This window comes from Pseudomonas sp. B34(2017), from assembly GCF_002112915.1.
Lineage (GTDB): Bacteria > Pseudomonadota > Gammaproteobacteria > Pseudomonadales > Pseudomonadaceae > Aquipseudomonas > Aquipseudomonas pharyngis.
This window is the reverse complement of the sequence record NZ_NEJA01000009.1, coordinates 169,127-226,797: the sequence shown is the minus strand read 5'-3', so window position 1 is coordinate 226,797 and position 57,671 is coordinate 169,127. Positions and strand designations below refer to the sequence as shown.

Annotated in this window: 50 protein-coding genes (2 of these 50 running past the window's edge); 37 read left to right on the top strand and 13 right to left on the bottom strand. The window is 60.2% G+C overall.

The genetic code is table 11. The annotated features are described in order from the left end of the window. The 9 genes from CAF80_RS26710 to CAF80_RS26670 form a co-directional block, all read left to right on the top strand. Positions 1-179: the end of an electron transfer flavoprotein subunit alpha/FixB family protein gene (locus tag CAF80_RS26710; RefSeq protein ID WP_074688070.1), read on the top strand. The gene continues 751 nt to the left of window position 1, outside the view; only the last 179 of its 930 coding nucleotides appear in the window; the start codon falls outside the window, past its left edge; it ends in the stop codon at positions 177-179. Between the two features lie 81 nt (positions 180-260). Then, positions 261-1,097, top strand: a complete 837-nt coding sequence (locus tag CAF80_RS26705) for an ABC transporter substrate-binding protein (RefSeq protein ID WP_074688068.1) — start codon at positions 261-263, stop codon at positions 1,095-1,097. Between the two features lie 9 nt (positions 1,098-1,106). Next, complete coding sequence (locus tag CAF80_RS26700; RefSeq protein ID WP_170844868.1) at positions 1,107-1,463, top strand: DUF4398 domain-containing protein; 357 nt, start codon at positions 1,107-1,109, stop codon at positions 1,461-1,463. Continuing rightward, the gene (locus tag CAF80_RS26695; RefSeq protein ID WP_039770613.1) at positions 1,460-2,272 is read left to right on the top strand and encodes an OmpA family protein; all 813 of its coding nucleotides are present in this window, start codon (positions 1,460-1,462) and stop codon (positions 2,270-2,272) included. The genes CAF80_RS26700 and CAF80_RS26695 overlap by 4 nt, the downstream gene beginning before the upstream one ends. Before the next feature lie 201 nt (positions 2,273-2,473). Continuing rightward, on the top strand, positions 2,474-3,913 hold the full coding sequence (locus tag CAF80_RS26690; RefSeq protein WP_039770612.1) for a PLP-dependent aminotransferase family protein: 1,440 nt from the start codon (positions 2,474-2,476) through the stop codon (positions 3,911-3,913). A gap of 74 nt (positions 3,914-3,987) precedes the next feature. Continuing rightward, entirely contained in the window at positions 3,988-4,467 is a 480-nt protein-coding gene (locus tag CAF80_RS26685; RefSeq protein ID WP_085668117.1) for a translation initiation factor 2, read from the top strand. A gap of 166 nt (positions 4,468-4,633) precedes the next feature. Beyond that, entirely contained in the window at positions 4,634-4,888 is a 255-nt protein-coding gene (locus tag CAF80_RS26680) for a YkgJ family cysteine cluster protein (protein ID WP_007950870.1), read from the top strand. Between the two features lie 41 nt (positions 4,889-4,929). Continuing rightward, positions 4,930-5,535: an START domain-containing protein gene (locus CAF80_RS26675; RefSeq protein WP_007950871.1), complete on the top strand. Its 606-nt coding sequence runs from the start codon at positions 4,930-4,932 to the stop codon at positions 5,533-5,535. 313 nt (positions 5,536-5,848) lie between these two features. Next, positions 5,849-7,942, top strand: coding sequence for an LTA synthase family protein (locus CAF80_RS26670; RefSeq protein ID WP_074688062.1), 2,094 nt, complete (start codon positions 5,849-5,851; stop codon positions 7,940-7,942). A gap of 61 nt (positions 7,943-8,003) precedes the next feature. On the opposite strand, the gene CAF80_RS26665 is transcribed toward CAF80_RS26670, so the two are convergent. Then, entirely contained in the window at positions 8,004-8,162 is a 159-nt protein-coding gene (locus tag CAF80_RS26665) for a DUF3309 family protein (RefSeq protein ID WP_169432680.1), read from the bottom strand. 256 nt (positions 8,163-8,418) lie between these two features. Here CAF80_RS26665 and CAF80_RS26660 point away from each other — a divergent pair, with 256 nt between their 5' ends. The 3 genes from CAF80_RS26660 (at position 8,419) to csrA (ending at position 9,955) form a co-directional block, all read left to right on the top strand. Next, positions 8,419-9,234: an SDR family oxidoreductase gene (locus CAF80_RS26660; protein ID WP_039770605.1), complete on the top strand. Its 816-nt coding sequence runs from the start codon at positions 8,419-8,421 to the stop codon at positions 9,232-9,234. Between the two features lie 64 nt (positions 9,235-9,298). Beyond that, positions 9,299-9,631 carry a YnfA family protein gene (locus tag CAF80_RS26655; RefSeq protein WP_007950874.1) on the top strand — a complete coding sequence of 111 codons (333 nt, stop codon included), beginning with the start codon at positions 9,299-9,301 and terminating at the stop codon, positions 9,629-9,631. Between the two features lie 138 nt (positions 9,632-9,769). Beyond that, positions 9,770-9,955: a carbon storage regulator CsrA gene (csrA, locus tag CAF80_RS26650; protein ID WP_039770603.1), complete on the top strand. Its 186-nt coding sequence runs from the start codon at positions 9,770-9,772 to the stop codon at positions 9,953-9,955. Positions 9,956-9,961: 6 nt separating this feature from the next. On the opposite strand, the gene CAF80_RS26645 is transcribed toward csrA, so the two are convergent. The 4 genes from CAF80_RS26645 to CAF80_RS26630 form a co-directional block, all read right to left on the bottom strand. Next, positions 9,962-10,189, bottom strand: coding sequence for a YheU family protein (locus CAF80_RS26645; protein ID WP_003192759.1), 228 nt, complete (start codon positions 10,187-10,189; stop codon positions 9,962-9,964). Positions 10,190-10,248: 59 nt separating this feature from the next. Further along, the gene (locus tag CAF80_RS26640; protein WP_074688060.1) at positions 10,249-11,439 is read right to left on the bottom strand and encodes an osmoprotectant NAGGN system M42 family peptidase; all 1,191 of its coding nucleotides are present in this window, start codon (positions 11,437-11,439) and stop codon (positions 10,249-10,251) included. 61 nt (positions 11,440-11,500) lie between these two features. Next, on the bottom strand, positions 11,501-13,246 hold the full coding sequence (ngg, locus tag CAF80_RS26635) for an N-acetylglutaminylglutamine synthetase (RefSeq protein ID WP_074688058.1): 1,746 nt from the start codon (positions 13,244-13,246) through the stop codon (positions 11,501-11,503). 3 nt (positions 13,247-13,249) lie between these two features. Then, complete coding sequence (locus CAF80_RS26630; protein WP_074688056.1) at positions 13,250-15,022, bottom strand: N-acetylglutaminylglutamine amidotransferase; 1,773 nt, start codon at positions 15,020-15,022, stop codon at positions 13,250-13,252. Positions 15,023-15,318: 296 nt separating this feature from the next. On the opposite strand from CAF80_RS26630, the gene CAF80_RS26625 reads away from it, so the two are divergent. After that, the gene (locus CAF80_RS26625) at positions 15,319-20,151 is read left to right on the top strand and encodes an NEL-type E3 ubiquitin ligase domain-containing protein (RefSeq protein ID WP_085668118.1); all 4,833 of its coding nucleotides are present in this window, start codon (positions 15,319-15,321) and stop codon (positions 20,149-20,151) included. 18 nt (positions 20,152-20,169) lie between these two features. Here CAF80_RS26625 and mnmC read toward each other — a convergent pair whose 3' ends face one another. Beyond that, complete coding sequence (gene mnmC / locus CAF80_RS26620) at positions 20,170-22,149, bottom strand: bifunctional tRNA (5-methylaminomethyl-2-thiouridine)(34)-methyltransferase MnmD/FAD-dependent 5-carboxymethylaminomethyl-2-thiouridine(34) oxidoreductase MnmC (protein WP_085668119.1); 1,980 nt, start codon at positions 22,147-22,149, stop codon at positions 20,170-20,172. Between the two features lie 173 nt (positions 22,150-22,322). Between mnmC and pap the strand changes: the two genes are divergently transcribed. Together pap and CAF80_RS26610 are read left to right on the top strand one after the other, a co-directional pair. Next, complete coding sequence (gene pap / locus CAF80_RS26615; RefSeq protein WP_074688050.1) at positions 22,323-23,837, top strand: polyphosphate:AMP phosphotransferase; 1,515 nt, start codon at positions 22,323-22,325, stop codon at positions 23,835-23,837. Positions 23,838-23,939: 102 nt separating this feature from the next. Beyond that, complete coding sequence (locus CAF80_RS26610) at positions 23,940-25,124, top strand: thiolase family protein (RefSeq protein WP_039770588.1); 1,185 nt, start codon at positions 23,940-23,942, stop codon at positions 25,122-25,124. A gap of 136 nt (positions 25,125-25,260) precedes the next feature. Here CAF80_RS26610 and CAF80_RS26605 read toward each other — a convergent pair whose 3' ends face one another. Further along, entirely contained in the window at positions 25,261-25,455 is a 195-nt protein-coding gene (locus CAF80_RS26605) for a DUF6316 family protein (protein WP_039770586.1), read from the bottom strand. A gap of 213 nt (positions 25,456-25,668) precedes the next feature. Here CAF80_RS26605 and CAF80_RS26600 point away from each other — a divergent pair, with 213 nt between their 5' ends. Continuing rightward, on the top strand, positions 25,669-26,628 hold the full coding sequence (locus CAF80_RS26600) for a DMT family transporter (RefSeq protein WP_085668120.1): 960 nt from the start codon (positions 25,669-25,671) through the stop codon (positions 26,626-26,628). 36 nt (positions 26,629-26,664) lie between these two features. Here the strand turns inward: CAF80_RS26600 and CAF80_RS26595 are convergent, their stop codons facing one another. Continuing rightward, positions 26,665-28,059 (bottom strand): class II fumarate hydratase, encoded by a 1,395-nt coding sequence (locus CAF80_RS26595; protein ID WP_085668121.1) that lies wholly within the window; start codon positions 28,057-28,059, stop codon positions 26,665-26,667. A gap of 193 nt (positions 28,060-28,252) precedes the next feature. Here CAF80_RS26595 and CAF80_RS26590 point away from each other — a divergent pair, with 193 nt between their 5' ends. The 7 genes from CAF80_RS26590 (at position 28,253) to CAF80_RS26560 (ending at position 36,255) form a co-directional block, all read left to right on the top strand. Then, on the top strand, positions 28,253-28,771 hold the full coding sequence (locus CAF80_RS26590; protein ID WP_085668122.1) for a DUF2059 domain-containing protein: 519 nt from the start codon (positions 28,253-28,255) through the stop codon (positions 28,769-28,771). 12 nt (positions 28,772-28,783) lie between these two features. Further along, the gene (locus CAF80_RS26585; RefSeq protein WP_007950896.1) at positions 28,784-29,083 is read left to right on the top strand and encodes a BolA family transcriptional regulator; all 300 of its coding nucleotides are present in this window, start codon (positions 28,784-28,786) and stop codon (positions 29,081-29,083) included. Between the two features lie 117 nt (positions 29,084-29,200). After that, positions 29,201-30,142, top strand: a complete 942-nt coding sequence (locus tag CAF80_RS26580; protein ID WP_011335384.1) for a rhodanese-related sulfurtransferase — start codon at positions 29,201-29,203, stop codon at positions 30,140-30,142. A gap of 35 nt (positions 30,143-30,177) precedes the next feature. Continuing rightward, positions 30,178-30,780, top strand: coding sequence for a DsbA family protein (locus CAF80_RS26575; protein ID WP_170928299.1), 603 nt, complete (start codon positions 30,178-30,180; stop codon positions 30,778-30,780). Further along, on the top strand, positions 30,773-32,590 hold the full coding sequence (locus CAF80_RS26570) for an ABC transporter ATP-binding protein (RefSeq protein ID WP_039770577.1): 1,818 nt from the start codon (positions 30,773-30,775) through the stop codon (positions 32,588-32,590). The genes CAF80_RS26575 and CAF80_RS26570 overlap by 8 nt, the downstream gene beginning before the upstream one ends. 361 nt (positions 32,591-32,951) lie before the next feature. Next, a complete protein-coding gene (locus CAF80_RS26565) occupies positions 32,952-35,414 on the top strand; it encodes an EAL domain-containing protein (RefSeq protein WP_039770576.1) in 2,463 nt (820 codons plus the stop codon). Positions 35,415-35,460: 46 nt separating this feature from the next. After that, positions 35,461-36,255, top strand: coding sequence for a TenA family transcriptional regulator (locus CAF80_RS26560; protein WP_039770573.1), 795 nt, complete (start codon positions 35,461-35,463; stop codon positions 36,253-36,255). A 61-nt stretch (positions 36,256-36,316) separates the two neighbouring features. Here CAF80_RS26560 and CAF80_RS26555 read toward each other — a convergent pair whose 3' ends face one another. The 5 genes from CAF80_RS26555 to CAF80_RS26535 all read right to left on the bottom strand — a co-directional run bounded on the left by CAF80_RS26555 (position 36,317) and on the right by CAF80_RS26535 (position 41,188). After that, positions 36,317-37,243, bottom strand: coding sequence for a GGDEF domain-containing protein (locus CAF80_RS26555; RefSeq protein ID WP_085668123.1), 927 nt, complete (start codon positions 37,241-37,243; stop codon positions 36,317-36,319). Positions 37,244-37,605: 362 nt separating this feature from the next. Beyond that, a complete protein-coding gene (locus CAF80_RS26550; protein ID WP_085668124.1) occupies positions 37,606-38,346 on the bottom strand; it encodes a YciK family oxidoreductase in 741 nt (246 codons plus the stop codon). Between the two features lie 75 nt (positions 38,347-38,421). Further along, positions 38,422-39,093 carry an N-acetylmuramic acid 6-phosphate phosphatase MupP gene (gene mupP / locus CAF80_RS26545; protein ID WP_074688036.1) on the bottom strand — a complete coding sequence of 224 codons (672 nt, stop codon included), beginning with the start codon at positions 39,091-39,093 and terminating at the stop codon, positions 38,422-38,424. A 4-nt stretch (positions 39,094-39,097) separates the two neighbouring features. Continuing rightward, positions 39,098-39,796, bottom strand: coding sequence for a bifunctional 2-polyprenyl-6-hydroxyphenol methylase/3-demethylubiquinol 3-O-methyltransferase UbiG (gene ubiG, locus CAF80_RS26540; RefSeq protein WP_039770564.1), 699 nt, complete (start codon positions 39,794-39,796; stop codon positions 39,098-39,100). Between the two features lie 57 nt (positions 39,797-39,853). Then, entirely contained in the window at positions 39,854-41,188 is a 1,335-nt protein-coding gene (locus CAF80_RS26535) for a TRZ/ATZ family hydrolase (RefSeq protein ID WP_085668125.1), read from the bottom strand. A gap of 108 nt (positions 41,189-41,296) precedes the next feature. Here CAF80_RS26535 and mtnA point away from each other — a divergent pair, with 108 nt between their 5' ends. From mtnA to rfbA, 14 genes are all read left to right on the top strand, one after another. Next, positions 41,297-42,373 carry an S-methyl-5-thioribose-1-phosphate isomerase gene (gene mtnA / locus CAF80_RS26530; protein WP_085668126.1) on the top strand — a complete coding sequence of 359 codons (1,077 nt, stop codon included), beginning with the start codon at positions 41,297-41,299 and terminating at the stop codon, positions 42,371-42,373. A gap of 424 nt (positions 42,374-42,797) precedes the next feature. Next, positions 42,798-45,461, top strand: coding sequence for a DNA gyrase subunit A (gene gyrA, locus CAF80_RS26525; RefSeq protein ID WP_074688032.1), 2,664 nt, complete (start codon positions 42,798-42,800; stop codon positions 45,459-45,461). A gap of 64 nt (positions 45,462-45,525) precedes the next feature. Then, a complete protein-coding gene (serC, locus tag CAF80_RS26520) occupies positions 45,526-46,611 on the top strand; it encodes a 3-phosphoserine/phosphohydroxythreonine transaminase (RefSeq protein ID WP_039770557.1) in 1,086 nt (361 codons plus the stop codon). After that, entirely contained in the window at positions 46,611-47,705 is a 1,095-nt protein-coding gene (gene pheA / locus CAF80_RS26515; RefSeq protein WP_007950913.1) for a prephenate dehydratase, read from the top strand. The genes serC and pheA overlap by 1 nt, the downstream gene beginning before the upstream one ends. A 12-nt stretch (positions 47,706-47,717) precedes the next feature. Beyond that, entirely contained in the window at positions 47,718-48,830 is a 1,113-nt protein-coding gene (gene hisC / locus CAF80_RS26510) for a histidinol-phosphate transaminase (protein WP_074688030.1), read from the top strand. 28 nt (positions 48,831-48,858) lie between these two features. Further along, on the top strand, positions 48,859-51,066 hold the full coding sequence (locus CAF80_RS26505) for a bifunctional prephenate dehydrogenase/3-phosphoshikimate 1-carboxyvinyltransferase (protein WP_239065558.1): 2,208 nt from the start codon (positions 48,859-48,861) through the stop codon (positions 51,064-51,066). Then, the gene (gene cmk, locus CAF80_RS26500) at positions 51,063-51,752 is read left to right on the top strand and encodes a (d)CMP kinase (RefSeq protein WP_039770555.1); all 690 of its coding nucleotides are present in this window, start codon (positions 51,063-51,065) and stop codon (positions 51,750-51,752) included. Before CAF80_RS26505 ends, cmk begins: the two co-directional genes overlap by 4 nt. Before the next feature lie 119 nt (positions 51,753-51,871). After that, the gene (gene rpsA / locus CAF80_RS26495; protein ID WP_039770554.1) at positions 51,872-53,557 is read left to right on the top strand and encodes a 30S ribosomal protein S1; all 1,686 of its coding nucleotides are present in this window, start codon (positions 51,872-51,874) and stop codon (positions 53,555-53,557) included. 209 nt (positions 53,558-53,766) lie between these two features. Further along, positions 53,767-54,045: a hypothetical protein gene (locus CAF80_RS26490; RefSeq protein WP_039770553.1), complete on the top strand. Its 279-nt coding sequence runs from the start codon at positions 53,767-53,769 to the stop codon at positions 54,043-54,045. Between the two features lie 151 nt (positions 54,046-54,196). Continuing rightward, positions 54,197-54,487, top strand: coding sequence for an integration host factor subunit beta (ihfB, locus tag CAF80_RS26485; protein ID WP_039770552.1), 291 nt, complete (start codon positions 54,197-54,199; stop codon positions 54,485-54,487). Positions 54,488-54,517: 30 nt separating this feature from the next. Further along, the gene (locus CAF80_RS26480; protein WP_039770550.1) at positions 54,518-54,757 is read left to right on the top strand and encodes a LapA family protein; all 240 of its coding nucleotides are present in this window, start codon (positions 54,518-54,520) and stop codon (positions 54,755-54,757) included. A 224-nt stretch (positions 54,758-54,981) separates the two neighbouring features. Continuing rightward, positions 54,982-56,058, top strand: a complete 1,077-nt coding sequence (gene rfbB, locus CAF80_RS26475; RefSeq protein ID WP_074688026.1) for a dTDP-glucose 4,6-dehydratase — start codon at positions 54,982-54,984, stop codon at positions 56,056-56,058. Continuing rightward, the gene (gene rfbD / locus CAF80_RS26470; protein ID WP_074688024.1) at positions 56,055-56,948 is read left to right on the top strand and encodes a dTDP-4-dehydrorhamnose reductase; all 894 of its coding nucleotides are present in this window, start codon (positions 56,055-56,057) and stop codon (positions 56,946-56,948) included. Before rfbB ends, rfbD begins: the two co-directional genes overlap by 4 nt. Further along, positions 56,945-57,671, top strand: partial view of a glucose-1-phosphate thymidylyltransferase RfbA gene (rfbA, locus tag CAF80_RS26465; protein ID WP_052266588.1) — the 5' portion only. 194 nt of this gene lie beyond the right edge of the window; only the first 727 of its 921 coding nucleotides appear in the window; it begins with the start codon at positions 56,945-56,947; its stop codon lies off the right edge, out of view. The genes rfbD and rfbA overlap by 4 nt, the downstream gene beginning before the upstream one ends.

The following is a 57,671-nucleotide window of genomic DNA, read 5'->3' as shown; positions in this document are numbered from 1 at the left end:
CACAGCTGTACATCGCGGTCGGTATCTCCGGCGCGATCCAGCACCTGGCCGGCATGAAAGACTCCAAAGTGATCGTTGCGATCAATAAGGACGAAGAAGCGCCGATCTTCCAGGTGGCCGATTACGGCCTGGTGGCGGATCTGTTCGAAGCCGTACCCGAGCTGGAGAAGCTGGTCTAATCCGGCTGCTTCACTTATAAAGAGCCCGACCTTTTGGTCGGGCTTTTTTTTTGTCCGGGATTTGAGTGGGAGCGTTTCGCCATGGATCTGCATCGTCGGTTGAGCTGCTCGTGGTTGCTGGGGCTGGCATTGTTGCCGGGCTTGTCAGTGGCGGCGGGCAAGTGCGAGCGGCTGGTTGTCACCGGCAGCCCGGATGCGCCGCCATACCTCTGGCAGGATCCGCAGAACCCCAAACAACTGATGGGTGCCAGTGCCGATCTGCTGAAGCAAGTGGCCCAGGAGCTGGGGATCAAAGTCGATCTGCTGTACGCCGGCAAGCGTTCCCAGGCCCTCGACGAAGTGCGCAGCGGACGTATGGACATGCTGGCCGACGCGCCGCTGACCTTCAATGAGCTGGAAAACCTCGACTACATTCACCCGCCGTTGCTGGAAAACGATTACCTGGTGTGGACACGCAAGGGCTCGACGCTGGTTTACAGCGAAGCCAAGGACCTGCACGGGCATACCGGAGGCTTGTCGGAAAAGTCTCGAATGACCCCGGCATTCGGCACTTTCGCCGAGCAGCAATTGACCCTGACCCGTACGGCAAACCTGACACAGGCGTTTCAGAAACTTCTGCTGGGCGAGGTGGAATATGTACTCGCCGGTCGCTACTCAGGCATGGCGGCCGCGCAGGCACTGGGCATGGCCAATGATCTGCTGGCTTTTGAACAACCCATCGACCGCCCCGGTCTGTTCCTGGCGGTTTCGCACAACTCGGCCTGCAACGATCCGTGGTTGCGCGGACAGCTGGCCAAAAAGATGACAGAATTGCCCGCGTCCGGCCTGACGGAAGCCGCGCTGCAACGCAACATCGAGCGCTGGAAGGCGCAGCAGCAACAGCCGCCGCAACCACCTGTCAGCGCCCCAAAACAGTAGGGATTCTTAGTGAGTAATCGACTTCTTTTCGCGGCCATGGCCGTTCTGGTCCTGGCCGGTTGCGCCAGCGATCCGGCACCCAACGAACAAATGCGCCTGACCGAGCAGGCCCTTGAGCAAGCCAAAGCCGTGGGCGCCACCGCCGAAGACGTGCCGGAAATGAAACTGGCCGAGGACAAGTTCAACCGGGCCAAAGGCAGCATGGCGGGTGAGTCTTACAAGAATGCGCGGATGCGCTTCGAACAGGCCGAACTCGACGCGCGCCTGGCGGAAGCCAAAGTCCTGACTCAGAAGAGCGAAGAACAAGTGAACGTGCTCAACACCCGCATCGTCCGACTGCGCAAGCAACTGGGGGATGCCCAATGAGCCTGAAGTCCAAAGCCCTGGGCACTTTGATCCTCGCCGGTTGCGCCAGCCTTTACGGCTGCGCCGGTCAGCACAGCGAATCGGCATTGCAGCAGGCCAGCGCCGACTTCCAGAAGGTCAAGGAAGATTCCAACGTGCTGCGTATCGCGCCGAAAGACGTGATCCGCGCCGGTGAATCCCTGGCCCGTGCCGATCGTCTGTCGACGTACTGGGGCAGCGGCTCGGACGTGGTGCATTACGCCTACCTGAGTCAGCGCTACAGCGAAATCGCCCGTGAGCACACCAACCAGGTCCTCAACGAAGAGCGGGCAGCGAAACTGGAACTTGAACGCCAGCGCCTGCAACTGGCCCTGCGCGAGTCCAAGCTGCTGAGTGTGCAACAGCAGGGCAAATGGCTGGAAGAACAGATCGTTGCACTGGCCACTACCCAAACCGACCGTGGTCTGGTGATGACCCTGGGTGACGTGCTGTTCGACACCGGTGAGGCCGAACTGAAAAACTCGGCGAACCGCGTGGTACTGAAGATCGTACAGTTTCTGCAACTGAACCCGAAACGCGTCGTGCGCATCGAGGGCTACACCGACAGCACCGGCGGCAAGCAGGAAAACCTCAAGCTTTCCCGCGACCGCGCACAGTCGGTGGCCGACGTGTTGACGGACCTGGGCATCGACGAAAAACGCATTCAGGTCGAAGGTTACGGCGACGAATACCCGGTGGACGCCAATGCTTCCGAACGTGGGCGTGCGCAGAACCGTCGAGTGGAAATCGTGTTCTCCGACGAAAAAGGCCAGCTCGGCGCCGCCCGCTGAGGGTGGCGTTACTGGAAAGCCCGGGCTGTCAGGCAGCACCGGGCTTTTTTACGTCTGTCGATTACCTCACAAAGCAGTACAGATTTAACCGACACAGCACTGTATGGTTGACTAATATGGCAACTGTCCCAGTACACTTCCAAACTGTTCCGGTATTGTTTCACACAAGAATAAAACGCCCGTGAAATCGAGTGCTGCGTCATGACCAATCTCTTGCTCTACCAACGTATTGCTCAACAGCTGGCCGAAGATATCCGCCGTGGCGTCTATCAACCGGGCGAGCGCGTGCCTTCGGTGCGCAAGATGAGTTCGCAGCTCAACGTCAGCCATGCCACGGTGTTGCAGGCTTACGCCAATCTCGAGGATCAGGGCCTGATCCGCGCGCGACCGCAGTCCGGCTACTACGTGCACCAGACTCCCGCACTGACCGCGCCCACACCGGACATTGCCCGGGTGGAACGGCCAGGCCTTGTCACCCGCAGCAGCATCATTCAGCAAGTATTGGTCGAATCCCGTCGTGAAGGCGTGTTCCCGCTGGGTGCGGCGGTGCCGAGTGTCGATTATTTGCCGGTGCGCGCCCTGCATCAGCAGTTGGCCAAGGTCACCCGGTTTCACAGTCCCAGGGCGTTCAGCTACATGTTCAGCCCCGGTTTCGAGCCGCTGCGCCGGCAGGTGGCGATCCGCATGCGCGATGCAGGCGTGGTGGTTGATCCCTCGGAAGTGGTGATCACCCACGGTTGCGTCGATGCATTGCAGATGTCGTTGCGGGTGCTGACTCGCCCCGGCGACCTGATCGCCGCCGAGTCACCGACCTATTACGGACTGCTGCAACTGGCGGATCTGCTGGGCTTGAAGGTCATCGAGATCCCCAGCGACCCCGCCACCGGCATGAGCCTCGAAGCCCTGCAACTGGCGGCGAACCAATGGTCGATCAAGGCGCTGGTGCTGACCACGCGCCTGAGCAATCCACTCGGCGGCACCATGCCCGAAGAGCGGCAGAAACAACTGCTGCGCCTGGCTTCGGACTTCGATATCCAGATCGTCGAAGACGACATCTACGGCGAGTTGATGTTCGAGCAGGGCCGCACCAAGTCGCTCAAGGCCTACGACCGGCTCGACCGGGTGATCTATTGCTCGAGTTTCTCCAAGACGTTATCGCCCGGTGTGCGCATCGGCTGGATGATCGCCGGCAAGTACCAGCAGGAAATCCAGCGCTTGCAGACTTTCAGCACCCATTCCGCGTGCAGCGTCACCCAAATGGCTATCGCGGCCTACCTGGAAAACGGCGGCTATGACCGGCATTTACGGTACATCCGCCAGGAATACCGGAAAAATCTCAGCGCATTCCAGCTGGCGGTTCAGCAGCACTTTCCCGAAGGCACACAGATGACCCGGCCGACCGGCGGATTCATTCTGTGGGTCAGCCTGCCAGGACGGGTCAACACCCAGGAATTGCACGTGCGGGCGCTGCAACAGGGCATCAGCATTGCGCCGGGGTTGATCTTCAGCAACACCGAGCAGTTCAACCACTGCATCCGGTTGAACTGCGGCATCCCGTGGAATCGCGAGGCGGAACGGGCGCTGATGACCCTCGGCATGTTGGCAACGCAGCTCTGCCAGGAGATGGCCGGCGGATTTTGAAACAATGGCGGAGCTTGTCATGTGACGTCCAACAGGCGAGCATATGGCCCTCTGCCGTTAGCTTCGTTGGGTTCATGAAAGCGAAATTTTCTGCCGCCTGGGTTGTGCTCTGCCTGTTGATGATGGGTCATGTGCTTGGTGCGATGGCGGCCGCGGCTCAGGAAAAGACACCGGCCACGGCCACCGCGAAAAAACCGGTCACGGCCAAGAAAACCGTTCCAGCGAAGAAAGCACCGCAGAAAAAGGCTGCTCCCGCCAAGAAGCGCGCACCGGTCGCCTCCAAGTCGAAGTCGGCGAAGGAAGTAGCCAAGACCCCGCTGCCGCCCGCCAAGCTCGATTTGAGTCTGCCCAAAGACATGGTCCAGGAATTGAAGCCTCCCGGCTCCGTGACGCTGCCCAAGCGTGAGCCGATCCTGCCGCAGATGTTCGGCGACAAGAACAGCGGGTTCCAGCTCAACGGCCGTTTGCTCAGCAATGAAATGCAGCTGCAACTGCGCAACGAAGAGCGCCGGGAAGTCGAAGGCGCGGCACTGGATTTCGAGTTCAAGCAATAAATCGTCCCCATCGGTGACCCGCAGACCAGACGCTTTGTCGGAGACTGGTCAGTCACTTTCGTTTCTGCGTAAAAACCCCGGTTCAGGCAATTTAAAACAGCCGTTTAAGCGGTTACCCTGTTCGGCGTCCCTTTAACACATTGCCCGCTGCGAGGAACGCGTCGTCATGAAATGCCGTGAAGGCTGTGGCGCCTGCTGCATTGCCCCTTCCATCAGTTCGCCGATTCCAGGCATGCCCGATGGCAAACCTGCCGGTGAACGCTGCGTGCAGTTGTCGGTCGATAACCTGTGCAACATTTTCGGCCGACCGGAACGTCCGGCGGTCTGTTCAGGATTCAAGGCAGATCCCGAAGTCTGCGGCAGCAGCCAGGAAGACGCGATCAGACTGCTCGGCTGGTGGGAGCAGATGACGGCGGCGTGATGTGTCAAACGAACGGAACTTCAACAATAAGGAATAAGACTATGGGTTCGCTGCATCGTATCGCTGTGTTGTGTGGTTTGACTGCCGTGCTGGCCACCTCGGCCGCCCAGGCTGAAGACTGGAAAGTCGCCAAGAACGAGGACGGCATCAAGGTCTCCCTGAGCGAAGTCCCGGGTTCGGACTACAAGTCTTATCAGGGTGTGACCGTGATGAAGACCACCATCGCCAAACTGCGCGCCTTGCAGGAAGACGTTTCCGGTGCGTGCGCCTGGATTCACGAGTGCAAGACCCAGAAACTGCTCAAGCACGAAGGCGACCAGAGCTGGACCTACACCCAGTTCAACACGCCATGGCCGGTTACCCCGCGTGATTCCATCCTGCATGTCACCACCGTTGAAGGTGCCGATGGCAGCCTGACCCGTAATCTGGAAGGCGTGCCGAAATACCTGCCTGAAGAAAAGGGCTTTGTGCGGGTCGCTCAGGTCAAAGGCTTCTGGAAGTTCGTGCCAAAGGGCGATCAGGTTGAAGTGACCTATCAGGTTCACACCGAGCCGGGCGGCAGCGTGCCTTCCATGATTGCCAACAAGTTTGTGGTCGACGCACCGTTCAATACCCTGAAAGCCTTGAAAGAACGCGCCGAGAAGTAAACATCGCGTTCATCTGTAAACGCCCCGAAGAACTCGGGGCGTTTTGTTTTCCAGGTTTATTGTGTTTCCGGATATGCGTTGAACGAAATTTTCACAAAGTCTCCAAGACAATTCGCCCGCGCTGTTTGTACCTGTCCCGCCGCGCTGTGCCTTGAATGAAAGTGTCCGGCAGCGGGTACTAATCAATGGCAATGCCGCCGGTGATCGTGCAACATTTGCGCTCCGCGCAAGCCCCGGGGCCTGGAATGGTCAACAGAGGGCAGGGCGCAGCTGAATTTTTGCAACTTCAACTTCCAATGGGTCCTAAAACGACATGGCAAACCCGGACGCCCTGAGTCAGCAGCGATCTTCCAGTCGCCTGCTGCAACCGACCGTCAAATCGCATCTGGCCTACACGCTTCTGTGCGCGCTGGTCATGATGGTGATGTTTTCCGTGCTGCGCCTCGCGCTGCTGGTCTACAACCGCGAGATGATCCTCGACACCCCGGCCTCGACTTTCCTCGAAGCCTTCGCCAACGGCCTGCGCTTCGATATTCGCCTGGTGGTGTATGTCTGCATTCCGCTGGTGCTGGCGTTGTTCAGTGCCCGGGCCATGGCAGCGCGCGGGTTCTTCCGTCTGTGGCTGACCGTCGCTTCGAGCATCGCGCTGTTCCTCGGCCTGATGGAGATGGACTTCTATCGCGAGTTCCACCAGCGCCTCAACGGCCTGGTGTTCCAGTACGTGAAAGAAGACCCGAAAACCGTGATGAGCATGCTCTGGTACGGTTTCCCGGTGGTGCGCTACCTGCTGGCGTGGGCCGTGGGCACGCTGATCCTGACCCTGGCGTTCAAGGGCGCCGATCGTCTGACCCGTCCGCGTGGCCCGTTCAGCGGCGGTAACGTCGGCACCCGTCAAGTGGCGCCATGGTATGCGCGTCTGGCGGTATTCGTGGTGTGCCTGCTGATCTGCGTGGTCGCCGCTCGCGGCACCCTGCGTCAAGGCCCGCCGCTGCGCTGGGGTGACGTTTACACCACCGATTCGAACTTCGCCAACCAGCTCGGCCTCAACGGCACGCTGTCGCTGATCGCGGCGGCCAAGGACCGGATGGGCGAGGATCGTGACAACATCTGGAAAGCCACGCTGCCGCAGGATCAGGCGCAGAAAGTGGTGCGCGAGATGCTGGTGATGCCGGACGACAAACTGGTGGATGCCGATATCGCCGCCGTGCGTCGTGAATACACGCCGCCTGCCGACAAGACCCTGCCGATCAAGAACGTCGTCGTGATCCTGATGGAAAGCATGGCCGGTCACTCGGTGGGCGCACTGGGCGCGCCGGGCAACATCACGCCGTACCTCGACAAGCTGTCGAAGGAAGGCCTGCTGTTCGACCGCTTCTTCTCCAACGGCACGCATACCCACCAGGGCATGTTCGCCACCATGGCGTGCTTCCCGAACCTGCCGGGTTTCGAATACCTGATGCAGACCCCGGAAGGCAGCCACAAGCTGTCCGGCCTGCCGCAGTTGCTCAGCGCTCGCGACTATGACGACGTGTACGTCTACAACGGTGACTTTGCCTGGGACAACCAGTCCGGTTTCTTCAGCAACCAGGGCATGACCAACTTCGTCGGCCGTAACGACTTCGTCAACCCGGTGTTCTCCGATCCGACCTGGGGCGTGTCCGACCAGGACATGTTCGACCGTGGTCTGGTGGAGCTCAAGGCGCGGGAAAACGGCAAGCCGTTCTATGCGCTGCTGCAGACCCTGTCCAACCACACGCCGTACGCCTTGCCGACGCCGTTGCCGGTCGAGCGCGTCACTGACCGTGGCCCGCTCAACGAGCACCTGACCGCCATGCGTTACGCGGACTGGGCGCTGGGCCAGTTCTTCGAGAAGGCCCGCAAGGAGCCGTACTTCAAGGAAACGCTGTTCGTCATCGTCGGCGACCACGGCTTCGGCAACGAGCGTCAGATCACCGAAATGGATCTGGGCCGCTTCAACGTGCCGATGCTGATGATCGCACCGGGCATCCAGGAAAAATTCGGTACCCGTGACCACACCGTGGGCACTCAGATCGACATCGTACCGACCATCATGGGTCGCCTCGGTGGGGAAGTGCGCCATCAGTGCTGGGGCCGCGATCTGCTGAACCTGCCGCAGGGTGACACCGGTTTCGGTGTGATCAAACCGTCGGGCAGCGAGCAGACTACTGCCATCGTCACCGCTGACCAGATCCTGGTGCTGCCGAAAGAGAAGGAAATGGCGCCGAAGATCTATCAATACGAACTGGGTGCAAACCCGCACGCCGAAGTGGTACCGGATGCACCGCGCACTGCCGAGCTGAAACTCAAGCTCGAAGCGTTCCTGCAAACGGCGACCAAGAGCCTGATCGACAACACCGCCGGTGTGGTTAACGGCAAGCCGGACTGATCAGTCGGCACAATAAAAAAGAGGCCCTTCACAGGGCCTCTTTTTTTTGTCGGTCAAACAGTTATATCCGACCGAGTAACAACAGCACCAACAGGACTACCAGCACTACGCCGATAATGCCCGAAGGGCCATAACCCCAACTTCTGGAGTGCGGGAAGACCGGCAGACCACCGATCAGCAACAGGATCAGGATGATGATTAGAATTGTGCCCATGTCTATTTCCTTGTTGATAGTGTCTGTGAAGTCTTGGTGTTCAAGGGCAGCTGGAAGTTGAACTAAATCCAGCCGGCTTACAAATTCCGACTGGTGCGCATGAAAGAAAATTCAATGTTTTTTTAAGGTATTTGGCTCGCTCGCTTATTTCGTTTGTTGTCGCGGTTTGCCCTCGCCATTCAGCAATCTGATGGAGCGTGGGTCGCTGCGTATCCTTCGCTACACTCCGCGCATCTTCCCCGGAACAACAAGGCTGTCTGCTATGCAAAATCGCATGATGATCACTGGCGCGGGCTCTGGCCTGGGTCGCGAAATCGCGCTGCGCTGGGCGCGTGAAGGCTGGCAACTGGCCTTGTCCGACGTCAGCGAGCCCGGTTTGCAAGAGACCCTGAAATTGGTTCGCGAGGCCGGTGGCGACGGCTTCATCCAGCGCTGCGACGTGCGCGATTACAGCCAGCTGACGGCGTTCGCCCAGGCCTGCGAAGTGAAACTTGGCGGCATCGACATCATCGTCAACAACGCCGGTGTGGCCTCGGGCGGTTTCTTCAGCGAGCTGTCGCTGGAAGACTGGGACTGGCAGATCGCGATCAACCTGATGGGCGTGGTCAAGGGCTGCAAGGCGTTCCTGCCGCTGTTGGAGCAGAGCAAGGGCAAGATCATCAACATCGCCTCGATGGCCGCGCTGATGCAGGGCCCGGCGATGAGCAACTACAACGTGGCCAAGGCCGGAGTGGTGGCGCTGTCGGAAAGCCTGTTGATCGAACTGGCCCAGCAGGAAATCGGTGTGCATGTGGTCTGCCCGTCGTTCTTCCAGACCAATCTGCTGGATTCTTTCCGTGGCCCGACACCGGCGATGAAAGCCCAGGTCGGCAAGTTGCTGGAAAGTTCGCCAATTACCGCCAGTGACATTGCCGATTACATCTACAAGCAGGTCGCAGCCGGCGAGTTCATGATCCTGCCCCACGAACAAGGGCGCATGGCCTGGGCGCTCAAACAGAAGAATCCGCAGTTGCTGTACAACGAAATGACCGCGATGGCGGAAAAGATGCGCGCCAAGGCCAAACAGAACAACGGCTGAACTTGCCCGGGGTTCGCCGCATCGTTAGGGTGGCCGCAACAGTCACCCTGACGAGATGTCTTGCATGCTCAATTACCTGTGGTTCTTCCTCGCCGCGCTTTTCGAAATCGCCGGCTGTTTCGCGTTCTGGATGTGGCTGCGCCAGGGCAAGAGCGCCTTGTGGGTGATCCCGGCACTGATCAGTCTGACTCTCTTTGCGCTGCTGTTGACGCGCGTCGAAGCGACCTACGCCGGTCGCGCCTACGCCGCTTACGGCGGCATCTACATCATTGCTTCGATTGGCTGGCTGGCGGTGGTCGAGCGCATCCGCCCGTTGGGTTCGGACTGGATCGGTGTAGCGCTGTGTGTGATCGGGGCGAGTGTGATCCTGTTCGGGCCGCGGTTTTCCGCGAGCTGAATATTGCAGGCCTGAAGGAAACGTCTGAAGGCTGGCGCGCCTTGGCGCGTAGGGAATGACTGAATTGCCCGGCATGCATTGTAGGGCGCTCGAAAGCCGCGCATCTTCAAGGCTCGCAAACCTTGAAGGACACCTCCCATGCTTGTACTCAGCCGTGTTGTCGGGGAACTGATTTCCATCGGCGACAACATCACTCTGCGCGTTCTGGCGGTCAACGGATCCAGCGTGCGGTTCGGCGTCGAAGCGCCGGAGCAGATCGGCGTGCATCGCGCCGAGGTCTACGAACGGATCCAGCGCAAACAGGCCAGCGGCAAGGGCCGCTGACCGTTTTCAGTCGAACAGGTGCTTGGGCACGTCGTGCTTGAGCATCAACTGGCATTGCTCGCTTTCCGGATCGAAGACAATCAATGCCTGGCCTTTGGTCAGCGCCTGGCGAACCCGCAGTACGCGGGTTTCCAGCGGCGTATCGTCACCGTTGTCGGTACCGTCGCGGGTGACGAAATCCTCGATCAGGCGGGTGAGGGTGTCGACTTCGAGCGCGTCGTAGGGAATCAGCATGGGCACCTCGGCTAAATCAATGTCGGGATGCTACGGCGAATGATCGACGAGGGCCAGACTCAACTGTCCGAGCGTTGCCCCACCAGACTGTCCACCGACGGCACACGGGTGTCACTCTCCATCTGCGTTTCGTGTTCGATCTGATGGCTGAAGCGGTCCAGTGACCCGGTGGCCGGTTGTGCATCGCTGGCGAACACCGGCGGACTCAGAATGTACGCCCCCAGCAAACGACTGAGCGCCGCAAGGCTGTCGATGTGCGTGCGTTCGTAGCCGTGGGTCGCGTCGCAACCGAAGGCGAGCAGTGCGGTGCGGATGTCGTGACCGGCAGTCACCGCCGAGTGGGCGTCACTGAAGTAATAGCGGAACAGGTCGCGGCGCACCGGCAGTTCGTGCTCCCCCGCCAGGCGCAACAGGTGCCGAGACAGGTGATAGTCGTATGGCCCGCCGGAATCCTGCATCGCAACGCTCACCGCGTGTTCGCTGGAGTGTTGGCCCGGCGCGACCGGGGCGATGTCGATGCCGACGAATTCGCTGACGTCCCACGGCAAGGCTGCCGCCGCGCCGCTGCCGGTTTCCTCGGTGATGGTGAACAGCGGATGGCAGTCGATCATCAGTTCCTGACCGCTGTCGACGATGGCTTTCAGTGCTGCCAGCAGCGCGGCGACACCGGCTTTGTCGTCCAGATGTCGGGCGCTGATGTGGCCGCTTTCGGTGAACTCCGGCAATGGATCGAAGGCCACCACATCGCCGACACTGATGCCCAGCGAATCGCAATCGGCGCGGGTCGCGCAGTAGGCGTCCAGACGCAGCTCGACGTGATCCCAGCTGATCGGCATCTCATCCACGGCCGTGTTGAAGGCATGCCCGGACGCCATCAGCGGCAACACGCTGCCGCGAATCACGCCGTTGTCGGTGAACAGGCTGACGCGGCTGCCCTCGGCGAAGCGGCTTGACCAGCAGCCCACCGGCGCCAGGGTCAGACGCCCGTTGTCTTTCACCGCGCGCACGGCGGCGCCGATGGTGTCCAGGTGCGCCGACACTGCACGGTCGGGGCTGTTTTTCTTGCCCTTGAGGGTGGCGCGGATCGTGCCGCGACGGGTCATCTCGAAGGGAATGCCGAGTTCTTCCAGACGTTCGGCGACATAACGCACGATGGTGTCGGTGAACCCGGTAGGGCTGGGAATGGCGAGCATTTCCAGCAGGACTTTCTGCAGGTAATTCAGATCCGGTTCGGGAATTTGGATGGTCATGGAAACTCCTGTTGCGGGGCGTCATTCGCGCGTTGAACGCGGGAATGACGCTGAAGAGAGATCAAACGGCCGGCTGACTGTGCGGAAACAACAGATCGACAAACCGCTCGGCTGTCGGTTGCGGCTCATGGTTGGCAAGACCCGCCCGCTCGTTGGCTTCGATGAACACGTACTCTGGTTGATCCGCCGCCGGCACCATAAGGTCGAGCCCGACCATGGGGATTTCCAGCGCCCGGGCCGCGCGCACGGCGGCCTCGGCCAGGGTCGGGTGCAGAATCGCCGTGACGTCTTCCAGCGTGCCGCCGGTGTGCAGATTCGCCGTGCGCCGCACGAACAGATGCTCACCGGCCGGCAGGATGCTGCTGTAGTCGTAACCGGCCGCGTGCAGGGTGCGTTGGGTTTCGTGGTCCAGCGGGATTTTGCTTTCGCCGCTGGTGGCTGCTTGCCGGCGCCGGCTCTGGGCTTCGATCAGCGCGCCTATGGAATGATGACCGTCGCCGACCACTTCCGCCGGCCGGCGAATCGCCGCTGCAACCACCTCGAAACCGATCACCAGAATCCGCAGGTCGAAGCCTTCATGGAAGCTTTCGAGCAATACGCGAGTGTCGAACTGCCTGGCCGCTTCGATGGCCTGCTGCACTTCCTCGATGGTCTGCAGATCCACCGCCACGCCTTGGCCCTGTTCGCCATCCAGCGGTTTGACCACCACTCGCTGGTGTTCATCGAGGAACGCCAGATTGTCGTCCGCGTTCCCTGCCAACTGCTGCGACGGCACATTCAACCCGGCGGCTTTCAACACTTTGTGGGTCAAGCTCTTGTCCTGGCACAGGTTCATGCTGATGGCGCTGGTCAGGTCGCTCAGTGATTCGCGGCAACGCACCCGGCGCCCGCCATGACTGAGGGTGAACAGCCCGGCATCGGCGTCATCCACTTGCACGTCGATGCCACGTCGATGGGCTTCCTCGACGATGATCCGCGCGTAAGGGTTGAACTGCGCCTCCGGGCCGGGGCCGAGAAACAGCGGCTGATTGATGCCGTTCTTGCGCTTGATGGCGAACGTCGGCAGGTTGCGAAAACCGAGTTTGGCGTAGAGGTTTTTAGCCTGGCGGTTATCGTGCAGCACCGACAGATCGAGATAGCTCAGGCCGCGGCTCATGAAGTGTTCGATCAGATGACGCACCAGCACTTCGCCGACCCCGGGGCGCGAACACTGCGGATCGACCGCCAGGCACCACAGGCTGCTGCCGTTTTCCGGGTCGTTGTAAGCCTTCTGGTGATTGAGGCCCATGACGCTGCCGATCACCGCGCCGCTGTCGTCGTCTTCCGCCAGCCAGTACACCGGGCCGCCCTGATGGTGCGGGGTGAGCAAGGTGGCGTCGATCGGCAGCATGCCGCGCGCCTGATACAGCTGATTGATCCCCTGCCAGTCCGCGTCACTTTGCGCACGACGGATGCGGAAGCCGCGAAACACGCGGGTGGCCTGACGATAATCGCTGAACCACAAGCGCAGGGTATCGGACGGGTCGAGAAACAATTGAGTCGGTTCCAGCCCGAGAATCTGCTGCGGCGCGGCAACGTACAAAGCAATGTCGCGCTCCCCCGGCTGCTCGTTGAGCAGTTCCCGGGCAAGGCTTGCCGGATCGGGGAAGGTGTGACCGATGAGCAATCGGCCCCAGCCGCAATGCACCGCGATCGGTTCGGCGGCAGGCTCGCTGCCATCTTCGGCCAGGCGCGCCTGCAAGCGTTCGTAGGACGGCGTCTGACCGCGCAGCAGGCGTTGGCTGTAAGCCGTGGCGTGAGGTTTCATCGATCAGATTCCTTGTTCGCTGAGCCACAGGTTCAGGGCTGCCAGTTGCCACAGTTTGGAACCGCGCAGAGGCGTGAGTTGACCTTGTGGATCAGTGAGTAATTTGTCGAGCATCGCCGGGTTGAACAGGCCGCGATCCTGACTCGGGTCGAGCAGCAGTTCGCGCACCCAGTTCAGAGTGTCGCCCTGCAAATGCTTGAGTCCCGGCACCGGGAAGTAACCTTTCTTGCGGTCGATCACCTCGCTCGGAATCACCTGTCGCGCGGCTTCCTTCAGCACCTGCTTACCGCCGTCCGGCAGTTTGAACTGGCCCGGAATGCGAGCCGACAATTCCACCAGTCGATAGTCGAGAAACGGCGTGCGCGCCTCCAGGCCCCAGGCCATGGTCATGTTGTCGACGCGTTTGACCGGGTCGTCCACCAGCATCACCGTGCTGTCCAGGCGCAGAGCCTTGTCGACCGCCGCATCGGCGCCAGGCTGTGCGAAATGTTCCTTCACGAAGTCGCCGGCGGCGTCATTGGCAGTCAGCCATTTCGGCTGCACGGTCGCGGCGTAATCGTCGTAGCTGCGGTCGAAAAACGCTTCGCGATAAGCCGCATACGGATCGGCCGCGCCGTCGACTTGCGGATACCAGTGATAACCGGCGAACAACTCGTCGGCGCCCTGGCCGCTTTGCACAACCTTGCAGTGCTTGGCCACTTCGCGGGACAGCAGATAGAAGGCGATGCAGTCGTGACTGACCATCGGCTCGCTCATGGCGCGGAACGCCGCGGGCAGTTGCTCGATGATCTCTTTTTCGTCGATGCGCAGTTGATGGTGCTGGGTGCCGTAGTGTTTTGCGATCAGGTCTGAGTACTGAAACTCGTCACCGCGCTCGCCACCGGCATCCTGGAAACCGATGGAAAAGGTCGAGAGGTTTTCCACGCCGACTTCGCGCAGCAGACCGACGAGCATGCTCGAATCGACGCCGCCGGAAAGCAGTACGCCGACATCCACCGCTGCCCGTTGGCGGATCGCCACGGCTTCGCGGGTGCTGTCGAGCACGCGGTCACGCCAGTCTTCCAGGGTCAGGTTTTTCTCGTCGTCGTGTGGGCCGTAGGGCAGGGTCCACCAGGTTTTCTGCTCGGTGGTGCCGTCCGCTTCAATGCGCATCCAGCTCGCGGGTGGCAGCTTTTCGATGCCTGCCAGCAAGGTGCGCGGCGCAGGGACCACGGCGTGGAAATTCAGGTAATGGTTGAGCGCCACCGGATCGAGGATCGGGTTGATGTCGCCGCCCTTGAGCAACGCCGGCAGGGCCGAGGCAAAGCGCAGGCGCTGACCGGTGCGCGACAGGTACAGCGGCTTCACACCGAGACGGTCGCGGGCGATGAACAGGCGCTGGGCATCGCGCTCCCAGATGGCGAAGGCAAACATGCCGTTGAGTTTCGGCAGCAGCGCCTCGCCCCAGGCGTGATAACCCTTGAGCAGCACTTCGGTGTCGCCGCCGGAATAGAACGCATAACCCAGCGCTTCGAGTTCGGCACGCAGTTCCGGGAAGTTGTAGATCGCGCCGTTGAAGGCCAGGGACAGGCCCAATTGGCTGTCGATCATCGGCTGCGCCGAGCCGTCCGACAAGTCCATGATTTTCAGGCGTCGATGGCCCAGGGCAATCGGCCCCTGGGCATGAAAGCCCCACGCGTCGGGGCCGCGAGGCGCCAGGTGATGGGTGATTCGCTCGATGGCTGCAAGGTCTGCAGGTTGTTGATCAAAACGTAACTCGCCAGCTAATCCGCACATAAGGTCCTTACCGGTTTTTCCGTTGGGGAAGGTGTCGCAGTACCGCGCCGAAATGGCCGGTACTCAGAAACTGACCCGGCTGGGATGTGGGAGTTTTAGAACGATCAGTTATAAGTGCATCGGCCTGACCGATGGGCCATTAGCTTCCCGCTTCAGTTCATGGGTAGTAGATAAATATTGAAAACATGCAGATGTCTGCTTGTTTGCCGGCTTGATCACGTAGTTTTTCGTGTTTTTTTTCCAAGGGCCGGACCGGTAGGGTAATTGTTCCGAAGCGCAATAAAGGAATATTGCCCATGTCGAGTACGAAGTCGGACACCCCGACACCGTTGACCCAGAAACAGATACTGAGTTTTTTGCTGGAAGCTACCGGCGATCTGGATACTGCCCAGGCCTTGCAGAAAATCCTGCCCCCCAGCCTTCTCAAAGGTTCCAGCTCTACACTCGCCACGCTGGACCAGACCGCGCGTGAGTTACACGCCGCTCAGGCGGAGGTCGAAGCCGATCTTGGCCGCTTGCAACCTTTGAACAGCTTTTGCGCCGCGCTGTTGACCAGCGCCCTGAAAGCGCGCTGGCCAGTGCAGTTTGATGTCGAAAAAGACTACCTGGAATTGCCGGGGGACTACTGCGGCTGTGAGCCCGTCACCCCGCCCGGCGGAGGACCACCGGTCACGCCGCCGGCAACCCCGACGCTGCTGGAAGCGGCGATGCAGAACTTCACCAAGCGTGAGGCGCAGGATGATTTCTTCCCCACAGGCAGTGTGGTGCGCATCTCTGGACAGCCTGCAGGGATTGCGGGACTGACACCGACAGCGTTCGCCGCACTCTGTCGTGAGCTCGATCTGGGGAAGAAATACCAACAGCATTTTCAGCAGGTTTTCGGCATCAGTGAGGTTGATGGAAAACCGGTTGCCACCGGTCCCATGGTCCGCGACATCACTGCCCTGAAAAAACAGTTGCTGCAACTGGATCTGCATCTGGCGCTATTGAAAGAGCACATCAGCCAGGACGCGTACGAAAGTCTGGAGCGCCTGCTCGCGGCCGGGGGTATCGCTGATGCAAAAAGCCTGAACTACAAGGGCCGGCCGTTGATCATGCAAGGCATCGAACTGCTCGACTGTTGCATCTGGGGTGTCGTGGTATTTTCCGAGCGCTCGGTCGAGTCGGACCCGGATCAATGGTGCTTGGTGTACATGCCCGGCGAGCCCTCTCAACCGTTGTACGAGTATGCGAGTTTCTCGGCGTTCCTCGTGTACCTGGAATACCAATTGGGGATGGCCAGTTACAGGAGCTACTTCACTCATTGCATCGGCGAGGTGGACAAGGCGGATTTCTTCAAAAACTTCGCGGACGCTCGCAGCCTGGATCGCGCCAAATATTTGCCGATCAACGTTTCGCTGCTCGACTTCATGTACCAGAGCCATATCGGCAAACTGCAGATCGATGCTCGCGCGCTCGCTGTACCGACCGCCGATGTGGATGAAGAGGCGCGCAAGAAGCGCCTGCTCGAGTATCTGGAAATCGGCCTGACGGTCGCCAATGTGGCCGGGATTTTCATACCGGTCGTAGGGCAACTGATGATGGGTGTTGCCGTGGGGCAAATGCTTGCGGAAGTTTATGAGGGCGTTGAGGACTGGTCGCGGGGAGATCGTGAGGAGGCGTTTTCACACCTGCTCAGCGTGGCTGAAAACATCGTGCTGATGGTCAGCGTGGGGGCCGGTATCAGGGGATTGAAAACACTGGCGATCAAGACGGTGCGCAAGCATCCGGATTTCTTCCAGCCGTTCATGGCCATATTGGACCGTGACGGTCAGCCTCGATTGTGGAAACCGCAGTTACTCGGTTATGAACAGCCGCTTCCGACAGGTGCCGAACCAGAACCCGATACTGCAGGCTTGTTCCGGGCGAACGACAAGCAGTTTGCCCATTTCGACAATCGGGCTTACGAGGTAGCGCTGGAGCCTGCATCCAATACCTGGGAAGTCCGACACCCTGTGCGTGCACAGGCTTATCAGCCGGTATTGAAGCGCAATGATCGCGGAGGCTGGCGTCATGACTTCGAACAGACCGAGCGCTGGAGCGGGGCGTACACGCTCAAACGCATTGATCCTGGTCTTGAGGGTTGGGAAGACAGTCGTCTGGAGATGGCCCGTCGGTTGACCGACACCCGGATCGATGAACTGCATCGCCTGAGCGATGACAACCGGCCGCTACCTCCTCGCCTGCTGGACATGATCGAGCGTTTCAAACTTGAGCGCAGAGTGCGCGACTACATTGCCGCCATGGAGCGTGGCGAGGCGAGCGATCGGCGTTACGTCAACGAACAGCTGCATGCATTACCCCGGCTTGCCAACTGGCCGGCCGATCGCTACGTCAAAGTCGTGGATGAACAAGGGCGGATCACCGCGACCTATCCGCCCGGATCGATTGACGACGATACCGTGAGCGTCATTGTGAAGCATGCGCGACTGGAGAAGGGCGAGCTGCTGCAAGCGGTCATCGATGTTCTGCATCCCAAAGAAGTGGATGCCTTGGTGGGGGCTGACGTAGCCCCCGCCGATGCCAGTCAGCAGTTGGCGAAAGTGATCGGGGCGGCGATCAAGGCCGATCGAAGGTCGACTTTCGACCATCTCTACAGCCGATACGATCAAGACGTTGCCGGAGAATTGCTCAAGTTGCGCAGGGCCTTTCCCGATTTGCCGGTGCGCGCTGCCCGAGAGCTGCTCAAACGGACGCCAAGCGTTGAACGGATGCACCTGCGCAGCACCGGGCGGGTGCCCATGGGGTTGGCGCAGCGGGCGCGTCAGGCTTTGAGCGATGGGCGAGTGGATCGGGCATTGGCAGGTTTTTACCTGGCCGACATTGCCAATGCCGATACCGGGAAACTGGCGATCGGTTTGCTACCCCGTCTTGCTGGTTGGGATCCTGAGTTCTATCTGGAACTGCGGGCGAAATCCTTGAGCGGTCAGGTCCTGGAAACGCTGGGCGAAAAACCGCTGGTTACGTCGAGTTCATGCACGCTGGTCAGACTCGACAATGGTTACGAGGTGTTTGGCAGCGACAGGAAGTCACTCGGCAAGATCGCGTCCGGACCGGAAGATTTCTATCAGGCGATTCTCAAAGGTCTTTCAGCGCAGCAGCGCAAGGCCATCGGATTTGTGCAACCGACGCCGGAAAATGGCGGGCGCCTGCGCGGCAAACTGTTGGAGAGTGCTCTGGATGAACGTGAGGCATGCGCCCGCGTGTTGGCAGGTGGTCAGTGGCAAACGGAGACCGCCGAGCCTGTGTGCACGCCTGCCGACTCTCCCGCCGGGTCGAACACTCATTCGCGTCGTTTATTGCGGCAGGTGAAAAAGCTCTATCCCTTGTTTACCGACGTACAAGCCAATGAGTTTCTTGACCAATTGGGTAGCGACCATCTGACCAGGGCGATCCGGGTTCGGCAGTTGCGGGAGGATCTGAGCCGACTACAGGGCGTGATGGATACCTGGATCCAGGATGAGGCAGCCATGAAGGCCCTGGGCGGTGATCTGAACGAAATTCGTGAATGCCGGCAAATCGTTGCGTTTGAAATCGAAGACTGTTTTCGCCGTTTGATCTCCCTGCCCGATGACGCCGGGCGTCTCGTCTATGGTTTGAAGCTCGATGGCATGCGCTTCGGCAAGTTTCCGACCTTGCCGGTCGGTTTGACCTTTGATCATGTCAGGCAATTGTCTCTGCAAGACATGTTGCTGGATGACGATGCCGCTTATTTCCTCAAAGCGTTCACGAACGTCGAGTCCCTTGAACTGGATCGCAATAAGATCACCCGATTGCCCGAGATCATTTCGCATATGCCGAACCTCAGGCGGCTGAGCCTGGCCGGCAATCGGCTTCAACTCACCGAGCACGCCCTGGTGAAGCTGGCCGGGTTGCGCACCTTGCAAAGACTGAATCTGAGCGGGAACCCCCTCGGCGCTACGGTGGATGTGGGCAACCTGTTCGATCTGACTTACCTCTCCTTGCGTAATACCCGCGCCACGGAGCTGCCAAAAGGCCTGCAGTTTCTACCCAATCTGGATCGGGTGGATCTGCGGGATAACGAAATCCGTGAACTGCCTGCCTGGCTTTTTGAAACGCCCAGACGCTTCAGTGAAACGATCAATTTGCGGCGTAACCCGATTTCCGAAGTCAGCCGAACGTACCTTGAAAACTACCGCACGACGGTCGGCGTCGGCATGGGTTACCTGGATAACGATATCGCGCGACTGGACGAAAACCAGGCACGTACTATCTGGCTGACCCAAACGGGAGGAGAAAAGGGCTCCCGGCATCTGCAGATGTGGAACGCACTCAAGGATGACCCAAGGGCCGAAGGCCTGTTCGCGCTGCTGGCGGAGTTGGGCAATTCTGCCGAGTCAGCCAATGTGCGCGAGGATATGCACCGGCGGGTCTGGACGGTTCTGGATGCAACGCAGACCGATGCCGAATTGCGGGAGCAGATTTTCGATCTGGCGGCCAACCCGATCAATTGCACGGACAATGCGGCGTTGAACTTCAGCCACCTGGAAGTTGCAGTGCACGTCCACCATGTGACCCGTGGTCCCAGGGGGCAACGCCCTTCGACGAAGGCGCTGATGAGGCTGGCGAGGGGACTGTTCCGGCTTGAGCAGATTGACCGGATCGCCGCGGAACACGCGCAGGTCCGTGCGGCACCTGACCCGCTGGAAGTGACCCTTGCCTACCGCTCCGGTCTGGCGCAGGCACTCGAATTGCCCGGGCAACCTTCGCACATGCATTACGCCTCACTCGCGGACGTGACAGGGGCGGATCTGGTGGAGGCCATCAATCGAATCCAGACTGCTGAACTGTCTCCCGAGTGGCTGGCGTTTCTCGTTCGCCAGCCCTGGTGGAACGAATACATGAAAAGCAGTTTTGCCCAACAGTTCGACGATGCGCGCGCGCCTCACCAGGAAGAAGCCCTTGCGTTGTTCGAGAAAGCTGAAGAACTCAGTTCGGCCGACTATCTCAGCGAAATGAACCTGTGTGCCGCCCGGCAGGAACAGACGGAAAGCGCCTTGCTCGAGCGGTTGACCGAGCAAGTGCTACGACTGGTCGAGGGCAATATCTGCCTGTTGCCCGGTGGTTGATTGCGATCCCGGATTCGGTCATTTGCCCCGGATCAGCCACCGCAAGGCAAACCGGTTCGGATGACACGCCTCTGCGACACCTCTGGGCAGGGGCAGCGGTTCGTTGTCCATCCAGGCCGCCAGCAGTTCACCGGACAGTGGCGCGGTGATCAGTCCCCGGGAACCGTGGCCACTGTTGACGTACAGACCGTCCAGCCATGGGCAGGCAATGTCCGGCACTTGCCGGGCATCCTTGCTCAAGGCGCGATAGGCCTCGGTGAAGGCTTCGCGATCGGCGAGCGGGCCGACGATCGGCAGGTAATCGGGGCTGGTGCAACGGAAGGCTGCCCGGCCCTGAAGACTTTCGGCGTCGAGCTCGCTGACGTGCAGGCGCGCGACCAGATCGGTGGAGATCTCTTCGAGCATCGCCAGATTGCCCAGGTGTTCGGCGGTGGTCGGAGTCAGGTCGTCGCTGTTGAAATCGAAACTGGCGCCGAGGGTGTGTTCGCGCATGCGTGCCGGTGCGACGTAACCTTCGGCGCACACCACCGTGCTCAGCGCCTGACTTTGCGTGGTCTGCGCCAGGCGGGTGATCTGCCCGCGAATGCGCTTGAGGGGCAGGTCGGCGCTCTGGGGGAAGCGCTTGATGTCGGCGGCGCCGGCCAGCACCACGGCTGGCGCTGTTGCGATCAATCGTTCACCGTCGAAGGCTTGCCACTGATCGTCGATCTTGCGCAACTCCACGGCTTCCTGATGGGGCAGCAGCGTTACGCCCGGTTGTGTCGATTGCGCCTGACACAACGCCGGTGGATGCACCCAGCCGCCCTCGGGGTAATACAAACCGCCATGGGCCAGACCGATTCCGGCGCGGGCCTGCGCTTCGGGTTGATCGAGCCATTGCAGAAGATCTTCGGGAAAAGCGGCCGCCAGTTGCGCCTGACGCTCGCGCTCCTTCTCATTGAACGCCAGTTGCAGCACCCCGCAATCATCCCAGTCGGTGCCACGCTGCAAGGTTTCCAGCACGCGCCGGGTGTAGCCGAAACCGCTGACGATCAACTGCGAAAGTGCCGTGCCATGGGCGGACAGTTTCAGATACAGCACGCCCTGTGGATTGCCCGACGCTTCCTGTGCAACCGCGTCATGTCGTTCCAGCAGACTGACCTGCCAGCCCCGCGCCGCGAGGCTGGCCGCCGTGGCGCAACCGGCCAGGCCGGCGCCGATCACCAGGGCTCGACGGTCACCTGTCAACGGCGTCGGGCGGGCGAACCACGGTTTTGCCGCCGCAGGTGGTGCAACACCCTCGGGCCAGCCGAGAAATTCGCCGCGCAGGATTTCCCATTTGTGGCCGATGCCCGGCGTGCGTTTCATCTTGAAGCCGGCGGCGTTGAGCAGCCGGCGCACCCAACCGGTGCTGGTGAACGTGCTGATGGTCGAGCCGGGCGCCGCCAGCCGCGCCAGTTCGGCGAACAGTTCGGCGGTCCACATTTCCGGGTTTTTCGCCGGGGCGAAACCGTCGAGAAACCACGCGTCGATCTGGCCGTCCAGTTGCGGCAACTGCTCCAGCGCGTCACCGATCAGCAGCGTCAGGGTCACGCGACCGTTATCCAGAACAATGCGCTGAAAGCCTTGATGGACGGCGACGTAATGCTTGAGCAACTGATCCGAGAACGGCTTTAGTTCCGGCCACAGCGCCAGCGCCCGTTGCAGGTCGGCGGGGCTCAACGGAAATTTTTCGACGCTGACAAAATGCAGCCGCGCACCGGCCACTGCGTGCTGTTCGAACAACTGCCAGGCGCAGAGGAAATTCAGCCCGGTGCCGAAGCCGGTTTCACCGATCACCAGTCGCCCACCCGCCGGCAGTGCGGCGAAGCGCTCGGCCAGACGGTTCTGTTCGAGGAACACGTAGCGGGTTTCATCCAGCCCCGACTGGTCGGAAAAATACACATCGTCGAACACTCGCGAACGCGGGCGTCCCTGGTCATCCCAGTCGAGTTGGGCGTGGGGCAATACAGGTTTCATGGCAGGCTCGGCAACGACAAGGCGGCCATTCTAGCCGATCACGCAGGCGGCGCTTGATCCATGGCAAGCCTTGCCGACGATCACTCAAGGACAATCCGCCGCCGGCGGGAATTTCTGTGCCGCGCCTGTGCCCAATCCGCTAGTCTTGCTGAATCCTGGAAGGAGCCGTCCCTATGTTCGAATCCGCTGAAATCGGTCACGCCATCGACAAAGACACCTACGAAGCCGCCGTGCCCGCCCTGCGTGAAGCGTTGCTTGAAGCCCAGTTCGAGTTGCAGCAGCAGAAGCGTTTCCCGGTGATCATTTTGATCAACGGCATCGAAGGCGCCGGCAAGGGCGAGACGGTGAAGTTGCTCAACGAGTGGATGGACCCGCGCCTGATCGAAGTACGCACCTTCGATCAACAGACCGATGAAGAGCTGGCGCGGCCACCGGCCTGGCGCTACTGGCGGATGCTGCCGGCCAAGGGGCGGATGGGAATTTTCTTCGGCAACTGGTACAGCCAGATGCTGCAGGGCCGGGTGCACGGTTTGTTCAAGGATCCGCGTCTGGATCAGGCGATTGCCGGCGCCGAGCGCATGGAAAAGATGTTCTGCGATGAAGGCGCGCTGATCTTCAAGTTCTGGTTCCACCTGTCCAAGAAACAGATGAAGGCGCGGCTCAAGGCGTTGGCCGACGACCCGCTGCACAGTTGGCGCATCAGCCCGCTGGACTGGCAGCAATCTCAGACTTACGACAAGTTCGTCAAATACGGCGAGCGTGTGTTGCGTCGCACCAGCCGCGATTACGCGCCGTGGCATGTCATCGAGGGTGTCGACCCGCACTACCGCAGCCTGACGGTCGGCAAGATTCTGCTCGAAGGCCTGCAAAACGCCTTGAAGCGTCCCGATGTGCATCCCCATGAGGTCAACGCTGCCCCGATTGGAACTTCAGTCGATCAGTTGAACCTGCTCGACAGCCTCGACCTGACCCAGCGTCTGGACAAGAAAGACTACGAAGAACAATTGATCACCGAGCAGGCAAGGCTGTCGGGGCTGATGCGTGACAAACGCATGCGCCGGCATGCGCTGGTGGCGGTGTTCGAAGGCAACGATGCGGCGGGCAAGGGCGGTTCGATTCGTCGGGTGGCGGCGGCACTCGATCCGCGCCAATACAGCATCGTGCCGATTGCCGCACCGACCGAAGAGGAACGGGCGCAGCCGTATCTGTGGCGGTTCTGGCGGCACATTCCGGCGCGGGGCAAATTCACCGTGTTCGACCGTTCGTGGTACGGCCGGGTGCTGGTGGAGCGTGTCGAGGGCTTTTGCAGCACCGCCGACTGGATGCGCGCCTATGGCGAGATCAATGACTTCGAGGAGCAACTGGCCGATGCCGGAGTGATCGTGGTCAAGTTCTGGCTGGCCATCGACAAGGACACGCAGATGGAACGCTTCCAGGAGCGCGAAGAAATCCCGTTCAAGCGCTTCAAGATCACCGAAGACGACTGGCGCAACCGTGACAAGTGGGACGCCTATCGTGCCGCCGTGGGCGACATGGTCGACCGCACCAGCACCGAAATCGCGCCGTGGACCCTGGTCGAGGCCAATGACAAGCGCTGGGCCCGGGTCAAGGTGCTGCGCACGATCAACCGGGCACTGGAAGAGGCTTTCGAGAAATCCGACAAGCGAGCCAAAAAGCACAAGGACTGAACCGATGGGCCCGCATACGCGAGGTGAATGATCGTCGCGGTCGGCGATTGGGTGGACTTATGCTCGTTCCACTCTCAACCGACTGCAACAATGAGGTATGCCATGCGTGAAGTGGTGATCGTCGACAGCGTACGGACCGGCCTGGCCAAGTCCTTTCGCGGCAAGTTCAACCAGACCCGTCCCGATGACATGGCGGCCCATTGCGTCAATGCGTTGCTCTCGCGCAACGACATCGACCCGGCCAGCGTCGAGGATTGCATCGTCGGCGCCGGCTCCAACGAGGGCGCTCAGGGCTACAACATCGGCCGCAACGTGGCGGTGCTCTCGCAACTGGGCACTGGCACCGCCGGCATGACCCTCAATCGTTTCTGTTCGTCGGGCTTGCAGGCGATTGCGATTGCCGCCAACCAGATCGCGTCGGGTTGCAGCGACATCATCGTCGCCGGCGGCGTCGAGTCGATCAGCCTGACCCTGAAAAGCGTCAACACCGATCACCTGATCAACCCGTTGCTCAAGCAGCAGACGCCGGGCATCTACTACACCATGGGCCAGACCGCCGAAGTGGTGGCGCGCCGTTATGGCGTCAGTCGCGAGGCGCAGGATCGTTACTCGCTGCAAAGTCAGATCCGCACCGCCCAGGCGCAGGCAGCAGGCCTGTTCAACGATGAAATCGTGCCGATGCCGGTGAAGTACCGGGTTGAAGACAAGAACAGCGGTGAAGTGCAGATCCTCGACGGCATCGTCGACCGCGATGACTGCAATCGCCCGGACACCACCTATGAAAGCCTCGCCGGGTTGAAACCGGTGTTCGCCGAGGACGGGTCGGTGACTGCGGGCAACTCGTCGCAGTTGTCCGATGGCGCCTCGATGACGCTGGTGATGAGCCTGGAAAAAGCCCTGCAACTGGGGCTCAAGCCAAAAGCGTTTTTCCGTGGGTTCACCGTGGCCGGTTGCGAGCCGGACGAAATGGGCATCGGCCCGGTGTTTTCGGTGCCAAAGCTGCTCAAGGCCAAGGGCCTGCAGGTGGCGGATATCGATCTGTGGGAATTGAACGAAGCGTTCGCCTCGCAATGCCTGTACGCCCGTGACCGGCTGGAAATCGACAACGAGAAGTACAACGTCAACGGCGGTTCGATTTCCATCGGTCACCCGTTCGGCATGACCGGGTCACGGCAGGTCGGGCATCTGGTGCGTGAGTTGCAGCGGCGCAATCTGCGCTACGGGATCGTGACCATGTGCGTGGGCGGGGGGATGGGGGCGACCGGGTTGTTTGAGGCTGTGCGCTAGGCCTTGAACGATGCGTTGACCGGCAAATCGTAATCGCGGGCAAGCCCGCTCCTACAGTGTTCGAGTGTGCTCACAATTCAGTGGCCAACCCGGAACCTGTGGGAGAGGGCTTGCCCGCGATTGGGTTCAGCACGGCTTATCTGCCGGAATCCAGCAATTGCATCCGCGCGATGTACGCGCGGATTTCCTGCTCGGCTTTCTCGTGGCTGTCGAATGGCCCTTCGAGGGTGTTTTCCCGGGTGCTGAAATACAGTTCGCCGTTGACCCGGCACACGCGGTCGCTGCGAAAGTGCGTGGCGGGGGCGGTGTCCTGGGCGCGCATGCCTAACATGACGGGTCTCCTTGGTGAGTGATGTCCCGGGCTGGATCCAATGAGCTTATGCCTGAACCACTTATCCCGCCCGGCCAGCCGATCAACGGCCCAGCGTCAATTTTCTGCTGCGACCTGCACAGTTTCATTTGCGGCTGAAACGCAACTGTCCCTGTGTAGGGCTGGTCCGTACGCCTAGAATGAGCGCTCCTGTCTCTGGCGCTTGGGGTTCTCATGCACGTTTCATCGGGTCGTTGGGTGTACGGCATGTTCCTGGCGTTATTGACGGCGTTTCTCTGGGGAATCCTGCCGATCAAGCTCAAGCAGGTGCTGGTGGTGATGGACCCGGTCACGGTGACCTGGTTTCGCCTGCTGGTGTCCGGCGGTTGCCTGTTCATTTATCTGGCCGCGACCAAACGCTTGCCCAGTCGCAAGGTGCTCGGGCGGAAGGGCGGCTGGCTGGTGCTGATGGCGGTGCTCGGGCTGGTGGGCAATTACGTGCTGTACCTCATGGGCCTGAACCTGCTCAGCCCCGGCACTGCGCAACTGGTGGTGCAGATGGGGCCGATCATGTTGCTGATCGCCAGTCTGTTTGTGTTCAAGGAACGCTTCAGTATCGGTCAGGGCATTGGCCTGGCGGTGCTGCTGATCGGGTTCGCGCTGTTCTTCAATCAGCGTCTGGCGGAATTGCTCACGTCTTTGTCTGATTACACCGCTGGTGTGTTGCTGGTGCTGCTGGCTTCGACCGTCTGGACCTTCTATGCGCTGGGCCAGAAGCAATTGCTGACGGTGTGGAATTCGTTGCAGGTGATGATGGTGATCTACCTGTTCTGCGCCCTGTTGCTGACACCTTGGGTGCATCCGCTCGAAGCACTTTCGCTGAACCCGTTGCAGGGCTGGCTGCTGCTGGCGTGCTGCATGAACACCCTGATCGCCTACGGCGCATTTGCCGAGGCGCTGGCGCATTGGGAAGCTTCGCGGGTCAGTGCGACGCTGGCGATCACGCCGTTGGTGACGTTCGGTGCGGTGGCCGTGGCGGCGGGGGTGTGGCCCGAGTATGTGCATGCCGAGCAAATCAATCTGCTGGGGTATGGCGGGGCGGTGCTGGTGGTACTGGGTTCGGCGCTGGTGGCGCTCGGGCCTTCGCTGATTGCCGGGCTCAAGGCGCGGCGGGCGAAACTGTTGGTCGGATGACCTTCCCGTGCCGGGCACGGGAAGGATCGGCATGACTCAGCCCTTGGCCCCGGCCTCGATCATGTTTTCCGGCCGCACCCAGGCATCGAACTCCTCATCGGTCAGATAGCCCAGCTCCAGCGCCGCTTCGCGCAGGGTCTTGCCTTCGCTGTAGGCCTTCTTGGCGATTTCCGCCGACTTGTCGTAGCCGATGTGCGGGTTCAGCGCCGTCACCAGCATCAGGCCGCGTTCCAGATGCTTCGCCATGACTTCGGCATCCGGTTCCAGCCCGGCGATGCAATGCTGCTGGAAGTTGCTGCAACCATCGGCCAGCAGGCGGATCGATTGCAGCAGGTTATGAATGATCACCGGTTTGAACACGTTCAACTGCAAGTGCCCCTGACTGGCGGCGAAACCGATCGCCACGTCGTTGCCCAGCACCTGGCAGGCCAGCATCGACAACGCCTCGCACTGGGTCGGGTTGACCTTGCCGGGCATGATCGAGCTGCCCGGTTCGTTGGCCGGCAGGCGCACTTCGGCAAAACCGGCTCGTGGGCCGGAACCCAGCAGGCGCAGGTCGTTGGCGATTTTCATCAGCGCCACGGCGAGGGTTTTCAGGGCGCCGGAGAGGGTAGTCAACGGCTCATGGCCGGCGAGGGCAGCGAATTTGTTCGGTGCGGTGACGAACGGCAGACCCGACAACGCCGCCAGTTCAGCGGCAATCGCTTCGCCGAAGCCGTGGGGCGAGTTGAGCCCGGTGCCGACGGCAGTGCCGCCCTGCGCCAGTTCGCAGACCGCCGGCAACGCCGCGCGAATCGCCCGTTCGGCGTAATCCAGCTGCGCTATGAATCCGGAGATTTCCTGGCCGAAGGTGATCGGCGTGGCGTCCATCATGTGGGTGCGGCCGGTCTTCACCAGTTTCATGTGCCGCGCTGACAGCTCGGCCAGACCGCCCGACAGCTCGGCGATGGCTGGCAGTAGTTGCGTCTGTACCGCTTGCGCGGTGGCGATGCTCATGGCCGTGGGGAAGCAATCGTTGGAGCTCTGCGAGCGGTTGACGTGATCGTTGGGGTGCACCGGCGTCTTGCCGCCGCGCGGGTTGCCGGCCAGTTCGTTGGCGCGGCCGGCGATCACTTCGTTGGCGTTCATATTGCTTTGCGTACCGCTGCCGGTCTGCCAGACCACCAGCGGGAACTGGTCGTCGTGCTGGCCGTCGAGCACTTCGTCGGCGGCCTGTTCGATCAGGCGGGCGATGTCGGCAGGCAGGTCGCCGTTGCGGTCGTTGACCCGGGCCGCGGCTTTCTTGATCAGGGCCAGGGCGTGCAGTACCGGCAATGGCATGCGTTCCTGACCGATGGCGAAGTTGATCAGCGAGCGTTGCGTCTGAGCGCCCCAGTAAGCGTCGTCCGGGACCTCGATCTGGCCCAGGCTGTCGGTTTCGATACGGCTCATCGTGCACACTCCTGTTGGTCTGTTTGCGCAGTTTAGGCCGGTGTCGGCCCGGGTGGTTCCATCCGGTCGATTGTTGACCGGCAAATCCCCGCCAATCAAGCGCGGCAAGGGCCGGGGGTTGAGCCGCAGCGTTATTCAGGCGCAGAATGGTCGCCCTTGGGGTTTTACCTCGCCTAGCTGAAAAGGAAACTCGATGACTCGTCTTCGTGCCATCTGCACCGCGGTTGCCCTGGTTTGCGCCAGCGGCCAGGTGCTTGCCGATACCGCCAGCCACAACGCCAGTGCCGAAGCTTTCCTGACCCTGGCGCACGCTGACAAGCTGGGCACTCCGGTGTACATGCAGGTTCAGCAGATGTTCGCCCAGCGTTTTGAACAGACCAAGGCGCCGGAATCCAAGAAAGCCGTTCTGGATACCTATCAGGCCAAGGCCAATGCCGCTCTGGACCAGGCCATCGGCTGGAACAAGCTGAAGCCGGACATGGTCAAGCTCTACACCAGCAACTTCAGCGAACAGGAATTGAAGGATCTGGTCGCGTTCTACCAGTCGCCACTGGGCAAGAAAGTCCTGGAAAAAATGCCGCAGCTGACCCAGCAATCGGCCCAAATGACCCAGGCCAAACTGGAAAGCGCCGTACCGGTGGTCAACAAGCTGCTGGACGATATGACCAACGAGCTGGCTCCTAAAGGCGCAGCGCCGGCCAAGAAGAAGTAAGCGGAGTTCGTGATGACCATGCAACAACGCATCGAATCGACGCTGGCGCTGCTTCAGCCTGAGCATCTGCAAGTGCTGGACGAAAGCCACATGCACAGTCGCGGGTTGCAGACCCACTTCAAGGCAGTGGTGGTCAGTGCGCAGTTCGAAGGCCTGAACCGGGTCAAGCGCCACCAGAAAGTCTACGGCACGCTCGGCGAGCTGATGGGCGAGTTCCATGCGTTGGCGCTGCACACCTACACCCCGCAGGAATGGGCAGAGACAGGCGTCGCTCCGGCGTCGCCGACCTGTGCCGGCGGCAGCAAGCATTGAGCCTTGCAGCAATGAACTGAGGTTTTTTGCTAGAATCCGCAACGCGCCGCTCACCCGGCGCGTTTTTTTTCGCATCCGGTTCACCCTTTACGAGGGTAGCCACCTGGAGAAATACCCATGACACAACCGATTGTCGTGGCGGCACTGTACAAGTTCGTCACCCTCGAAGATTACGTCAACCTGCGCGAGCCCCTGCTGCAAGCGATGGTCGACAACGGCATCAAAGGCACCCTGCTGATCGCCGAAGAAGGCATCAACGGCACGGTTTCCGGCAGCCGTGAAGGCATCGACGGCCTGCTGGCCTGGTTGCGCAACGATCCGCGCATGGTCGATATCGATCACAAGGAATCGTACTGCGACGAGCAGCCGTTCTATCGCACCAAGGTCAAGCTCAAGAAAGAGATCGTGACCCTGGGCGTTGAAGGCGTCGACCCGAACAAGAAGGTCGGCACCTACGTCGAGCCCAAGGACTGGAACGCACTGATCAGCGATCCGGAAGTGCTGCTGATCGACACCCGCAACGATTACGAAGTGTCGATCGGCACCTTCGAAGGCGCCATCGATCCGAAAACCACCAGTTTTCGCGAATTCCCCGACTACATCAAAGAACACTTCGATCCGGCCGTGCACAAGAAGGTCGCGATGTTCTGCACTGGCGGCATCCGCTGTGAAAAAGCCTCGAGCTACATGCTCGGCGAAGGTTTCGAAGAGGTTTATCACCTCAAGGGCGGCATCCTGAAGTACCTCGAAGAGGTGCCGCAGGAAGAGACCAAATGGCAGGGCGACTGCTTCGTGTTCGACAACCGTGTGACCGTGCGCCATGACCTGAGCGAAGGCGACTACGATCAGTGCCACGCCTGCCGCACCCCGGTCAGCGTTGAAGATCGCGCCTCCGAGCATTACGTGGCCGGCATCAGCTGCCCGCACTGCTGGGATACCCTGAGCGAGAAGACCCGCCGCAGCGCCATCGACCGCCAGAAGCAGATCGAACTGGCAAAAGCGCGCAACATGCCGCACCCGATCGGCTACAACTATAAGCAAGCATCCACCGAGGCTTAATCATGTCTGCACGCCTGCTCTATGTGATGGATCCGATGTGTTCGTGGTGCTGGGGATTTGCCCCGGTGGCCAAGGCATTGGTGGAGCAGGCGCAGGCCGCCGGGGTGGAACTGCACCTGGTGGTCGGCGGGTTGCGCACCGGTAGCGGTTCGGCACTGGAGCCAACCACCCGGCGCTACATTCTCGAACACTGGCAGGCGGTCACCGAGGCCACCGGCCAGCCGTTCAAATTTGAAGGCGCGTTGCCCGACGGTTTTGTCTACGATACCGAGCCTGCCTGCCGGGCCATCGTTACGGCGCGCAGCCTGGCGCCGGATTGCGCGTGGAAACTGGTCGGGTTGATCCAGCACGCGTTCTACGCCGAAGGTCGCGATGTCACTCAGGCCAGCGTTCTGGTGGAGCTGGCCGAGAAGGCCGGCGTCCCGCGTATCGAATTTGCTGCCCTGTTTGATCATGCCGATCAGCACAAGGCGACCCAGGCCGATTTCACTTGGGTTCAGGATCTGGGCATCGCCGGATTCCCGACCCTGCTCGCCGAGCGCAACGGCCAGCTGGCGTTGCTGACCAACGGTTACCAGCCGCTCAGTGAACTGTCGCCGTTGCTCGGTCGATGGCTGGAGCGCGCGGCCTGTGTCTGACCCGGCCGATGACACGCCAGCCGTCAAGCGTGTCGACCGGCTGAGCTGGGCTGAAGTCCGGCGACTGGCACTTCATCACAAAAAATCCCTGTGGATCGCCAACGGCGTGGCCGTACTGGCGACGCTGTGCAGCGTGCCGATTCCGTTGCTGTTGCCGTTGCTGGTGGACGAAGTCCTGCTCGGCCATGGCGATGCTGCGCTGAAAGTCATGAACCACGTGCTGCCCTCAATGTGGCAGCAAGCGGCGGGTTACATCGGCCTGATGCTGGTGGTGACGCTGACCCTGCGCTGCAGCGCCCTGTGTTTTGGCGTGTTGCAGGCGCGGTTGTTTGCGCGGCTGGCCAAGGACATCGTGTATCGGATTCGCGTGCGGTTGATCGAGCGTCTGAAACGGATCTCGCTGGGTGAATACGAAAGCCTGGGCAGCGGCACGGTCACCACGCACCTGGTCACCGACCTGGACACCCTCGACAAATTTGTCGGCGAAACCCTCAGCCGTTTTCTGGTGGCGATGCTGACGCTGGTCGGCACCGCCAGCATCCTGATGTGGATGCACTGGAAACTGGCGCTGCTGATCCTGCTGTTCAACCCGCTGGTGATCTACGCCACGGTGCAGTTGGGCAAACGGGTCAAGCATCTGAAGAAACTGGAGAACGACAGCACCTCGCGCTTCACTCAGGCGCTGAGCGAAACCCTCGATGCGATCCAGGAAGTGCGCGCCGGCAACCGCCAGGGCTTCTTCCTCGGACGGCTGGGGCTGCGCGCGCAGGAAGTGCGCAACTACGCGGTAAATTCGCAGTGGAAGACTGACGCCTCCAACCGCGCCAGTGGCCTGCTGTTCCAGTTCGGTATCGACATCTTCCGCGCGGCGGCCATGTTGACGGTGCTGTTTTCCGACCTGTCGATCGGGCAGATGCTCGCGGTGTTCAGCTATCTGTGGTTCATGATCGGCCCGGTCGAACAGCTGCTGAACCTGCAATACGCCTACTACGCCGCCGGCGGAGCGCTGTCGCGGATCAACGAACTGCTGGCCCGCGCCGACGAGCCGCAATACCCCGGCGGCGTCGATCCGTTCAAGGGCCGCGATACCGTCGGGATTCAGGTGCAGGGTCTGAGCTTCGGTTATGGCGACGAACTGGTGCTGGATCAATTGAACCTGTCCATCGCCCCCGGTGAGAAAGTAGCGATTGTCGGTGCCAGTGGCGGCGGCAAAAGTACCCTCGTGCAATTGCTGCTGGGCCTGTACACACCGCTGGCCGGGACGATCCGTTTCGGTGGGTCGACCCAGCAGGAAATCGGCCTGGAAACGGTTCGGGAAAATGTCGCGGTGGTGCTGCAGCATCCGGCGCTGTTCAACGACACCGTACGCGCCAACCTGACCATGGGCCGTACCCGCAGTGACGAAGCCTGCTGGCAGGCACTGGAAATCGCCCAGCTCGAACCCACCATCCGCGCCTTGCCGGACGGCCTGGACAGCATCGTCGGCCGCTCCGGCGTGCGTCTGTCCGGCGGCCAACGGCAACGTCTGGCCATCGCCCGGATGATCCTCGCCGAGCCCAAAGTAGTGATCCTCGACGAGGCGACGTCAGCCCTCGACGCCGCCACCGAATACAACCTGCACCAGGCCATGGCGCGCTTCCTCCATGGCCGCACCACGCTGATCATTGCCCACCGCCTGTCAGCGGTAAAGCAGGCGGACCGGGTGCTGGTGTTCGACGGCGGGCAAGTGGCCGAGGATGGCGACCATCAGCAACTGATTGCCGATGGTGGGTTGTACGCCAAGCTGTATGGGCATTTGCAGCGGTTGTAGGTCAGCCCTGCAACACCTTGAGTCTTTGACATATCGTTCGCATTACGCTTTTTTTGGTGTGCTGGCATTGGCGTGTGCCTGCCTGTCGAGCAATAACGAAGTGCTGATGCTGCGCCTGGGTGCGCAGCTCTGCCCGGGTAGTTTTGCGTGTAATTGAAGCTCGGTATGAGCGCCTGTAACGAAGGTCTGAAGTACCTGGTGAATCGTTCTCACCAGTGACCATGGCCATGCATAAGTCTATTCTGCGTTTGTCCTGAACTGAGGCGGATCCGTCGCTTGCCGGAACCCCGAACGCCTCCTAGTCTTGGGGGGATGCTCGCAAAGAGAAGGACGACCAGGCAGTGCTCATGCAAGGAATCCCATGAAGCAAAAGCGGACTCTCGGAACGCCACGGTTGTTGGGCATCGTCTGGCCATTCATTGCCGTCGTGTTGTTTCAAGCCTTGCTGGGGGGCGTGAGCCTTTACGTCCTGTCAGCCGTTCGCGGCTATGTCGCGGGCGAAAGTCTCTGGTCCAAGGGCCAGAAAGACGCGATCTATTACCTTAACCTGTACGCCGACAGTCGTGACGAGGCGATCTACCTCAAGTACCAGAACGCCATTGCCGTGCCTCAGGGCGGTCATCAATTGCGTCTGGCACTGGACAAGCAACCGCCCGACCTGCAGGCGGCACGCGAAGGCATTCTCAAGGGCGGCAACCATCCCGACGACGTTTCCAGCCTGATCTGGCTGTACCTGAATTTCCGTCACTTCAGTTATCTCGAAACCGCCATCGACCGCTGGACGCTGGGCGATGCCTATCTGGTGGAGCTCGATGGCGTGGCGCAGGAGATGCATCAGCGCATCACCGCCAATGCCGCCACCGAGGCCGATATCCGCCGCTGGAAGGACCGGATTTTTGCCATTAATGACGGGGTGACTCCGGCCGCCAAGGCGTTCAGCGATGCCCTGGGTGAAGGCTCGCGAATGATCCTGCGCCTGCTGCTGTTCACCAACCTCGCCACCGCGCTGGGCCTGATCGTGCTGGCGCTGCTGCGCACCCGCAAGTTGCTCAAGCAACGGCATGCCTTTGCCGAAGCGCTGCAACTGGAAAAGGACCGTGCGCACGTCACGTTGCACTCGATTGGCGACGGGGTGATCACCACCGACGTGAGCGGGGCCATCGAATACATGAACCCCGCCGCCGAAGCCCTGACCCACTGGAAAGCCGAACAGGCGGCCGGGCTGCCCCTCGCGGCACTGTTCAATCTGCTGGACGACAACGCCCAGACCGAGGGGCTGACCCTGATCGAGCATATTCTCAGCGGTCAGCTCAGCGGTGGCAGTGAACACTCCAAGCTGATTCAGCGGCTCGATGGCAGTACCGTGTCGGTGACTCTGGTCGGGGCTCCGATCCGCAATTCCGACAAGGTCAGCGGCACCGTGCTGGTGCTGCATGACATGACCCAGGAGCGGCAATACATCGCCAATCTGTCGTGGCAGGCCACCCACGATGCACTGACCGGGCTGGCCAACCGTCGCGAGTTCGAATACCGCCTCGAACAGGCCCTGCATAACCTGACGCGACAGGCCGGGCGGCATGCGCTGATGTTCCTTGATCTCGATCAGTTCAAACTGGTCAACGACACCTGCGGGCATGCGGCCGGCGATGAATTGCTGCGGCATATCTGCGCGTTGCTGCAATCCGGCTTGCGCGAGGGTGACACCCTGGCGCGGCTGGGGGGGGACGAGTTCGGCATCCTGCTGGAGAACTGTGCCCCGGAGGCCGCCGAGAAGATCGCGGAGAGTTTGCGCCAGACCGTACAGAACCTGCATTTCGTCTGGAAGGGGCGGCCGTTCCTGACCACGGTGAGCATTGGCCTGGTGCATGTGGCGCAGACGCCGACCACCCTCGAAGCCTCGTTGCGGGCTGCCGACATGGCCTGCTACATGGCCAAGGAAAAGGGCCGCAATCGGGTGCAGGTCTACCATGCCGACGACTCGGAACTGTCCCTGCGCTTCGGCGAGATGGCCTGGGTTCAACGTCTGCACATGGCACTGGAAGAAAACCGCTTTTGTCTCTACGCCCAGGAAATCGCGCCATTGGGCTCGGTTGCCGGTGGTACCCGCGGGCACATCGAGATTCTGCTGCGTCTGCATGATGAAGCGGGCCGGATGATTCTCCCGGACAGTTTCATACCGGCGGCCGAGCGTTACGGATTGATGACATCGCTGGATCGCTGGGTTGTGCAGAATGTATTTAAGGTTATTGCCCAATGTATTAACGATAAGTGTCAGGGTCCTCTGGCAATGTGTGCGATTAATCTTTCAGGCATTACTATCGGAGATGACGCGTTCTTGCACTTTCTGCGGGAACAGTTTGATAACTACGGCATACCGCCTGAAATGATTTGTTTTGAAATTACAGAAACCAGTGCCATTGCAAATCTGGGTAGTGCAATCAGATTTATCAATGAACTCAAAGGCTTGGGTTGTTACTTTTCCCTGGATGATTTTTGCGCCGGAATGTCTTCATTCGCTTATCTGAAACATTTGCCTGTAGACTTCCTGAAGATCGACGGGAGTTTCGTAAAGGATATGCTGGACGACCCGATTAACCGCGCTATGGTCGAAGTGATCAATCACATCGGGCATGTCATGGGTAAGCAGACAATTGCCGAGTTTGTCGAGACAGCGCAGATCGAGCAGGCATTGCTTGAAATCGGCGTGGATTACGCTCAGGGTTATGTTATTGAACGCCCGCAGTTGTTTACCTGTGACAGTTTGCAAAGTCGGCCCGCCAGACCGCAGCCGTTGTTGTTCAAGGCGCCTGGCACATTCCGTTGAAGTCTCTTGCCGATCCTTACAATCACAAATCAAAAGGAGCCGAACAGTGATCGACACATTCAACCGAACCGGACCACTCATGGAAGCTGCAAGTTATCCCGCCTGGGCGCAACAGTTGATCCAGGATTGCAGCGAGAGCAAACGCCGGGTTGTCGAACATGAACTTTATCTGCGCATGCGTGATAACAAGCTCAGCGCCAGAACCATGCGCCAGTACCTGATCGGGGGCTGGCCCGTCGTTGAGCAATTCGCGTTGTACATGGCGCAGAACCTGACCAAAACCAAATTCGCCCGCCACCCGGGCGAGGACATGGCGCGGCGCTGGCTGATGCGCAACATCCGCGTCGAACTCAACCACGCCGATTATTGGGTGCACTGGAGCCGGGCCCATGGGGTGAGCCTGGAAGACCTGCAAGCGCAACAAGTGCCACCGGAGTTGCATGCTCTGAGCCACTGGTGCTGGCACACCAGTTCGGCGGATTCACTGATCGTGGCCATCGCGGCTACCAACTACGCCATCGAAGGCGCAACCGGGGAGTGGTCGGCGCTGGTGTGTTCGACGGGTGTCTATGCCGCCGCTTTCCCTGAAGAAGATCGCAAGCGGGCCATGAAGTGGCTGAAGATGCACGCCCAGTACGATGACGCGCACCCGTGGGAAGCGCTGGAGATTATCTGCACCCTCGCCGGGCTAAACCCGAGCAAAGCCTTGCAGGCGGAACTGCGACAGGCCATCTGCAAGAGTTACGACTACATGTACCTGTTCCTTGAGCGCTGCATGCAGCTTGAGCTGTCGGAGCGGGTGTTGGTCGGGCGTGAGCGTCGGGCGCTGGTCGAGAGCTGATTTGGGCGACACCCATAAAAAACGGGAGCCTTGGCTCCCGTTTTTTGTTGGCGCAGAAAATCTAGCCTGCCATGGTCAGGCGATTGCGGCCTTCGCGCTTGGCGACATAGAGCGCGCTGTCGGCGCGACGCAACAGGCTGTCGGCGGATTCGCCCGGCAACAGGGTCGAGCAGCCGAGGCTCACGGTCAGTTCGATCAATTGATTATTGGCGTAGTAATCCTGGGTCTGCGCCGCCTGACGAAGGCGCTCGCCGACCATGGCGGCCGCATCGCGACCGGTGTTGGACAGCAGGATCAGAAATTCTTCCCCGCCATAACGGAACACCATGTCGACATTGCGCAACTGGCCCTTGATTGACGCGGCCACGGCTTTGAGGACGTCATCGCCGGCGCTGTGACCATGAAGGTCGTTGACCTGTTTGAAGTGGTCGATATCCAGCATCAGCACCGACAGTGGTTGCAGGTGCCGGCGCGACATTTCGATTTCTCGCAGCAGCGTCTGCTCCATCGCAATGCGGTTACCGGCTCCGGTCAACGGATCACGCAGGGCGCTCTGAGTGGCGGCGCGGTAAAGCAATGCATTGCGCATCGGGTACAGCAGGGCCGACAGCAGTGATTCGAGATAACCCAGTTCCTGTTCGTTGAAGCGCTGGTTGCGGCGGAACACCAACTCACCCATTTGCTCGCCTTCGTGGCTGAGGCTATAGCTGGCCGAATGGTGCCCGCGAGCACCGAACTCCAGGCGCAGGTCGCTGCCGTCGTGCACGTAGGTCAGAGCGTCCAGGGGCACCAGGCGCTGAACTTCGCGGAAAAACAGACCGAGGATGCGTTGAGGCTCAAGGCTGGTTTGCAGTTGCAGGCTCATGTGCTGGCGCAATTGCGCCAGGCTGACAGGTCGCGCCAGCAGGGGAGGCTGCTGACCAAAGCCCAGGCGTTGCAATTTGGCACTGTCGAAGTCAATTGCAGTGGTCTGGGAGGGTGATTTCATATGGCGTGAGCCCCTAAGCAGTAAGTCTGTCTTACAGGCTGGGTGAGAGCGGCTATGGGCTGCGCGTCATACTGATCCATCAGTCCCGTAGGACATTTGGGGTAAGTTTAGTCTGCCCGATGACGATTAGTCAGCTATCGCATCAGGCCCTGCCCGGCTGCCTTCACACGGCGTGCTTTGAGGAGATGTAGAGCGAAAGTCATGCCATACGGTTCATATTTTTTGAAAACCGTTGAGAATCAATAGTTTGGATTTTTTAGAGCGGAGTAGGTGGTGGTTGTTTGACAGAGTTGGAGGTACTGAAGGCGGCAATTGCCTGCCGCGACGGGATTCCGTCACGGCAACAATTGCGACGTATGGCATTACTGGGCGTTGAAGGCCTGGCCATTGATACCCGTGCTGTCCGGGCCCATCAGGTACAGATAGACCGGCATGATTTCTTCCGGTGTCGGGTTGTTCAGTGGGTTCTCACCGGGGTACGCCTGTGCGCGCATGCTCGTGCGGGTGCCGCCCGGATTGATGCTGTTTGAGCGTACCGGCGCCACGCCGTCGATTTCATCGGCCAGAGTCTGCATCAACCCTTCAGTGGCAAACTTCGACACGCCATAAGCGCCCCAGTAAGCCCGGCCCTTGCGCCCGACGCTGCTGGAGGTGAACACCACCGAAGCATCCTGTGAAAGCTTCAGCAGCGGCAGCAGGGTGCTGGTCAGCATGAACATCGCGTTGACGTTGACCTGCATGACACGCATGAAGTTTTCACCGGACAACTGCTCGATCGGCGTGCGCGGCCCAATGATCGAAGCGTTGTGCAACAGGCCGTCGAGGTGGCCGAACTCGGTCTCGATCATCGCCGCCAGCTGATCGTATTGATGGGGCAGGGCGGTTTCGAGGTTGAACGGGATCACGGCGGGCTGTGGATGCCCGGCTGCTTCGATCTCGTCATAGACCTGGGTCAGATTGGCTTCGGTCTTGCCCAGCAGCAGCACGGTCGCGCCGTGGGCGGCGTATGTCCTGGCGGCCGCCGCACCGATGCCACGACCGGCACCGGTGACCAGAATGACCCGATCCTTGAGCAATTCGGGGCGAGCGGTGTAATCAAACATAAAAAACCTCATCAAGAGTCAGATCGTTCCCCTGCGCAGCAAAGGAATGCAGCCAACGACGCTCCGCGTCAGGTCTCAGCAGCTGCAGAGTGCGTTATCCAGCACCTTGCGCAATTCCAGCGGATGATCCACCACCACGTCCGCGCCCCAGTGCCGAGGGTTGTCGTCCGGGTGGATGTAGCCATAGGTCACGGCAGCGGTTTTGGTGCCGGCGTCACGGCCGGATTCGATATCGCGCAAATCATCGCCGATGAACAGGACGGTCGACGGATCCAGATCAAGCATCTTGCAGGCCAGGGTCAGCATCTCGGGATCCGGCTTGCTGTTCTTCACGTGATCCGGGCAGATCAGCAGTGCGGAGCGCTCGGCCAGCCCCAGTTGCTGCATGATCGGCTCGGCGAAGCGCAGCGGCTTGTTAGTGACCACGCCCCAGACCAGATTGGCCTTCTCGATGTCGGCCAGCAATTCGCCCATCCCGTCGAACAGCTTGCTGTGCACGGCGCAGCCCACCAGATAGCGCTCGAGGAACTCCAGGCGCAACTCCTCGAAGCCCGGCGACTCCGGATCCATCGAGAACGTCACCGCGACCATGGCCTTGGCGCCGCCGGAGATTTCATCGCGGATGTGTTTGTCGTTCATCGGCGGCAAGCCGCGATCCGCGCGCATCGCCTGGCAGATGGCGATGAAGTCCGGCGCGGTATCGAGCAGAGTGCCGTCCATGTCGAAAAGGACTGCTCTGATGGCCATCGGCTTACTCCTCGCGCAGGGTCTGGATCATGTAGTTGACGTCAACGTCCGCCGCCAGCTTGTAGTGCTTGGTCAGCGGGTTGTAGGTCAGACCGATGATGTCCTTGACGGTCAGGCCGGCCATGCGGCTCCAGGCGCCCAGCTCGGACGGGCGGATGAATTTCTTGAAATCGTGAGTGCCCCGCGGCAGCAGCTTCATGATGTATTCGGCACCGATGATGGCGAACAGGTAGGCCTTCGGGTTGCGGTTGATGGTGGAGAAGAACACCTGGCCGCCGGGCTTGACCATGCGGAAGCAGGCGCGGATCACCGAGGACGGGTCCGGTACGTGCTCGAGCATTTCCAGGCAGGTGACGACGTCGAACTGCTCGGGCATTTCTTCGGCCAGGGCTTCGGCGGTGATCTGACGGTATTCGACGTTCACGCCGGATTCCAGCTGATGCAGTTGCGCGACCGCCAGAGGCGCTTCACCCATGTCGATGCCGGTCACGGTCGCGCCGCGCTGGGCCATGGCTTCGCTGAGAATGCCGCCGCCGCAACCGACGTCGAGGACCTTCTTGCCGGCCAGATTGACACGCTCGTCAATCCAGTTGACCCGCAGCGGGTTGATGTCGTGCAGCGGTTTGAACTCGCTTTCGCGGTCCCACCAGCGATGGGCCAGGGCTTCGAATTTGGCGATTTCGGCGTGGTCGACGTTGCTCATGATTCAATCCTCTAAAACTTGAAAAAGGCTGTAGCCCCGGAGTTTGCGCCGGGGTGTTTACGATTCGGTGTGGCCGCTGATGCGTCGGCCCCAGGCCCGGGCGGTTTCGCCGAGCTGTTGTTCGTCCAGTCGGGTCAGGCGGCGGTCGTCGAGCAACTGCTTGCCGGCGACCCACAGGTGTTTCACGCAGTCGCGGCCGGTGGCGTATATAAGCTGCGAGACCGGGTCATAGACCGGTTGTTGCGCCAGGCCGGAGAGGTCGAAGGCGACAATGTCGGCCGCCTTGCCGAGCTCCAGCGAGCCGGTCTCGGCTTCGATTCCCAGGGCTCGCGCGCCGTTCAGCGTGGCCATGCGCAGCGCCCGGTGGGCGTCCAGTGCGGTGGCCGAGCCGGCGATAGCTTTGGCCAGCAGCGCGGCGGTGCGGGTTTCGCCCAGCAGATCCAGGTCATTGTTGCTCGCGGCGCCATCGGTGCCGACCGCGACGTTGACCCCAGCCTGCCACAGGCGCTCCACCGGGCAGAAGCCGCTGGCCAGTTTCAGGTTCGACTCCGGGCAATGGATCACGCTGGTGTTGCTTTCTACCAGCAACGCCAGGTCGTCATCGCTGATCTGGGTCATGTGCACGGCCTGGAAACGCGGGCCGAGCAGGCCGAGACGACCGAGGCGGGCCAGCGGGCGTTCGCCGCGCTGTTCGACCGCTTGCTGTACTTCGAACGCGGTTTCGTGGACATGCATGTGGATCGAGGCGTCCAGCTCTTCGGCGATCACGCGGATTTTTTCCAGGTTCTCGTCGCCCACGGTGTAGGGTGCATGAGGGCCGAAGGTGATCTTGATGCGCTCGTGATGCTTCAGGTCGCCGAACAGTTCGACGCCCTGACGAATGGCTTCATCGGCGCTGGCGGCACCCGGAATCGGGAAGTCGAGGATCGGAATCGCGATCTGCGCACGGATTCCGCTGTTGTGCACGCGCTCGCTGGCAACCTTGGGGAAGAAGTACATGTCCGAGAAACAGGTGATGCCACCTTTTATCTGCTCGGCGATGGCCAGGTCGGTGCCGTCACGCACAAAATCTTCATCGACCCATTTGCCCTCGGCCGGCCAGATGTGGTTTTCCAGCCAGGTCATCAGCGGCAGATCGTCGGCCAGGCCACGGAACAGCGTCATTGCGGCGTGGCCGTGGGCGTTGATCAGGCCGGGGCTGAGCAGAACGTCCGGCAGTTCGCGGACTTCGGCGGCGTTACACTTCAGCGCTTCGGCACGCGGGCCGATGAACACGATGCGGCCGTCGCGAATGCCCAGGCCGTGCTCCTTGAGCACAACGCCTGCGGGTTCGACGGGTACCAGCCAGGTCGGCAGCAATAATAAGTCGAGCGCAATGGCAGGTTTCGGCATCGAGGGTCGGTTCCAGTGCTTTTGTAAAGGATGGCGAAGTATACCCGAGCGTCTTCGCGGGGGGATCGCTATAATCGGCGGCTTTTGTTCATGAGTGCGGGGTGAGGGATGCGCGATCGACTGTTGGCTGCGGAGAAAGTAAAGGCCATCGATTGGCGTGATGGCGCGCTCCACCTGCTGGATCAGCGCGTTTTGCCGTTCGAGGAAAACTGGGTCGCCTACACCAGCGCCGCCGGCGTGGCCGAGGCGATTCGCTCGATGGTGGTGCGCGGTGCGCCGGCCATCGGCATCAGTGCCGCCTACGGCATCGTGCTGGCGGCCCGTGCCCGGATTGCCGAGGGCGGCGACTGGTACGCGGCGCTGGAAGAGGATTTCATGCTGCTGGCCGATTCCCGGCCGACTGCGGTGAATCTGTTCTGGGCGTTGAACCGCATGCACGACCGGCTGGATCGTTTGAAGGAAAACGCCGATCCGCTGGCGGCGCTGGAAGCCGAGGCCATCGCCATCCATGAAAGCGATCGCGAAGCCAACCTGACCATGGCCCAGCTCGGTGTCGACCTGATCCGCAAGCATCAGGGCAATGCCCAGGCGATTCTGACGCACTGCAACACCGGCGCCCTGGCCACCGGCGGTTTCGGGACGGCGCTCGGGGTGATTCGTGCTGCGTTCATCGAAGGCATGGTCGAGCGTGTTTACGCCGATGAGACCCGGCCGTGGCTGCAAGGCTCGCGCCTGACCGCGTGGGAACTGGCCAACGAAGGCATTCCGGTGACCCTGAATGCTGACTCCGCTGCCGCGCACATCATGAAAACCAAAGGCGTGACCTGGGTGATCGTCGGCGCTGACCGGATCACCGCCAATGGCGACGTGGCGAACAAGATCGGCACCTATCAACTGGCGGTCAACGCCATGCATCACGGCGTGCGTTTCATGGTGGTGGCACCGAGTTCGACCATCGACATGAATTTGGCCAGCGGTGATGACATTCCGATCGAAGAACGCGACGGCGCCGAGTTGCTGGAGGTTGGCGGCAAACGTGTCGGGGCTGACGTTGAGGCGTTCAACCCGGTGTTTGACGTCACCCCGGCAGACCTGATCGATGCGATCGTCACCGAAAAAGGCATCGTCGAGCGCCCGGACACCGCGAAAATGGCGCAGTTGATGTGCCGCAAGCGCCTGCATTGATTGGCTTGATGTCTGCGTTGTCTTCTTCGCGAGCAGGCTCGCTCCCACAGGTTTTGTGATCGCCGCAGAACCCTGTTGGAGCGAGCTTGCTCGCGAAGGGGTCTTGAAAGTCAATAAACATCCGTAATTTCGTACCGAAATTTGCATTCAGGGAGGCTCTGAGCCTCTCTCGTCCCCGTTAAGCCTGTCATCGGTCATCTAACTATGCTCCATGCGCATCTGGGGGATAGGTGCGTGGCGGCTCTTGTGATAACATCCGGCGTTTTCCGAGGCAGTCCCACGGGGTTGTCTTCACTGCGCAAATCCAGGGTCAACTTGTCGATTTGTCGTAAGTCGACGCATGGCACTCGGCCTGCATCGACGAGCTTCGTGCGTCCCCTATGGATATGGCGAAGTTTCACCAGAAAAAGGAATCAGGCTTCTCATGGGCGAACTGGCCAAAGAAATCCTCCCGGTCAATATCGAAGACGAGCTGAAACAGTCCTATCTCGACTACGCGATGAGCGTGATCGTCGGTCGTGCACTGCCGGATGCGCGCGATGGCTTGAAGCCCGTGCACCGTCGCGTGCTGTTCGCGATGAGCGAGCTGGGCAACGACTTCAACAAGCCGTACAAGAAATCTGCCCGTGTCGTCGGTGACGTGATCGGTAAGTATCACCCGCACGGTGATACCGCGGTGTACGACACCATCGTCCGCATGGCGCAGCCTTTCTCCCTGCGTTATCTGCTGGTCGACGGCCAGGGCAACTTCGGTTCGGTCGACGGCGACAATGCCGCGGCCATGCGATACACCGAAGTGCGCATGACCAAGCTGGCGCACGAGCTGCTGGCCGACCTGCACAAGGAAACCGTGGACTGGGTGCCGAACTACGACGGCACCGAACTGATCCCAGCGGTCATGCCGACCCGCGTGCCGAACCTGCTGGTCAACGGTTCCAGCGGCATCGCCGTGGGCATGGCGACCAACATTCCGCCGCACAACCTCGGTGAAGTCATCGACGGTTGCCTGGCCCTCATCGACAACCCCGAGCTGACCGTCGATGAACTGATGCAATACATCCCCGGCCCGGACTTCCCGACTGCCGCGATCATCAACGGTCGCGCCGGTATCATCGAAGCCTACCGCACCGGCCGTGGCCGCATTTACATGCGCGCCCGTTCGATCATCGAAGACATCGACAAGGTCGGTGGCCGTCAGCAGATCGTCATCACCGAACTCCCTTACCAACTGAACAAGGCGCGTCTGATCGAGAAGATCGCCGAGCTGGTAAAAGAGAAGAAACTCGAAGGCATCACCGAACTGCGCGACGAGTCCGACAAGGACGGTATGCGCGTCGTGATCGAACTGCGTCGCGGCGAAGTGCCAGAGGTGATCCTCAACAACCTCTACGCCCAGACCCAGCTGCAATCGGTATTCGGCATCAACATCGTTGCGCTGATCGACGGTCGTCCACGGATCCTGAACCTCAAGGACCTGCTGGAAGCTTTCGTTCGTCACCGCCGCGAAGTGGTTACCCGCCGTACCGTGTTCGAACTGCGCAAGGCGCGCGAGCGTGGTCACATCCTCGAAGGTCAGGCCGTTGCCCTGTCGAACATCGACCCGGTCATCGCCCTGATCAAGGCTTCGCCGACCCCGTCGGAAGCCAAGGAAGCGCTGGTCAGCACGCCGTGGGAATCCTCGGCTGTGGTCGCTATGGTTGAGCGTGCCGGTGCCGATTCGTGCCGCCCGGAAAACCTCGATCCGCAATACGGTCTGCGCGACGGCAAGTACTTCCTGTCGCCTGAGCAGGCGCAAGCCATTCTGGAACTGCGTCTGCACCGCCTGACCGGTCTGGAACACGAAAAGCTGCTGGCCGAGTATCAAGAGATCCTCAACCAGATCGGCGAGCTGATCCGCATCCTCAACAGCGCCGTGCGCCTGATGGAAGTGATCCGCGAAGAGCTGGAAGTGATCCGCGCCGAATACGGCGACGTGCGCCGTACCGAAATCCTCGATGCCCGTCTCGACCTGACTCTGGGCGACATGATCCCGGAAGAAGAGCGCGTCGTGACCATCTCCCACGGTGGCTATGCCAAGACCCAGCCGCTGGCTGCGTACCAGGCCCAGCGTCGTGGCGGTAAAGGCAAATCGGCTACCGGCGTGAAGGATGAGGACTACATCGCTCACCTGCTGGTCGCCAACAGCCACACCACGCTGCTGCTGTTCTCCAGCAAGGGCAAGGTGTACTGGCTGAAGACCTACGAAATCCCTGAAGCATCCCGCGCCGCCCGTGGTCGTCCGCTGGTCAACCTGCTGCCGCTGGATGACGGTGAATACATCACCACCATGCTGCCGGTCGAGGAATACACCGAGGGTCACTACATCTTCATGGCGACCGCCAACGGCACCGTGAAGAAGACGCCGCTGGAATCCTTCAGCCGTCAACGCAGCGTCGGTCTGATCGCGCTGGAGCTGGACGAAGGCGACGTGCTGATTTCTGCCGCCATCACCGATGGCGAACGTGAAGTGATGCTGTTCTCCGACGGCGGCAAGGTGACCCGCTTCAAGGAATCCGACGTTCGTGCCATGGGCCGTACCGCCCGCGGTGTGCGCGGCATGCGTCTGCCGGAAGGACAGAAGCTGATTTCGATGCTGATCCCGGAAGAAGGCAGCCAGATCCTCACCGCTTCCGAGCGTGGCTACGGCAAGCGCACCGCGATCACTGAGTTCCCTGAGTACAAGCGTGGCGGTCAGGGCGTGATCGCCATGGTCAGCAACGAGCGTAACGGCCGTCTGGTCGGTGCGGTTCAGGTGCTCGACGGCGAGGAGATCATGCTGATTTCCGACCAGGGCACGCTGGTGCGTACCCGTGTCGACGAAGTCTCCAGCCTGGGTCGTAACACCCAGGGCGTGACCCTGATCAAGCTGGCCAAGGATGAAACCCTGGTCGGTCTGGAGCGGGTTCAGGAGCCTTCGGAAGTTGAAGGTGACGAGCTGGAAGGCGAAGAAGGTGTCGAGCTGGAAGAAGGCGTGATCGGCGCCGAACCGGACGATGCGGTCGACAACCTGCAGGCGGACGCCGCAGACGAAGAAGAGTCGCAAGACTAACCAAATCGTAGCAGGGCAGAGTGTTTGCTCTGTCCGCTACCGTGATTGCATAGCGAGAGTGGATGTGAGCAAACGAGCCTATAACTTCTGCGCAGGTCCCGCTGCGCTGCCTGAAGCTGTCCTGTTGCGTGCCCAGTCCGAGATGCTCGACTGGCACGGCAAGGGTCTGTCGGTCATGGAAATGAGCCATCGCAGTGATGACTACGTGGCCATCGCCGAGAAGGCCGAACAAGACCTGCGCGACCTGCTGTCCATCCCCTCCAATTACAAAGTGCTGTTCCTGCAGGGCGGTGCGAGCCAACAGTTCGCCGAGATTCCGCTGAACCTGCTGCCCGAGAACGGCACCGCCGACTATGTCGAAACCGGCATCTGGTCGAAGAAAGCCATCGAAGAAGCGCGTCGCTTCGGCAATATCAACGTTGCCGCCAGCGCCAAGCCTTATGACTACCTGGCCATCCCTGGTCAGAACGAGTGGAAGCTGACTCCGGGTGCGGCCTATCTGCACTATGCGTCCAACGAAACCATCGGCGGTCTGCAGTTCGACTGGGTTCCCGAGGCCGGTGACGTTCCGCTGGTGGTCGACATGTCCTCCGATATCCTCTCGCGTCCGATCGATGTGTCGCAGTACGGCCTGATCTACGCCGGCGCGCAGAAGAACATTGGTCCGAGCGGTCTGGTTGTCGTGATCGTCCGTGAAGACCTGCTGGGCCGCGCCCGCAGTTCGTGCCCGACCATGCTCGACTACAAGGTCTCGGCCGATAACGGTTCGATGTACAACACCCCGGCCACCTATTCCTGGTACCTCTCGGGCCTGGTTTTCGAGTGGCTGAAGGAGCAGGGCGGCGTCGCCGCGATGGAACAGCGCAACAAGGCGAAGAAAGATCGCCTGTACGCCTTCATCGACAACAGCGACTTCTATACCAACCCGATCAGCGTCAACGCCCGTTCGTGGATGAACGTGCCGTTCCGCCTGGCTGACGAGCGTCTGGACAAGGCGTTCCTGGCCGGCGCCGACGCCCGTGGCCTGCTCAACCTCAAGGGTCATCGTTCGGTCGGCGGCATGCGTGCCTCGATCTACAACGCCCTGGGTCTGGACGCCGTCGAAGCGCTGGTCGGCTACATGGCTGAATTCGAGAAGGAGCATTCCTGATGTCCGAGCAGGAGCTCAAGGCGCTGCGCGTTCGCATCGATAACCTGGATGAGAAGATTCTCCAGCTGATCAGTGATCGCGCGCGCTGCGCCGAAGAAGTTGCCCGGGTCAAGATGGCCAGTCTGGCCGAAGGCGAGCAGCCCGTGTTCTATCGTCCCGAGCGTGAGGCGCAGGTCCTCAAGCGCGTCATGGAGCGCAACAAGGGGCCGCTGGGCAATGAAGAGATGGCGCGTTTGTTCCGCGAAATCATGTCTTCGTGCCTGGCCCTCGAGAATCCGCTGAAAGTCGCTTATCTCGGTCCGGAAGGCACCTTCACCCAAGCGGCGGCCATGAAGCACTTTGGACACGCGGTGATCAGCAAGCCGATGGCGGCGATCGACGAAGTGTTCCGTGAAGTGGCGGCCGGTGCGGTGAATTTTGGCGTGGTGCCGGTGGAAAACTCCACTGAAGGCGCGGTCAACCACACCCTCGACAGCTTCCTCGAGCACGACATGGTGATCTGCGGCGAAGTCGAGCTGCGGATTCACCACCACCTGTTGGTCGGTGAAAACACCAAGACCGACAGCATCAGCCGCATCTATTCCCATGCCCAGTCGTTGGCGCAGTGCCGCAAGTGGCTGGACGCCCATTACCCGAATGTCGAGCGCGTGGCGGTGTCCAGCAACGCCGAGGCGGCCAAGCGGGTCAAGGGTGAGTGGAATTCGGCGGCGATCGCCGGTGATATGGCGGCCGGGTTGTACGGCCTGACCCGTCTGGCCGAGAAGATCGAAGATCGCCCGGACAACTCCACGCGCTTCCTGATGATCGGTAACCAGGAAGTGCCGCCGACCGGCGACGACAAAACTTCGATCATCGTGTCCATGAGCAACAAGCCCGGCGCGCTCCACGAGCTGCTGGTGCCGTTCCATGACAACGGGATCGACCTGACCCGGATCGAAACCCGTCCGTCGCGCAGTGGTAAATGGACCTACGTGTTCTTCATCGACTTCGTCGGCCATCACCGTGATCCGCTGATCAAGGGTGTACTGGAAAAGATCAGTCAGGAAGCAGTAGCACTCAAGGTGCTGGGTTCCTACCCGAAAGCAGTTCTTTAAGGGGTGGTAGCAATGAGTGGCAACTTCCTCGCTCTGGCACAGCCGGGCGTGCAACAACTTTCGCCATACGTACCGGGCAAACCCGTGGACGAGCTGGCTCGCGAACTGGACCTGGATCCGGCGAGCATTGTCAAACTGGCGAGCAACGAAAACCCGTTGGGCGCCAGCCCGAAAGCGCTGGTCGCAATCCGCGAAGCGCTGGATGAGCTGACCCGTTATCCGGACGGCAACGGTTTTGCCCTGAAATCCCTGCTGGCCGAGCAGTGCCGTGTCGAGCTGAACCAGGTGACCCTGGGTAACGGCTCCAACGACATTCTCGAGCTGGTGGCGCGCGCCTATCTGGCGCCGGGCCTGAATGCGGTGTTCAGCGAGCACGCGTTCGCGGTGTACCCGATCGCGACCCAGGCGGTCGGCGCTCAGGCCAAGGTCGTTCCGGCCAAGGATTGGGGGCATGATCTGCCGGCCATGCTGGCCGCGATCGACGCCAACACTCGCGTGGTGTTCATCGCCAACCCGAACAACCCGACCGGCACCTGGTTCGGCGCCGAAGCGCTGGACGAGTTCCTGCAGGATGTGCCGGAGCATGTGCTGGTGGTGCTGGACGAGGCCTACATCGAATATGCCGAAGGCAGCGATCTGCCGGATGGTCTGGATTTCCTCGCCGCTTACCCGAATCTGCTGGTCTCGCGCACGTTCTCCAAGGCCTATGGTCTGGCGGCGCTGCGCGTTGGTTATGGCTTGTCCACCCCGGTGGTAGCGGACGTGCTGAACCGCGTACGCCAGCCGTTCAACGTCAACAGTCTGGCCTTGGCTGCGGCGTGTGCGGCGTTGAAAGACGAGGAATATCTGGCGCAGAGCCGTCAGCTCAACGAATCCGGCATGCATCAGCTGGAAGCGGGTTTTCGCGAGCTGGGTCTGAGCTGGATTCCGTCCAAGGGCAACTTTATCTGCGTCGACCTCGGTCAGGTGGCGGCTCCTGTATTTCAGGGCCTGCTGCGCGAAGGCGTGATCGTGCGTCCGGTGGCCAACTACGGCATGCCGAACCATCTGCGGGTGACCATCGGTCTGCCGGCGGAAAACAGCCGCTTCCTCGAAGCGCTGCGCAAGGTTCTGGCTCGTGGGTGATGTCACTGCGCTGCAATCTGCTGCACCTATGATCGGGCGCCTGGTGGTGGTCGGTCTGGGGTTGATCGGTGGTTCGTTTGCCAAAGGCTTGCGTGAAAGCGGCGTGTGCCGCGAAGTGGTCGGGGTCGATCTCGACCCGCAATCGCGCAAGCTGGCGGTCGAGTTGGGCGTGGTGGATCGTTGCGAAGACGACTTGATGGCGGCTTGCCAGGGCGCGGACGTGATCCAGTTGGCGGTGCCGATCCTGGCCATGGAAAAAGTGCTGGCCCGTCTGGCCGGCATGGACCTGGGGCAGGCGATTCTCACGGATGTCGGCAGCGCCAAGGGCAATGTGGTGCGCGCGGCGACCGAAGCGTTCGGCGGCATGCCGGCGCGTTTCGTGCCGGGGCATCCGATTGCCGGCTCCGAGCAGAGCGGGGTGGAAGCCTCCAACTCAGAGCTGTTCCGCCGTCACAAAGTGATTCTGACCCCGCTGGAGCAGACCGATCCGGATGCGCTGGCGGTGGTGGATCGCTTGTGGCGCGAGCTGGGCGCCGACGTCGAGCACATGCAGGTCGAGCGTCACGATGAAGTGCTGGCCGCGACCAGTCATTTGCCGCACCTGCTGGCCTTCGGTCTGGTCGATTCGCTGGCCAAGCGCAATGAAAACCTTGAGATCTTCCGTTACGCTGCGGGCGGTTTCCGTGATTTCACAAGAATCGCCGGAAGCGACCCGGTCATGTGGCATGACATCTTCCTCGCCAACCGCGAGGCTGTCCTGCGCACTCTCGATACATTTCGCAGCGACCTCGACGCCTTGCGCGACGCGGTCGATGCAGGGGATGGGCACCAATTGTTGGGCGTCTTCACGCGCGCCCGGGTTGCCCGCGAGCATTTCAGTAAAATCCTGGCCCGCAGGGCCTATGTGGACGCTATGAATTCCAACGATCTGATTTTCCTGGCTCAACCTGGTGGCCGCCTGTCCGGTCGGATTCGCGTACCAGGTGACAAATCGATTTCCCACCGTTCCATCATGCTCGGTTCCCTGGCTGAAGGCGTCACTGAAGTCGAAGGCTTCCTCGAGGGCGAAGACGCTCTGGCGACCCTGCAGGCGTTCCGCGACATGGGCGTGGTCATTGAAGGCCCGCATCACGGTCGCGTGACCATCCACGGTGTCGGCCTGCACGGCCTGAAGCCTGCGCCGGGCCCGATCTATCTGGGCAACTCCGGCACTTCGATGCGCCTGCTGTCCGGCCTGCTGGCCGCGCAGGATTTCGACAGCACCCTGACTGGTGACGCTTCGCTGTCCAAGCGCCCGATGAACCGCGTCGCCAACCCGCTGCGGGAAATGGGCGCCGTGATCGAAACCGCTGCCGACGGTCGTCCGCCGATGACCATTCGTGGCGGTCACAAGCTCAAGGGCCTGACCTACACCATGCCGATGGCCAGTGCCCAGGTTAAATCCTGCCTGCTGCTGGCGGGTCTGTACGCCGAAGGCAAGACCACTGTCACCGAGCCGGCACCAACCCGTGATCACACCGAGCGTATGCTGCGCGGCTTTGGCTATCCGGTGAGCGTCAGCGGTGCCACGGCATCGGTTGAGTCTGGTGGCAAGTTGACCGCGACCCACATCGAAGTGCCTGGCGACATCTCGTCGTCGGCGTTCTTCCTGGTGGCCGCGTCGATCGCCGAAGGTTCGGAGCTGGTGCTCGAGCACGTCGGCATCAACCCGACACGCACCGGCGTGATCGACATCCTGCGTCTGATGGGCGCCGACATCACTCTGGAAAACCAGCGTGAAGTGGGTGGCGAGCCGGTTGCCGACCTGCGTGTGCGAGCAGCTAAACTCAAGGGTATCGAGATTCCGGAAGCGCTGGTTCCACTGGCCATCGACGAGTTCCCGGTGCTGTTCGTGGCCGCGGCCTGCGCCGAAGGGCGCACCGTGCTGACCGGCGCCGAAGAGCTGCGGGTCAAGGAATCGGACCGTATCCAGGTCATGGCGGACGGTTTGCTGGCGCTGGGCGTCAAGTGCGAACCGACCCCGGACGGCATCATCATCGACGGCGGCCAGATCGGCGGCGGCGAAGTGCATGGTCATGGCGATCACCGCATCGCGATGGCATTCAGCGTGGCCTCGCTGCGCGCCACGGCACCGATCCGCATCCATGACTGCGCCAACGTCGCGACATCGTTCCCGAACTTCCTGGCGCTCTGCGCGCAGGTCGGCATTCGTGTGGCGCAAGAGGCTCAGTCGTGAACAACATTGCACCGGTCATCACCATCGACGGGCCAAGCGGCTCGGGCAAAGGCACCGTAGCCGGGATTCTGGCCAAGCGTCTGGGCTGGAACCTGCTGGACTCCGGTGCGCTGTATCGCCTGCTGGCATTTGCTGCGCACAACCACGGTGTCGACCTGACCAATGAAGAGCTGCTGAAGAAACTGGCTGCTCATCTGGATGTGCAGTTCATCGCGGCGACCGACGGTCAACTGCAACGCATCATTCTGGAAGGTGACGAAGTCAGCGATGTCATCCGTACTGAAAGCGTCGGATCAGGCGCTTCCCAGGTGGCCGCATTGCCGGCTGTGCGCGAGGCGCTGCTGCAGCGCCAGCGTGCTTTCCAGGAATTTCCGGGTCTGGTGGCCGATGGTCGCGACATGGGCACAGTGGTGTTTCCCGATGCGCCGCTGAAGATTTTCCTGACCGCCAGTGCCGAGGAGCGGGCGCGCCGCCGATATTTGCAGTTGAAGGGCAAAGTCGAGGGTGTTAGTCTGTCGAGTCTGTTAGATGAGATCCGTGCGCGCGACGAGCGTGATACCCAGCGAGCGGTGGCCCCGCTCAAGCCGGCGGCTGACGCCATACAGCTGGATTCCACGGAGTTGTCCATCGATCAGGTGCTTGAACGCATCATGAGTGAGATCGCCATTCGCGATATCGCCGGGTGACCAAGAAGGCTGCAGGGGACCAGTCATAGTCCTGTGGCGCTTCTTTTAAATGAAACTAACCCACATTGTCTGGGATGTGGAGATGGGCGTATTTTTCGCCCTAATCAACAGGAATTAAAATGAGCGAAAGCTTTGCGGAACTCTTTGAAGAAAGCCTAAAGACCCTGAACCTTCAGGCAGGCTCCATCATCACCGGTGTTATCGTTGATATCGATTACCAGGCTCGCTGGGTAACCGTTCACGCTGGCTTGAAGTCCGAAGCACTGATCCCGCTGGAGCAGTTCTACAACGACGCTGGCGAACTGAACATCAACGTCGGTGACGAAGTTCACGTTGCTCTGGACTCGGTTGAAGACGGTTTCGGTGAAACCAAGCTGTCCCGTGAAAAAGCCAAGCGCGCTGAATGCTGGATCGTTCTGGAAGCAGCCTTCGCAGCTGAGGAAGTGGTCAAGGGCGTTATCAACGGTAAGGTTAAAGGCGGCTTCACTGTCGACGTTAACGGCATCCGTGCGTTCCTGCCAGGTTCCCTGGTTGACGTCCGTCCAGTGCGCGACACCACGCACCTGGAAGGCAAAGAGCTGGAATTCAAGGTCATCAAGCTGGACCAGAAGCGCAACAACGTTGTCGTTTCCCGTCGCAGCGTCCTGGAAGCCGAGAACTCCGCCGAGCGTGAAGCTCTGCTGGAATCCTTGCAGGAAGGCCAGCAAGTCAAAGGTATCGTCAAAAACCTCACCGATTACGGCGCATTCGTCGATCTGGGTGGCGTGGACGGCCTGCTGCACATCACCGACATGGCCTGGAAGCGCATCAAGCATCCTTCCGAGATCGTCAACGTTGGTGACGAAATCGACGTCAAGGTTCTGAAATACGATCGCGAGCGCAATCGTGTTTCCCTGGGCCTGAAGCAACTGGGCGAAGATCCATGGGTTGCTATCAAAGCCCGTTACCCAGAAGGCACTCGCGTTACCGCTCGTGTTACCAACCTGACCGACTACGGCTGCTTCGCTGAGCTGGAAGAAGGCGTTGAAGGTCTGGTACACGTTTCGGAAATGGACTGGACCAACAAGAACATCCACCCTTCGAAAGTCGTACAAGTCGGCGACGAAGTGGAAGTCATGGTTCTGGACATCGACGAAGAGCGTCGTCGTATCTCCCTGGGCATCAAGCAGTGCAAGTCGAACCCATGGGAAGACTTCTCTGGCCAGTTCAACAAGGGCGACAAGATCTCCGGTACCATCAAGTCGATCACCGATTTCGGTATCTTCATTGGTCTGGACGGCGGCATCGACGGTCTGGTTCACCTGTCCGACATCTCCTGGAACGAAGTGGGCGAAGAAGCCGTACGTCGTTTCAAGAAGGGTGATGAGCTGGACACCGTTATCCTGTCGGTTGACCCAGAGCGTGAGCGTATCTCCCTGGGTATCAAGCAACTGGAAAGCGATCCGTTCTCCGAGTACGTCTCGGTTAACGACAAAGGCGCAATCGTGACTGGCACCGTGAAAGAAGTTGACGCCAAAGGCGCCATCATCGTTCTGGCCGACGACATCGAAGCGACTCTGAAAGCCTCCGAAATCAGCCGTGACCGCGTTGAAGACGCGCGCAACGTTCTGAAAGAAGGTCAGCAAGTAGAAGCCAAGATCATCAGCGTTGATCGCAAGAGCCGCGTAATTCAGCTGTCGATCAAATCGAAAGACGATGCTGAAGAGAAAGAAGCCATCCAGAGCCTGAAAGCAGCTCCGGAAGGCGAAGCAGCCGACACCACCATGGCGGCACTGCTGCGTCAAGCAATGGCCAAACAGAACTGAGTTCTGTCTGATCATTAAAAAGGGCGACTTCGGTCGCCCTTTTTTGTGCCTGCTATTTGGTGGGGGGGGAGGGCTGCTTTCCGGTCAATCGGTGAAACCATTTCCTTAGCCGGGAGGTCTGTTTCTTTAATCGGATCAATCGTCTATTCGCGTCTAGGCTTAGGCTGAAGATCGCAGTAGTCGGGCAGGCGCCTGGCATAAGGAAGTGAATGAACAAGTTTATAGTTCTGTTGGGTTTGCTGGTGTTGGCAGGCTGTACTACCAGCGCCAAGACCCATGCGGTGCGCGGAGTGAGTGGCATCGAGGTTGACTGCTCCGGCTTGGGTTCAGGCTGGGAAAGGTGTCAGAAACGCGCTGCCAAGGAGTGCAAGGGGGCGGGTTACAAGGTGATCACGCGGTCTGATGATGCCCGGGAAGAGGATGAGTTTCCCTTTGGCTTCAATCCGGCAGGCTACGTCACCCGAACCATGTTGGTGATTTGTCGGTGAGGGAGCGTTGGCGGGCTTGTGATCCGATGCCCTGAAAATGGGCGTTTCGGCGAACGGAAAGATATGTCAAGCCCTGGGCTGTTCAAAATCTTCCGGGCGTGCTAAAACCTTTCAAGCGCTGACCTAGCTGCTTGAAAAAGAAGGGAAAAATATGACGAAGTCGGAGTTGATCGAACGAATTGTCACCCATCAAGGGCTGCTCTCATCCAAAGATGTGGAGTTGGCCATCAAGACTATGCTTGAGCAAATGTCCCAATGCCTGGCTACTGGAGATCGTATCGAGATCCGTGGTTTTGGCAGCTTTTCCTTGCACTATCGTGCTCCGCGGGTAGGGCGCAACCCCAAGACTGGCCAGTCTGTCAGTCTTGACGGCAAGTTTGTTCCGCATTTCAAGCCGGGAAAGGAATTGCGTGATCGTGTTAACGAAGAGGAGGAGGCGTGATCGCCGCCGTCAATAATCAAGGAGTCGCGCATGCGTAACCTCAAACGCATTCTTCTTGGCGTGCTTGTTCTTTTGCTGATGCTGGTAATACTGGCATTTGTTCTTGAAAACCAGCAGTCGGTTTCGTTGCTGTTTCTCGGCTGGGCTGGTCCACAATTGCCCGTGTCCCTGGTGATGGTCCTGGCGCTTTTGGCAGGGATGCTGATTGGTCCCGTGCTGGGGTGGTTTTTAGGGCGATCCTCCAGAGCTGCGCGCAAGCGCCTTGTCTGATGGGGCGGTTGGGGCGCACCCCTGAAATTGCGCCGCTTCCTGTCTGCATCCATTAGTAAAACGTTCATTAAGCTGTAAAATGCAACCCTTGTTCGATAGTGGCTAAATCCCACTTCGGCACAGACTGATTCCGGCAATGGCCCTCATCTAGAGACGGCTTGCGCATCCATGGATTAGACGGTGCTCCGATCGGTGCCGTCAGTGACTCAAGGGTATGTTCTTTCGTGAAAATTCTAGTGACTGGTGGTGCTGGATTTATCGGCTCGGCAGTAATTCGGCATATTATTGCCAATACTTCTGATGCGGTTGTAAACGTCGATAAGTTGACCTACGCCGGCAATCTCGAGTCATTGGCCGAAGTTAGCGATAGTCCCCGTTATGCGTTCGAGCAGGTCGATATCTGTGATCGGGAGCAGATTGACCGTGTTTTTCGTGAGCATCAGCCTGATGCGGTCATGCACCTCGCTGCAGAGTCCCATGTAGATCGTTCGATCTCCGGTCCTTCGGAGTTTATTCAGACCAACATTATCGGCACTTACAATCTGCTCGAAGCGTCGCGTCTGTATTGGCAAGGCCTGGAGCAGGACCGCAAGTCGCTGTTTCGCTTTCACCATATTTCGACCGATGAAGTGTACGGTGATCTTGAGGGGGTGGATGATCTGTTTACTGAAACCACACCTTATCAGCCAAGTTCTCCTTACTCTGCCAGTAAGGCAAGTTCCGATCATCTGGTGCGCGCATGGAGTCGCACCTACGGGTTGCCGGTTCTAATTACCAATTGCTCGAACAATTATGGGCCTTGCCATTTTCCGGAAAAACTTATTCCACTGGTTATTCTCAACGCCCTTGAAGGCAAGGCGTTGCCTGTTTACGGCAAAGGTAATCAAGTGCGTGATTGGTTGTATGTCGAGGATCATGCTCGAGCGTTGTACAAAGTTGTGACTGAAGGTGTTGCAGGGGAGACCTATAACATTGGTGGGCACAATGAGAAGCAGAATATCGAAGTCGTTAAAACACTCTGCGCGTTGCTCGATGAGTTGTGCCCGGAGTCGCCACATCGTCCTCACGCTGGCTTGATCACCTACGTCCAGGATCGCCCGGGGCACGATCAACGCTACGCGATCGACGCAAGCAAGATCCAGCGCGAGTTGGGCTGGGTGCCATCGGAAAGTTTCGAAAGCGGTATTCGCAAGACTGTCGAGTGGTATCTGAAAAATACCCAGTGGGTCGCGAACGTGAAGAGCGGCAGCTATCAGCAGTACATCGACCAGCATTACCGTAACCGCCCGGTTCAAGCATGAAAATTCTGTTGCTCGGAAAAAATGGTCAGGTCGGTTGGGAGTTGCAGCGTTCTCTTGCCCCATTGGGGGAACTGATCGCGCTTGACCGGCTTGGCCAGGCTGGCTTGTCCGGGGATCTTTCGGATCTGCAGGCTCTGCGCGCAACGATTCGCCAGGTGGCTCCCGATGTTGTGGTCAACGCCGCGGCCTATACCGCAGTGGACAAGGCTGAATCCGATACTGAAATGGCTGACAGGATTAATGCGCGTGCAAGTCAGGTCATTGCCGAAGAAGTTGCATCCCTGGGCGCCTGGCTGATTCATTACTCTACCGACTATGTATTTGACGGGCAGGGTGATGCACCTTGGCGCGAGGCGGATCAGACAGCCCCTCTCAACTACTACGGCTTGAGCAAGTTGAACGGTGAGAACGCCATTATCGCCAGTGGCTGCCGCTATCTGATTTTTCGCACGAGTTGGGTTTACGCGGCACGAGGCAATAACTTCGCGAAAACCATGCTTCGGCTGGCCGCAGAGCGAGAGACGTTGAACGTTGTCTCTGACCAGATCGGTGCGCCTACAGGGGCTGACCTGATTGCCGACGTGACGGCCTTGGCGCTGCAAAAAGCACTGCGGCAGCCAGAATTGGCAGGTATCTATCACCTGGTGGCTGCCGGTCAGACGTCATGGCGCCAATATGCCAGCTATGTAATCGATTTCGCCCGGGCCCACGGCGAGAATGTTCTGGTCAAAAGCGTTGCCCCAGTGTCAAGTACTTCATTTCCGACTCCCGCTCGACGTCCCCTTAATTCCCGTCTGGATACTCAGAAAATCCGGGAGAATTTTTCTCTGAACTTGCCGGAATGGGAAGTCGGAGTTACTAGAATGCTGATGGAAGTTCTGAATAAATGATGGCTACAACTCGTAAGGGAATTATTCTGGCCGGTGGCTCGGGCACTCGTTTGCACCCACTGACGCTCGGTGTATCCAAACAGATGCTACCGATTTACGACAAGCCGATGATCTTCTATCCGCTTTCAGTGCTGATGCTTGCGGGGATGCGCGAGATCCTGATTATTTCCACGCCTGAAGATTTGCCGAGTTTTCGCAAGTTACTGGGCGATGGTAGTCGATACGGTATTTCGCTTTCATTTGCCGAACAGCCTAGTCCTGATGGGTTGGCGCAGGCTTTCATCATCGGCGAGGAGTTCATTGGTGATAGCCCGTGTTGCTTGATCCTCGGCGACAATATTTTTTACGGTCAGCATTTCTCCGACAAACTGCGTTCGGCAACCCATCAGGAGTCGGGAGCGACGGTATTTGGTTATCACGTTTCTGATCCGGAGCGTTTCGGTGTGGTCGAGTTCGATGCCGAAGGTCGTGCGCTGAGCATTGAAGAAAAGCCGGCCCAGCCAAAGTCCAATTACGCGGTCACCGGGTTGTATTTCTACGATAATCGGGTCGTTGAAATCGCTAAAAACATCCAGCCTTCTGCGCGTGGTGAACTTGAGATCACTGATGTCAACCTGGCTTATCTGCACCAGGATGCGTTGAAAGTCGAGTTGCTGGGGCGTGGTTTTGCCTGGCTGGATACCGGAACTCATGATTCGTTACTGGAAGCCAGTCACTTCGTTC

Bases quoted from the DNA above. Each gene is read 5' to 3' on its own strand.
- CAF80_RS26705 (WP_074688068.1), top strand. From the start codon at position 261: ATGGATCTGCATCGTCGGTTGAGCTGCTCGTGGTTGCTGGGGCTGGCA.
- CAF80_RS26695 (WP_039770613.1), top strand. From the start codon at position 1,460: ATGAGCCTGAAGTCCAAAGCCCTGGGCACTTTGATCCTCGCCGGTTGC.
- CAF80_RS26690 (WP_039770612.1), top strand. From the start codon at position 2,474: ATGACCAATCTCTTGCTCTACCAACGTATTGCTCAACAGCTGGCCGAA.
- CAF80_RS26685 (WP_085668117.1), top strand. From the start codon at position 3,988: ATGAAAGCGAAATTTTCTGCCGCCTGGGTTGTGCTCTGCCTGTTGATG.
- CAF80_RS26680 (WP_007950870.1), top strand. From the start codon at position 4,634: ATGAAATGCCGTGAAGGCTGTGGCGCCTGCTGCATTGCCCCTTCCATC.
- CAF80_RS26675 (WP_007950871.1), top strand. From the start codon at position 4,930: ATGGGTTCGCTGCATCGTATCGCTGTGTTGTGTGGTTTGACTGCCGTG.
- CAF80_RS26670 (WP_074688062.1), top strand. From the start codon at position 5,849: ATGGCAAACCCGGACGCCCTGAGTCAGCAGCGATCTTCCAGTCGCCTG.
- CAF80_RS26660 (WP_039770605.1), top strand. From the start codon at position 8,419: ATGCAAAATCGCATGATGATCACTGGCGCGGGCTCTGGCCTGGGTCGC.
- CAF80_RS26655 (WP_007950874.1), top strand. From the start codon at position 9,299: ATGCTCAATTACCTGTGGTTCTTCCTCGCCGCGCTTTTCGAAATCGCC.
- csrA (WP_039770603.1), top strand. From the start codon at position 9,770: ATGCTTGTACTCAGCCGTGTTGTCGGGGAACTGATTTCCATCGGCGAC.
- CAF80_RS26645 (WP_003192759.1), bottom strand. From the start codon at position 10,189: ATGCTGATTCCCTACGACGCGCTCGAAGTCGACACCCTCACCCGCCTG.
- CAF80_RS26640 (WP_074688060.1), bottom strand. From the start codon at position 11,439: ATGACCATCCAAATTCCCGAACCGGATCTGAATTACCTGCAGAAAGTC.
- ngg (WP_074688058.1), bottom strand. From the start codon at position 13,246: ATGAAACCTCACGCCACGGCTTACAGCCAACGCCTGCTGCGCGGTCAG.
- CAF80_RS26630 (WP_074688056.1), bottom strand. From the start codon at position 15,022: ATGTGCGGATTAGCTGGCGAGTTACGTTTTGATCAACAACCTGCAGAC.
- CAF80_RS26625 (WP_085668118.1), top strand. From the start codon at position 15,319: ATGTCGAGTACGAAGTCGGACACCCCGACACCGTTGACCCAGAAACAG.
- mnmC (WP_085668119.1), bottom strand. From the start codon at position 22,149: ATGAAACCTGTATTGCCCCACGCCCAACTCGACTGGGATGACCAGGGA.
- pap (WP_074688050.1), top strand. From the start codon at position 22,323: ATGTTCGAATCCGCTGAAATCGGTCACGCCATCGACAAAGACACCTAC.
- CAF80_RS26610 (WP_039770588.1), top strand. From the start codon at position 23,940: ATGCGTGAAGTGGTGATCGTCGACAGCGTACGGACCGGCCTGGCCAAG.
- CAF80_RS26605 (WP_039770586.1), bottom strand. From the start codon at position 25,455: ATGTTAGGCATGCGCGCCCAGGACACCGCCCCCGCCACGCACTTTCGC.
- CAF80_RS26600 (WP_085668120.1), top strand. From the start codon at position 25,669: ATGCACGTTTCATCGGGTCGTTGGGTGTACGGCATGTTCCTGGCGTTA.
- CAF80_RS26595 (WP_085668121.1), bottom strand. From the start codon at position 28,059: ATGAGCCGTATCGAAACCGACAGCCTGGGCCAGATCGAGGTCCCGGAC.
- CAF80_RS26590 (WP_085668122.1), top strand. From the start codon at position 28,253: ATGACTCGTCTTCGTGCCATCTGCACCGCGGTTGCCCTGGTTTGCGCC.
- CAF80_RS26585 (WP_007950896.1), top strand. From the start codon at position 28,784: ATGACCATGCAACAACGCATCGAATCGACGCTGGCGCTGCTTCAGCCT.
- CAF80_RS26580 (WP_011335384.1), top strand. From the start codon at position 29,201: ATGACACAACCGATTGTCGTGGCGGCACTGTACAAGTTCGTCACCCTC.
- CAF80_RS26575 (WP_170928299.1), top strand. From the start codon at position 30,178: ATGTGTTCGTGGTGCTGGGGATTTGCCCCGGTGGCCAAGGCATTGGTG.
- CAF80_RS26565 (WP_039770576.1), top strand. From the start codon at position 32,952: ATGAAGCAAAAGCGGACTCTCGGAACGCCACGGTTGTTGGGCATCGTC.
- CAF80_RS26555 (WP_085668123.1), bottom strand. From the start codon at position 37,243: ATGAAATCACCCTCCCAGACCACTGCAATTGACTTCGACAGTGCCAAA.
- CAF80_RS26550 (WP_085668124.1), bottom strand. From the start codon at position 38,346: ATGTTTGATTACACCGCTCGCCCCGAATTGCTCAAGGATCGGGTCATT.
- mupP (WP_074688036.1), bottom strand. From the start codon at position 39,093: ATGGCCATCAGAGCAGTCCTTTTCGACATGGACGGCACTCTGCTCGAT.
- ubiG (WP_039770564.1), bottom strand. From the start codon at position 39,796: ATGAGCAACGTCGACCACGCCGAAATCGCCAAATTCGAAGCCCTGGCC.
- CAF80_RS26535 (WP_085668125.1), bottom strand. From the start codon at position 41,188: ATGCCGAAACCTGCCATTGCGCTCGACTTATTATTGCTGCCGACCTGG.
- mtnA (WP_085668126.1), top strand. From the start codon at position 41,297: ATGCGCGATCGACTGTTGGCTGCGGAGAAAGTAAAGGCCATCGATTGG.
- gyrA (WP_074688032.1), top strand. From the start codon at position 42,798: ATGGGCGAACTGGCCAAAGAAATCCTCCCGGTCAATATCGAAGACGAG.
- pheA (WP_007950913.1), top strand. From the start codon at position 46,611: ATGTCCGAGCAGGAGCTCAAGGCGCTGCGCGTTCGCATCGATAACCTG.
- hisC (WP_074688030.1), top strand. From the start codon at position 47,718: ATGAGTGGCAACTTCCTCGCTCTGGCACAGCCGGGCGTGCAACAACTT.
- CAF80_RS26505 (WP_239065558.1), top strand. From the start codon at position 48,859: ATGATCGGGCGCCTGGTGGTGGTCGGTCTGGGGTTGATCGGTGGTTCG.
- rpsA (WP_039770554.1), top strand. From the start codon at position 51,872: ATGAGCGAAAGCTTTGCGGAACTCTTTGAAGAAAGCCTAAAGACCCTG.
- CAF80_RS26490 (WP_039770553.1), top strand. From the start codon at position 53,767: ATGAACAAGTTTATAGTTCTGTTGGGTTTGCTGGTGTTGGCAGGCTGT.
- ihfB (WP_039770552.1), top strand. From the start codon at position 54,197: ATGACGAAGTCGGAGTTGATCGAACGAATTGTCACCCATCAAGGGCTG.
- CAF80_RS26480 (WP_039770550.1), top strand. From the start codon at position 54,518: ATGCGTAACCTCAAACGCATTCTTCTTGGCGTGCTTGTTCTTTTGCTG.
- rfbD (WP_074688024.1), top strand. From the start codon at position 56,055: ATGAAAATTCTGTTGCTCGGAAAAAATGGTCAGGTCGGTTGGGAGTTG.